The 54,568-nt window shown below is 72.0% G+C and carries 61 protein-coding genes and 1 pseudogene (2 of these 62 only partly in view); 20 read left to right on the top strand and 42 right to left on the bottom strand.

Annotated features, from left to right (window positions below):
* Positions 1–115, top strand: the final stretch of a protein-coding gene (locus NCI01_RS06240; protein ID WP_254180605.1) for an ion channel. Its footprint begins 545 nt before the window's first position; 115 of the gene's 660 nt are visible here — the last part of the coding sequence; its start codon lies off the left edge, out of view; the stop codon is at positions 113–115.
* Here the strand turns inward: NCI01_RS06240 and NCI01_RS06235 are convergent.
* Positions 90–479, bottom strand: a complete 390-nt coding sequence (locus NCI01_RS06235; protein ID WP_254180604.1) for an MmcQ/YjbR family DNA-binding protein — start codon at positions 477–479, stop codon at positions 90–92. The two genes, NCI01_RS06240 and NCI01_RS06235, sit on opposite strands and share 26 nt — an antisense overlap.
* A gap of 33 nt (positions 480–512) precedes the next feature.
* Positions 513–1,064, bottom strand: a complete 552-nt coding sequence (locus tag NCI01_RS06230; protein ID WP_254180603.1) for a hemerythrin domain-containing protein — start codon at positions 1,062–1,064, stop codon at positions 513–515.
* A 67-nt stretch (positions 1,065–1,131) separates the two neighbouring features.
* Here NCI01_RS06230 and NCI01_RS06225 point away from each other — a divergent pair, with 67 nt between their 5' ends.
* Positions 1,132–1,656, top strand: coding sequence for a DUF1707 SHOCT-like domain-containing protein (locus tag NCI01_RS06225; protein WP_254180602.1), 525 nt, complete (start codon positions 1,132–1,134; stop codon positions 1,654–1,656).
* A 93-nt stretch (positions 1,657–1,749) separates the two neighbouring features.
* Here the strand turns inward: NCI01_RS06225 and uvrB are convergent, their stop codons facing one another.
* On the bottom strand, positions 1,750–3,879 hold the full coding sequence (gene uvrB / locus NCI01_RS06220) for an excinuclease ABC subunit UvrB (protein WP_254180601.1): 2,130 nt from the start codon (positions 3,877–3,879) through the stop codon (positions 1,750–1,752).
* Between the two features lie 80 nt (positions 3,880–3,959).
* Between uvrB and NCI01_RS06215 the strand changes: the two genes are divergently transcribed.
* Entirely contained in the window at positions 3,960–4,472 is a 513-nt protein-coding gene (locus NCI01_RS06215; RefSeq protein WP_254180600.1) for a hypothetical protein, read from the top strand.
* Between the two features lie 112 nt (positions 4,473–4,584).
* The gene (locus NCI01_RS06210) at positions 4,585–5,391 is read left to right on the top strand and encodes an aminoglycoside phosphotransferase/kinase family protein (protein WP_254180599.1); all 807 of its coding nucleotides are present in this window, start codon (positions 4,585–4,587) and stop codon (positions 5,389–5,391) included.
* Between the two features lie 8 nt (positions 5,392–5,399).
* Here the strand turns inward: NCI01_RS06210 and NCI01_RS06205 are convergent, their stop codons facing one another.
* Positions 5,400–5,984 (bottom strand): dihydrofolate reductase family protein, encoded by a 585-nt coding sequence (locus NCI01_RS06205; protein ID WP_254180598.1) that lies wholly within the window; start codon positions 5,982–5,984, stop codon positions 5,400–5,402.
* Between the two features lie 61 nt (positions 5,985–6,045).
* Here NCI01_RS06205 and NCI01_RS06200 point away from each other — a divergent pair, with 61 nt between their 5' ends.
* The 3 genes from NCI01_RS06200 (at position 6,046) to NCI01_RS06190 (ending at position 8,879) form a co-directional block, all read left to right on the top strand.
* Complete coding sequence (locus tag NCI01_RS06200) at positions 6,046–7,290, top strand: phospholipase D-like domain-containing protein (RefSeq protein ID WP_254180597.1); 1,245 nt, start codon at positions 6,046–6,048, stop codon at positions 7,288–7,290.
* Positions 7,291–7,301: 11 nt separating this feature from the next.
* A complete protein-coding gene (locus tag NCI01_RS06195) occupies positions 7,302–8,561 on the top strand; it encodes an MFS transporter (protein WP_254180596.1) in 1,260 nt (419 codons plus the stop codon).
* A gap of 75 nt (positions 8,562–8,636) precedes the next feature.
* The gene (locus NCI01_RS06190; protein WP_254180595.1) at positions 8,637–8,879 is read left to right on the top strand and encodes a hypothetical protein; all 243 of its coding nucleotides are present in this window, start codon (positions 8,637–8,639) and stop codon (positions 8,877–8,879) included.
* On the opposite strand, the gene NCI01_RS06185 is transcribed toward NCI01_RS06190, so the two are convergent.
* From NCI01_RS06185 to NCI01_RS06175, 3 genes are all read right to left on the bottom strand, one after another.
* The gene (locus NCI01_RS06185; protein ID WP_254180594.1) at positions 8,865–9,722 is read right to left on the bottom strand and encodes a hypothetical protein; all 858 of its coding nucleotides are present in this window, start codon (positions 9,720–9,722) and stop codon (positions 8,865–8,867) included. The two genes, NCI01_RS06190 and NCI01_RS06185, sit on opposite strands and share 15 nt — an antisense overlap.
* Entirely contained in the window at positions 9,719–11,410 is a 1,692-nt protein-coding gene (locus NCI01_RS06180) for an NAD(P)/FAD-dependent oxidoreductase (protein ID WP_254180593.1), read from the bottom strand. Before NCI01_RS06180 ends, NCI01_RS06185 begins: the two co-directional genes overlap by 4 nt.
* A gap of 81 nt (positions 11,411–11,491) precedes the next feature.
* Positions 11,492–12,439 carry a DNA-3-methyladenine glycosylase family protein gene (locus tag NCI01_RS06175; protein ID WP_254180592.1) on the bottom strand — a complete coding sequence of 316 codons (948 nt, stop codon included), beginning with the start codon at positions 12,437–12,439 and terminating at the stop codon, positions 11,492–11,494.
* A 40-nt stretch (positions 12,440–12,479) separates the two neighbouring features.
* Between NCI01_RS06175 and kynA the strand changes: the two genes are divergently transcribed.
* Positions 12,480–13,346 carry a tryptophan 2,3-dioxygenase gene (gene kynA / locus NCI01_RS06170; RefSeq protein WP_254180591.1) on the top strand — a complete coding sequence of 289 codons (867 nt, stop codon included), beginning with the start codon at positions 12,480–12,482 and terminating at the stop codon, positions 13,344–13,346.
* Positions 13,347–13,445: 99 nt separating this feature from the next.
* On the opposite strand, the gene NCI01_RS06165 is transcribed toward kynA, so the two are convergent.
* The gene (locus NCI01_RS06165) at positions 13,446–14,255 is read right to left on the bottom strand and encodes a resuscitation-promoting factor (protein ID WP_254180590.1); all 810 of its coding nucleotides are present in this window, start codon (positions 14,253–14,255) and stop codon (positions 13,446–13,448) included.
* Between the two features lie 266 nt (positions 14,256–14,521).
* Between NCI01_RS06165 and NCI01_RS06160 the strand changes: the two genes are divergently transcribed.
* Positions 14,522–15,538 carry an App1 family protein phosphatidate phosphatase gene (locus tag NCI01_RS06160; RefSeq protein ID WP_254180589.1) on the top strand — a complete coding sequence of 339 codons (1,017 nt, stop codon included), beginning with the start codon at positions 14,522–14,524 and terminating at the stop codon, positions 15,536–15,538.
* Between the two features lie 34 nt (positions 15,539–15,572).
* Here the strand turns inward: NCI01_RS06160 and NCI01_RS06155 are convergent, their stop codons facing one another.
* Both NCI01_RS06155 and NCI01_RS06150 read right to left on the bottom strand, forming a co-directional pair.
* Positions 15,573–17,192, bottom strand: a complete 1,620-nt coding sequence (locus tag NCI01_RS06155) for a DEAD/DEAH box helicase (protein WP_254180588.1) — start codon at positions 17,190–17,192, stop codon at positions 15,573–15,575.
* Positions 17,193–17,466: 274 nt separating this feature from the next.
* Positions 17,467–19,179, bottom strand: coding sequence for a bifunctional metallophosphatase/5'-nucleotidase (locus NCI01_RS06150; protein ID WP_254180587.1), 1,713 nt, complete (start codon positions 19,177–19,179; stop codon positions 17,467–17,469).
* A 345-nt stretch (positions 19,180–19,524) separates the two neighbouring features.
* On the opposite strand from NCI01_RS06150, the gene NCI01_RS06145 reads away from it, so the two are divergent.
* On the top strand, positions 19,525–20,475 hold the full coding sequence (locus NCI01_RS06145; RefSeq protein WP_254180586.1) for a class II glutamine amidotransferase: 951 nt from the start codon (positions 19,525–19,527) through the stop codon (positions 20,473–20,475).
* Positions 20,476–20,503: 28 nt separating this feature from the next.
* Entirely contained in the window at positions 20,504–21,244 is a 741-nt protein-coding gene (locus tag NCI01_RS06140; protein ID WP_254180585.1) for a DsbA family protein, read from the top strand.
* Between the two features lie 47 nt (positions 21,245–21,291).
* Here NCI01_RS06140 and NCI01_RS06135 read toward each other — a convergent pair whose 3' ends face one another.
* From NCI01_RS06135 to NCI01_RS06110, 6 genes are all read right to left on the bottom strand, one after another.
* The gene (locus NCI01_RS06135; protein ID WP_254180584.1) at positions 21,292–21,747 is read right to left on the bottom strand and encodes a hypothetical protein; all 456 of its coding nucleotides are present in this window, start codon (positions 21,745–21,747) and stop codon (positions 21,292–21,294) included.
* 134 nt (positions 21,748–21,881) lie between these two features.
* A complete protein-coding gene (locus tag NCI01_RS06130; RefSeq protein ID WP_254180583.1) occupies positions 21,882–24,395 on the bottom strand; it encodes a M14 family zinc carboxypeptidase in 2,514 nt (837 codons plus the stop codon).
* Between the two features lie 109 nt (positions 24,396–24,504).
* Positions 24,505–24,786: a hypothetical protein gene (locus NCI01_RS06125; protein WP_254180582.1), complete on the bottom strand. Its 282-nt coding sequence runs from the start codon at positions 24,784–24,786 to the stop codon at positions 24,505–24,507.
* A gap of 34 nt (positions 24,787–24,820) precedes the next feature.
* Positions 24,821–25,285, bottom strand: a complete 465-nt coding sequence (locus NCI01_RS06120; RefSeq protein WP_254180581.1) for a hemerythrin domain-containing protein — start codon at positions 25,283–25,285, stop codon at positions 24,821–24,823.
* 68 nt (positions 25,286–25,353) lie between these two features.
* Complete coding sequence (locus NCI01_RS06115) at positions 25,354–25,965, bottom strand: hypothetical protein (protein ID WP_254180580.1); 612 nt, start codon at positions 25,963–25,965, stop codon at positions 25,354–25,356.
* On the bottom strand, positions 25,962–26,576 hold the full coding sequence (locus NCI01_RS06110) for an FMN-binding negative transcriptional regulator (RefSeq protein ID WP_254180579.1): 615 nt from the start codon (positions 26,574–26,576) through the stop codon (positions 25,962–25,964). The genes NCI01_RS06115 and NCI01_RS06110 overlap by 4 nt, the downstream gene beginning before the upstream one ends.
* Positions 26,577–26,635: 59 nt before the next feature.
* Here NCI01_RS06110 and NCI01_RS06105 point away from each other — a divergent pair, with 59 nt between their 5' ends.
* From NCI01_RS06105 to NCI01_RS06090, 4 genes and pseudogenes are all read left to right on the top strand, one after another.
* Complete coding sequence (locus NCI01_RS06105) at positions 26,636–28,192, top strand: ATP-dependent DNA ligase (RefSeq protein WP_254180578.1); 1,557 nt, start codon at positions 26,636–26,638, stop codon at positions 28,190–28,192.
* Between the two features lie 129 nt (positions 28,193–28,321).
* Complete coding sequence (locus NCI01_RS06100; RefSeq protein WP_254180577.1) at positions 28,322–29,605, top strand: AAA family ATPase; 1,284 nt, start codon at positions 28,322–28,324, stop codon at positions 29,603–29,605.
* Complete coding sequence (locus NCI01_RS06095; RefSeq protein WP_254180576.1) at positions 29,605–30,267, top strand: DUF4276 family protein; 663 nt, start codon at positions 29,605–29,607, stop codon at positions 30,265–30,267. Before NCI01_RS06100 ends, NCI01_RS06095 begins: the two co-directional genes overlap by 1 nt.
* 38 nt (positions 30,268–30,305) lie before the next feature.
* Positions 30,306–30,575: pseudogene (locus NCI01_RS06090) on the top strand (ATP dependent DNA ligase); the annotation flags it as partial.
* On the opposite strand, the gene NCI01_RS06085 reads toward NCI01_RS06090, so the two are convergent.
* A complete protein-coding gene (locus NCI01_RS06085; RefSeq protein WP_254180575.1) occupies positions 30,572–31,438 on the bottom strand; it encodes a S1 family peptidase in 867 nt (288 codons plus the stop codon). The pseudogene NCI01_RS06090 and the gene NCI01_RS06085 sit on opposite strands and share 4 nt — an antisense overlap.
* A 56-nt stretch (positions 31,439–31,494) precedes the next feature.
* Between NCI01_RS06085 and NCI01_RS06080 the strand changes: the two genes are divergently transcribed.
* On the top strand, positions 31,495–32,220 hold the full coding sequence (locus NCI01_RS06080) for a TetR/AcrR family transcriptional regulator (protein WP_254180574.1): 726 nt from the start codon (positions 31,495–31,497) through the stop codon (positions 32,218–32,220).
* An 11-nt stretch (positions 32,221–32,231) separates the two neighbouring features.
* Here the strand turns inward: NCI01_RS06080 and NCI01_RS06075 are convergent, their stop codons facing one another.
* From NCI01_RS06075 to NCI01_RS06060, 4 genes are all read right to left on the bottom strand, one after another.
* Positions 32,232–33,041 (bottom strand): DUF1206 domain-containing protein, encoded by an 810-nt coding sequence (locus tag NCI01_RS06075; protein ID WP_254180573.1) that lies wholly within the window; start codon positions 33,039–33,041, stop codon positions 32,232–32,234.
* A gap of 88 nt (positions 33,042–33,129) precedes the next feature.
* Positions 33,130–33,540, bottom strand: coding sequence for a transcription antitermination factor NusB (gene nusB / locus NCI01_RS06070; protein ID WP_254180572.1), 411 nt, complete (start codon positions 33,538–33,540; stop codon positions 33,130–33,132).
* A 6-nt stretch (positions 33,541–33,546) separates the two neighbouring features.
* Positions 33,547–34,110, bottom strand: a complete 564-nt coding sequence (gene efp / locus NCI01_RS06065; RefSeq protein WP_172259690.1) for an elongation factor P — start codon at positions 34,108–34,110, stop codon at positions 33,547–33,549.
* Between the two features lie 74 nt (positions 34,111–34,184).
* A complete protein-coding gene (locus tag NCI01_RS06060) occupies positions 34,185–35,000 on the bottom strand; it encodes an aminoglycoside phosphotransferase family protein (protein WP_254180571.1) in 816 nt (271 codons plus the stop codon).
* Between the two features lie 34 nt (positions 35,001–35,034).
* Between NCI01_RS06060 and NCI01_RS06055 the strand changes: the two genes are divergently transcribed.
* A complete protein-coding gene (locus NCI01_RS06055) occupies positions 35,035–35,685 on the top strand; it encodes an SDR family oxidoreductase (RefSeq protein ID WP_254180570.1) in 651 nt (216 codons plus the stop codon).
* 127 nt (positions 35,686–35,812) lie between these two features.
* On the opposite strand, the gene NCI01_RS06050 is transcribed toward NCI01_RS06055, so the two are convergent.
* From NCI01_RS06050 to NCI01_RS06030, 5 genes are all read right to left on the bottom strand, one after another.
* Positions 35,813–36,436, bottom strand: coding sequence for a hypothetical protein (locus tag NCI01_RS06050; RefSeq protein WP_254180569.1), 624 nt, complete (start codon positions 36,434–36,436; stop codon positions 35,813–35,815).
* 10 nt (positions 36,437–36,446) lie between these two features.
* Entirely contained in the window at positions 36,447–36,779 is a 333-nt protein-coding gene (locus tag NCI01_RS06045) for a hypothetical protein (protein ID WP_254180568.1), read from the bottom strand.
* Entirely contained in the window at positions 36,776–36,964 is a 189-nt protein-coding gene (locus NCI01_RS06040) for a hypothetical protein (protein WP_254180567.1), read from the bottom strand. The genes NCI01_RS06045 and NCI01_RS06040 overlap by 4 nt, the downstream gene beginning before the upstream one ends.
* Positions 36,965–37,059: 95 nt before the next feature.
* Positions 37,060–37,932, bottom strand: a complete 873-nt coding sequence (locus NCI01_RS06035) for an NAD(P)H-hydrate dehydratase (RefSeq protein WP_254180566.1) — start codon at positions 37,930–37,932, stop codon at positions 37,060–37,062.
* The gene (locus NCI01_RS06030; RefSeq protein WP_254180565.1) at positions 37,925–38,686 is read right to left on the bottom strand and encodes a histidine phosphatase family protein; all 762 of its coding nucleotides are present in this window, start codon (positions 38,684–38,686) and stop codon (positions 37,925–37,927) included. Before NCI01_RS06030 ends, NCI01_RS06035 begins: the two co-directional genes overlap by 8 nt.
* 121 nt (positions 38,687–38,807) lie before the next feature.
* On the opposite strand from NCI01_RS06030, the gene NCI01_RS06025 reads away from it, so the two are divergent.
* Positions 38,808–39,368 carry a GNAT family N-acetyltransferase gene (locus NCI01_RS06025; protein WP_254180564.1) on the top strand — a complete coding sequence of 187 codons (561 nt, stop codon included), beginning with the start codon at positions 38,808–38,810 and terminating at the stop codon, positions 39,366–39,368.
* Here the strand turns inward: NCI01_RS06025 and NCI01_RS06020 are convergent.
* Together NCI01_RS06020 and NCI01_RS06015 are read right to left on the bottom strand one after the other, a co-directional pair.
* A complete protein-coding gene (locus NCI01_RS06020; protein ID WP_254180563.1) occupies positions 39,365–40,204 on the bottom strand; it encodes a PhzF family phenazine biosynthesis protein in 840 nt (279 codons plus the stop codon). The two genes, NCI01_RS06025 and NCI01_RS06020, sit on opposite strands and share 4 nt — an antisense overlap.
* A 36-nt stretch (positions 40,205–40,240) precedes the next feature.
* On the bottom strand, positions 40,241–40,519 hold the full coding sequence (locus tag NCI01_RS06015) for a hypothetical protein (protein ID WP_254180562.1): 279 nt from the start codon (positions 40,517–40,519) through the stop codon (positions 40,241–40,243).
* 89 nt (positions 40,520–40,608) lie between these two features.
* On the opposite strand from NCI01_RS06015, the gene NCI01_RS06010 reads away from it, so the two are divergent.
* Together NCI01_RS06010 and NCI01_RS06005 are read left to right on the top strand one after the other, a co-directional pair.
* Positions 40,609–41,034 (top strand): hypothetical protein, encoded by a 426-nt coding sequence (locus tag NCI01_RS06010; RefSeq protein WP_254180561.1) that lies wholly within the window; start codon positions 40,609–40,611, stop codon positions 41,032–41,034.
* Between the two features lie 13 nt (positions 41,035–41,047).
* On the top strand, positions 41,048–41,815 hold the full coding sequence (locus tag NCI01_RS06005) for a helix-turn-helix domain-containing protein (RefSeq protein ID WP_254180560.1): 768 nt from the start codon (positions 41,048–41,050) through the stop codon (positions 41,813–41,815).
* Here NCI01_RS06005 and NCI01_RS06000 read toward each other — a convergent pair.
* The 14 genes in view from NCI01_RS06000 to NCI01_RS05935 are tightly spaced (at most 37 nt apart) and all read right to left on the bottom strand, a layout consistent with a single transcriptional unit that may run on beyond the window.
* Complete coding sequence (locus tag NCI01_RS06000) at positions 41,770–42,255, bottom strand: DUF3995 domain-containing protein (RefSeq protein ID WP_254180559.1); 486 nt, start codon at positions 42,253–42,255, stop codon at positions 41,770–41,772. The two genes, NCI01_RS06005 and NCI01_RS06000, sit on opposite strands and share 46 nt — an antisense overlap.
* Entirely contained in the window at positions 42,252–42,686 is a 435-nt protein-coding gene (locus NCI01_RS05995; RefSeq protein ID WP_254180558.1) for a type II 3-dehydroquinate dehydratase, read from the bottom strand. The genes NCI01_RS06000 and NCI01_RS05995 overlap by 4 nt, the downstream gene beginning before the upstream one ends.
* A complete protein-coding gene (gene aroB / locus NCI01_RS05990) occupies positions 42,683–43,885 on the bottom strand; it encodes a 3-dehydroquinate synthase (protein ID WP_254180557.1) in 1,203 nt (400 codons plus the stop codon). Before aroB ends, NCI01_RS05995 begins: the two co-directional genes overlap by 4 nt.
* Positions 43,882–44,382, bottom strand: coding sequence for a shikimate kinase (locus tag NCI01_RS05985; protein ID WP_254180556.1), 501 nt, complete (start codon positions 44,380–44,382; stop codon positions 43,882–43,884). Before NCI01_RS05985 ends, aroB begins: the two co-directional genes overlap by 4 nt.
* A complete protein-coding gene (gene aroC / locus NCI01_RS05980; RefSeq protein WP_254180555.1) occupies positions 44,382–45,560 on the bottom strand; it encodes a chorismate synthase in 1,179 nt (392 codons plus the stop codon). The genes NCI01_RS05985 and aroC overlap by 1 nt, the downstream gene beginning before the upstream one ends.
* 12 nt (positions 45,561–45,572) lie before the next feature.
* On the bottom strand, positions 45,573–46,307 hold the full coding sequence (locus NCI01_RS05975; protein ID WP_254180554.1) for a prepilin peptidase: 735 nt from the start codon (positions 46,305–46,307) through the stop codon (positions 45,573–45,575).
* An 8-nt stretch (positions 46,308–46,315) separates the two neighbouring features.
* A complete protein-coding gene (locus NCI01_RS05970) occupies positions 46,316–47,143 on the bottom strand; it encodes a shikimate dehydrogenase (RefSeq protein ID WP_254180553.1) in 828 nt (275 codons plus the stop codon).
* Complete coding sequence (gene mltG, locus NCI01_RS05965) at positions 47,137–48,318, bottom strand: endolytic transglycosylase MltG (RefSeq protein WP_254180552.1); 1,182 nt, start codon at positions 48,316–48,318, stop codon at positions 47,137–47,139. Before mltG ends, NCI01_RS05970 begins: the two co-directional genes overlap by 7 nt.
* Positions 48,311–48,778 carry a Holliday junction resolvase RuvX gene (gene ruvX / locus NCI01_RS05960; RefSeq protein WP_254180551.1) on the bottom strand — a complete coding sequence of 156 codons (468 nt, stop codon included), beginning with the start codon at positions 48,776–48,778 and terminating at the stop codon, positions 48,311–48,313. The genes mltG and ruvX overlap by 8 nt, the downstream gene beginning before the upstream one ends.
* Before the next feature lie 2 nt (positions 48,779–48,780).
* Entirely contained in the window at positions 48,781–51,480 is a 2,700-nt protein-coding gene (alaS, locus tag NCI01_RS05955; RefSeq protein ID WP_254180550.1) for an alanine--tRNA ligase, read from the bottom strand.
* A complete protein-coding gene (locus NCI01_RS05950; protein ID WP_254180549.1) occupies positions 51,480–51,746 on the bottom strand; it encodes a DUF6167 family protein in 267 nt (88 codons plus the stop codon). The genes alaS and NCI01_RS05950 overlap by 1 nt, the downstream gene beginning before the upstream one ends.
* Positions 51,746–52,237, bottom strand: a complete 492-nt coding sequence (locus NCI01_RS05945) for a hypothetical protein (protein ID WP_254180548.1) — start codon at positions 52,235–52,237, stop codon at positions 51,746–51,748. Before NCI01_RS05945 ends, NCI01_RS05950 begins: the two co-directional genes overlap by 1 nt.
* 19 nt (positions 52,238–52,256) lie before the next feature.
* The gene (locus NCI01_RS05940; RefSeq protein WP_254180547.1) at positions 52,257–53,921 is read right to left on the bottom strand and encodes an alpha-amylase family protein; all 1,665 of its coding nucleotides are present in this window, start codon (positions 53,919–53,921) and stop codon (positions 52,257–52,259) included.
* Positions 53,922–53,958: 37 nt separating this feature from the next.
* Positions 53,959–54,568: the 3' portion of a TIGR03885 family FMN-dependent LLM class oxidoreductase gene (locus NCI01_RS05935; RefSeq protein WP_254180546.1), read on the bottom strand. The gene runs 347 nt beyond the window's last position; the window shows 610 of its 957 coding nt (coding positions 348–957); its start codon lies off the right edge, out of view; the stop codon is at positions 53,959–53,961.

The following is a 54,568-nucleotide window of genomic DNA, read 5'->3' as shown; positions in this document are numbered from 1 at the left end:
CGTCGGCGAGCAGGCCCGCTCGGTCGTCATGGTCGAGATGATGGTCGGGGTGTTCTACGTCGCGATGGTGGTGTCGAGGATGGTCGGCCTCACGATGATGCGCCACCGCCGCTGACGCCCTCCCAGCCCTCCGGCCGGTCGCGTCTCGGCAGCTTCGAGACCACCAGCCGGTAGGACTCCTCGACGGCCTCGACCAGCTCGTCGTCCGGGATGGCGCCGGCCAGTGCCAGGTCGTTCCACCCGGACCGGCCGATGTAGGCCATCACGCCGGCGTCGTCGGGGTAGCGGTGCAGCCACTCGTCGGCCACCTCGCGCGTCGCGCCGGCCTTGACCCCGACGGTCGTCGCCCCGAGGAAGGCGAAGATCTTGCCTCGGTCACCCGGGCCGACCTTGTAGACCGGGTGCTCGTGGCCCCAGGGGTTGTCGGGCCAGGCGCCCGGGAGTCCGGCGCACACCGCTTCCATGTGCGTCACGTCCACCCGGCCGCCTCCTGTCCGACCCCTCGGACTCGGTCAGTCCTCGTCCTCGTCGAGGAGGCCCTCCTTCTCGGCCTCCCGCACGATCCGGCGGACGTTGTCGATGCTGCCGCAGTCGGCGTCGAGCTGCTTGTTGCGCTCGGTGGCGAACGCCTCGCCCAGCTCGGCGCGGATCTTCTCGCTGACCTCCTCGCGGGCCGGGTTGAGGATCGTGAGCTCCTCCTCGGTGAGGTGGTGGTTGAGCGCGGTCGCGAGCTCCTCCACTGCGTCGTCGAAGGCCTGGGTGTCGGTGCCCGCGAGCTCCAGCACCTTCAGCATCGCCTCGTGGCCCTCGGCGTGCTCCTCCTCACCGTGCTCGGCCTCGTGCTCGGTGATCGCGTCCTTGCTGCGCAGCTTGGGGTAGACGTGCTTCTCCTCCGCCTCCGCGTGGGCGACGTGGAGGGCGGAGAGCGCCTTGCGCACGGCGTCGCGGTCGGAGGTGCTGTCGCGGAGCTGGCGCATGAGGGCCTCGAAGCGCCGGTGGTCCTCGAGGATCAGGTCGATGACGTCACCGGAGACGGGGCGGCCGAGGTCGATGGGAGTGCTCATGGCGCGAACCTAGCGAGCGACGCACGACCGGGCCAGCACCCACCCCCTGACGGGTGGCCTGCCTACCATGGACGACGTGGGAGGCATGGACGTGTGGAGGCAGTTCGACCACGACCCGCGCAAGGCCGTCAACGCGGCGATGCGCGCGTCGGACCGCGACCGCGCCGTCATCGAGTCCGTGCTCGTGGACGCCTTCGCCGAGGGACGTCTCACGCGTGCCGAGTACGACGAGCGGACCGAGGCAGCCCTCACCAGCCGGACGCTCGGCGACCTCGTGCCGCTCGTGGAGGACCTCCCCGTCGCCCGGCCATCGCAACCCAGCGCCGACGACTTCCACGCGCAGGCGGTCCGGAAGTGGGAGGCCGACCGGCGTGAGGCGCTGCTCGGCTTCGTCGGCCTCTCCGTGCTGCTGTGGACGATCTGGGCGGTCACGATGTGGGGCGAGTTCCCCTGGCCGCTGTTCCCGGTGGGCTTCGCCCTGATGAACCTGGTGCGCGTCGTCGTCAACAAGCGCGACATCGTCGACGAGCACGCCCGACGGCTGGAGAAGAAGCACCGCAAGGAGCTCGGCCGGCGCGAGGGCGAGGGCTGAGGCCCTTACCTGGTGGCCGGCGCTCGCTTCGCTCGCACAACTCCTCGCTCGTCGGGGACGCCCTGAGCTCGTTCCTCGCTCAGCGCCCCCTCCTCACTTCGTCGCCTCCATCATCTGGCGGAGCTCCTTCTTGAGGTCGTTGACCTCGTCGCGCAGGCGGGCCGCCACCTCGAACTGGAGCTCCGCGGCGGCGTGCTTCATCTGCTCGGTCAGCTCCTGGATGAGCTCGGCGAGGTCGCTGCTCGGGATGCCGGCGGTGTCGGGCGCCTCGTTGTGGATCTTCGACAACGCGGGCGTCGGCGACTTGCCGGCCTTCACGCCACCGGCGCGACCCTTCTGCCCGACGTCGGCCCAGGTCTTCAGCAGCTCCTGGGTCGTCTCGTCCTCGCGGGCGAGCATCTCGGTGATGTCGGCGATCTTCTTGCGCAGCGGCTGCGGGTCGATCCCCCGCTCCTTGTTGTAGGCGACCTGGATGGCGCGACGACGGTTGGTCTCGCCGATCGCGGCCTCCATCGACGGCGTGATCTTGTCGGCGTACATGTGGACCTGGCCCGACACGTTGCGCGCCGCGCGACCGATCGTCTGGATGAGCGACTTGTCGGAGCGCAGGAAGCCCTCCTTGTCGGCGTCGAGGATCGCCACCAGCGACACCTCGGGCAGGTCGAGGCCCTCACGGAGCAGGTTGATGCCGACGAGCACGTCGTACTCCCCCATCCGCAGCTCGCGCAGCAGCTCGATGCGCCGCAGCGTGTCGACCTCGGAGTGGAGGTAGCGGGTGCGGATGCCGGCGTCGAGGAGGTAGTCGGTGAGGTCCTCGGACATCTTCTTGGTCAGCGTCGTGACCAGCACCCGCTCGTTCTTGTCGGCGCGCGTGCGGATCTCGTGGATCAGGTCATCGATCTGGCCCTTGGTCGGCTTGACCACGACCTCGGGGTCGACGAGGCCGGTCGGCCGGATGATCTGCTGGACGGTGTTGTCGACCCCGCCGACACGGTCGAGCTCGTAGTTGCCGGGGGTCGCGGACAGGTAGACGGTCTGGCCGATCCGGTCGACGAACTCCTCCCACCGCAGCGGGCGGTTGTCCATCGCGCTCGGCAGCCGGAAGCCGTGGTCCACGAGGTTGCGCTTGCGCGACATGTCGCCCTCGTACATGCCGCCGATCTGGGGCACGGCGACGTGGGACTCGTCGACGACGAGGACGAAGTCCTCCGGGAAGTAGTCGAGGAGCGTGTTGGGCGCGCTGCCGGGCTTGCGGCCGTCCATGTGCATCGAGTAGTTCTCGATGCCGGAGCAGGAGCCGACCTGCCGCATCATCTCGACGTCGTAGGTCGTGCGCATCCGCAGCCGCTGCGCCTCGAGCAGCTTGCCCTGCTTCTCGAAGGCCGCGAGCTGGTCGTCGAGCTCGAGCTCGATGCCCTTGATCGCCCGCTCCATCCGCTCGGGACCGGCGACGTAGTGGGTGGCGGGGAAGACGTGCAGCTCGGTGTCCTCGGAGATGACCTCGCCCGTGATCGGGTGGAGCGTCATCAGCCGCTCGATCTCGTCGCCGAAGAACTCGATGCGGATCGCGAGCTCCTCGTAGACCGGGAAGATCTCGAGGGTGTCGCCGCGCACCCGGAACGTGCCGCGGGTGAAGGACATGTCGTTGCGGGTGTACTGGATCTCCACGAGCCGGCGGAGCACCGAGTCGCGGTCGTGCTCCTCGCCGACCTTGAGCCGCAGCATCCGGTCGACGTACTCCTGGGGGGTGCCGAGGCCGTAGATGCACGACACCGTCGAGACCACGATCGTGTCGCGGCGGGTGAGCAGGCTGTTGGTGGCGCTGTGCCGCAGCCGCTCGACCTCCTCGTTGATCGAGGAGTCCTTCTCGATGTAGGTGTCGGTCTGGGGGACGTAGGCCTCGGGCTGGTAGTAGTCGTAGTAGGAGACGAAGTACTCGACCGCGTTGTCGGGGAAGAGCTGGCGCAGCTCGTTGGCGAACTGGGCGGCCAGGGTCTTGTTGGGCTGGAGCACCAGGACGGGACGCTGGAGCTGCTCGGCCACCCAGGCGACCGTGGCGGTCTTGCCGGTGCCGGTCGCGCCGAGAAGGACCACGTCCTTCTCGCCGCCCTGGATGCGGCCGACGATGTCCTTGATCGCGGCCGGCTGGTCGCCTGAGGGCTCGTAGTCGGACACCACCTTGAAGGGGGCCACCCGGCGCTGGAGATCGGTGACTGGACGCATGCGTCGAGCCTACGCGTGGCCACCGACAACGGCCTTCCGGTTCAGCCTCGCGCGGGCCCGCGGCCGTGTTGAATGGACCCATGGACGATGCGGTGACCCACCGGTGGGTGGCCTCCCCGACCTCGGCCGCCGAGGCCGCCCGCAGCTTCGCCCGTGGCAACCTCCGGCGGCGCCGCGGCGTGTTCGTCGCGCTGTGGCTCCTCGCCGGGGTCCTCATGTGGGCCTCGCTGGAGGACGGTCTCGGTCCCCTGGCGCGGGTGCTGTGGGCCCTGGCGTACGCGGGGGTGCTCGTCGGCTGTGCGCTCACGATCGGCGTCCTGGTCGGTCGGTGGCTGACGCGGCGCCGCTTCGGCGCCCGTCTCTCCCCGGGCACCGAGCTGACCTCCCGCTTCAGCCCGTCGACCGTCGAGCTGCGCGGACCGCTGGCGCGCCACGAGCTGTCGTACGACGGGCTGGTGCACGTCGAGCGGGTCGGCGGGTGGGTCCACATCCGCCAGGTCGGCTCCCCGGTCTCGCTCGTCTGGCCGGGCGAGCTCTTCCCCGACGAGGAGATCGAGCGGATGCAGGCCGTCATCGCCGCCCGCTCCTCGTGAGCCTGCGGCGCGTCGGACGACCAGAAGTCGGCCGACGGCGCCCTCGCCACGCCCAGCCCGTCGGGCGGCACCAGGTTCTGGTCGTCCGACACGCCGGTCCTACGCTCGTGCGGTGCCCCAGTCGTCCCAGCCGCCCGACCGCGTGCTCGACCTCTTCGTGGCCGAAGGGGTGCTCGAGCCCCTCCCGGGTGGCCGCGGCACGACCTGGCGTGCCGGCGACCTCGCCCTGTCGCCCGGCCACGACGCGTCGGAGGGCTGGCTCGCCCCGGTCCAGGCCCGTCTCGCCGTCCGCCTCGACGAGCTGACCCCGCGATCGCTCCGCCTCGCGCTGCCCGTGCCGGCGAGGGACGGGAGCCTCGTCGTCGAGGGGTGGTCGGCCACCCGCTTCGAGCCCGGTACGACGCCCTGCCGGGACCTCGCGACCCTGCGCGCCACCGCCCACCTCCTGCACGCCCACCTCGCGAGCGCCGTCCCGGAGCGGCCGGCGGGCCTCGACGCCCGCACCGACCAGTGGGCACGGGCCGACCGGCAGGCACACGACGCCGACCGCGCGATCGCGGCGGCCGCGGACCGGCCCGAGCCGGGCCTCGCCGGGCTCGTCGCGACGCTGGTCGCCGGGCTCGACGGCACCGACCTGGGCCGCGAGCACCTGGTCCACGCCGACCTCGCGGGCAACGTCCTGCTCGACGCTGTCGGCGTCCCCTTCGTCATCGACCTCTCCCCGGCCTGGCGCTCGCCGCTGTGGGCCGAGGCCGTGTGCGTCCTCGACGCCGTGCTGTGGCACGGAGCCCCGACCGAGGCGCTCGACGACTGGCGCGCGGGCCCGGAGCGGCAGGCCATGCTGCGGGCTGCGCTGTTCCGGGTGCTGTCCGACGTCCCGTGCGACGTCGGCCGCTACGCCGCGCTCGGGCTGGCCTGAGCCCTCGCTCAGCGCACGCGATCGAGCGTGACGACGCGGACCCCACCCGGGAGGTCCACCTGGTCGACGGGCTCGAAGCGCGCGTGGGCGAAGGGGCCCGCGAAGAGCCGCCTCCCGTCGCCGATGACCGAGGGGTTGACCTTGAGGACGAGCCGGTCGATCTCGGGCAGCAGCGCGTGGGCGAGGGTGCCGCCTCCGACGAGCCACACGTCGAGCCCGTCCTCGGCCTTCAGCTCGCGGACCCGGTCGAGCGGGTCGCCGGCGACGACCTCGACAGGCAGGTCGGTCCGCCCGGCGAGCGACCGGGAGACGACGAGGTGGCGCAGGTGCGGGTAGGCGTCGGTGATCCCTGCCGCCAGCCCGACGTCGTACGACGCCCTGCCCTCCACCACGGTGTCGAAGTGGGCGCCCGGACCGGTGATCCCCATCGCCTCGCGGGCGGGCCCCGGGAGCGTCTCGGGCCAGGTCGTCACGAGGTGCTCGACGAGGTCGGGCGTGACGGGCAGGAACTCCGAGCCGCTCGGGTCACCGCCCTCGGGTGCGGCGATGAACCCGTCGAGCGTGACGGCGACCATGTAGACGAGGCGGCGCATCCCCGCATGCTGCCAGCCTGCCGCGGTCACCCCGACTGGGGGCCGTCGCTAGATTGACCCCGTGACCGTCGCCCGCACGCTGACCGCCGTCCGGCGCACCCTGCTCGGGCTCGTCGGTCTCCAGCTCACGGTGGCCGTGGCGCTCTCGCTCGTCGACTCCTACCGCCGGCGCGGCAAGCGACCCAAACCCTTCCCCGTGACCGGTCCGGGCACGGTGCCGGTCGGGGACGGCGAGATCACGACCTACACCTTCGGCCGCGACCTCTACGACGACATGCTCGCCGCGATCGACGGGGCGAAGAAGCAGATCCTCTTCGAGACCTACATCTGGAAGGGCGACGACATCGGGTGGAAGTTCAAGACCGCCCTCGCCGCCGCCGCCGACCGCGGGGTCGACGTGCACTGCATCTACGACGGCTTCGCCAACATGGTGGTCTCGCCCGCGTTCAAGCGCTTCCCGCCGTCGCTGAAGGTGCTGCGCTACCCGGTCTGGACGGCCGGTTTCCGCGTCTGGGACCTGCGCCGCTACGGCCGCAACCACCGCAAGATGCTGGTCGTCGACGAGGAGGTCGCCTTCCTCGGCGGCTACAACATCGGCTCGGCCTACGCGACCGAGTGGCGTGACACGCACGTCCGGATCACCGGGCCCGGCGTGTGGGACCTCAAGCGGGCGTTCGCCGACTTCTGGAACCTCAACCGCCACCACCGGCTGCGTCGCAACGACCGCCCGTTGCTCGTCGAGACGGCGTCCGAGTGGGACCCGCAGATCCGGGTGCACAAGAACATCCCGCGACAGTGGAACTTCCCCATCCGCAGCATGTACCTCGAGGCCATCGCCCGCGCGACCCGCAACATCTGGCTCACGACCGCCTACTTCCTGCCCGACCAGGACTTCGTCGACGCGCTGGCGGAGGCCGCGCGCCGCGGCGTCGACGTACGGATCCTGCTGCCGCTGAAGTCGAACCACATCGTGGCCGACTGGATCTCCCGCGGCTACTACGGCCAGCTGCTCACGTCCGGTGCCCGGATCCTGCGGTTCAAGGACGCCATGGTGCACGCCAAGACCGCCACCATCGACGGCAGCTGGTCGACCGTCGGCACGGCCAACATCGACCGCCTGAGCCTGCAGGGCAACTACGAGATCAACCTCGAGGTCATCGACCCCGCCTTCGCGGCGGTGATGGAGGAGGTCTTCACCACCGACGAGTCCAACTGCCTCGAGCTCACGCTCGCGGAGTGGGAGGCGCGCGACCTCAACCGCAAGTTCACCGAGAGCTTCCTGGCCCCCCTGCGCCCACTCCTCTGACGGGTTGACACGTGGGGACGACGGGGGGAACGCGGCTGTCGCCGCTCGCCACCCCCAACTTCCGCTACTTCTTCGTCGGGCAGGTGGTCAACCGCCTCGGCTCGTCGATGGCCGGCTTGGCGCTGGCGTTCGCCGTCCTCGACATCGACGACTCGGCGTCCGCCCTCGGCTGGGTGGTGGCGGCCTCGAGCATCCCGATGGTCGTGTTCATGCTGCTGGGCGGCGCGATCGCCGACCGGCTCCCCCGAGCCGTCGTGCTGCGCGGGTGCAACCTCGTGCAGGGGGTCGCCCAGAGCCTCACGGCGTTCCTCGTCATCAGCGGGCACGCCGAGATCTGGCACCTCGTCGTGCTGCAGGCCGTCGCGGGGACCGTGTTCGCGGTGAGCTATCCGGCGTTCCTCGGCATGGTGCCGATCCTGCTGCCCGTCGAGGAGCGCAAGGCGGCGTTCCTGCTCATCGGCCAGGCGACGAGCCTGGTCGGGATCCTCGGCCCGGCCCTGTCCGGCCTGCTCGTGGCGACGATCGGCCCCGGATGGGCGCTGGCCGTCGACGCGACGACCTACCTCGTCGCGGCGTCGATGCTGGTGCTCGTGCGGCTGCCTCCCGGGGACCGCAGCCAGGCCAGGGCGAGCGTCATCGGCGACTTCGCCGCCGGCTGGGCCTTCGCGCGCCAGCTGGGCTGGGTCATCCCCGGAGCGTCGTGCGCCCTGGTCTTCAACGCGCTGGTGAGCGGTGGGATCAACGTGCTCGGCCCGGTGATCGCCGACGACACGATCGGCAGCGAGGGCTGGGGACTGGCCGGTTCGGCGCAGGCCGTCGGCGTCTTCGTGGCCGCCTTCTTCCTCGCCAAGGTGACCCTGACCAGGCCGATGAAGGCGATCATGGCCTCCTTCGTCGTGTGGTGCGTGCCGATGCTCGTGCTCGGCACCCACGTCAGCGTCTGGCTCCTGGCGGCGTCGTTCGCCGTCGCCGGAGCCGCCCTGAGCCTGCTCGACCTGTCCTGGAACCTGCTGGTGCAGGAGAAGGTGCCCGAGGCGATGCTGTCGCGGATCATGGCGATCGACGGGTTCTTCTCGTTCGTCGCCATGCCGATCGGGCAGGTGGCCGTCGGTCCCCTTGCCGGCGCCTTCGGTGCGAGCCGCGTCGAGATCGGCTTCTTCGTCGTCGCTGTGCTGGTCGCCGGCTTCGCCATGACCCGTCGCGTGCTCACCGACCTCACGCTGACGGGTGCGCCGCCGCCCGAGCTGGCGAGCCGGACGCCCTCCCGCTGACCGCGAGGATCCGGGCGGACCTGACCCGGACGATGGGCGACGTCGCCGCGAGGGTGTGGCTGCCAAGATGTCGCCATGCTGATCGGAGACCCGGCGCCGCCGGAGCGGGCGCGGGACTTCTGCCCCGAGGACATCGACGAACGTCTCGGCCAGGCGGCGTACGCCGATCTCGAGGATGCCCTCGCCGGTGTCGACGGTGTGGACGAGGCGGTCATCGAGGACCGTGACCGCGCGAGCCTCCGCACCCGGGACGGGCTCGACCGCGCTGACCTCGAGCACCACGTGACGCGGGCGGTCGAGCGGCTAGCGCGCAGGTAGCCGGGACCGCTCCAGGGCGAGGATCCAGGCGGACACGACCGCGATCCACGCGAGCCCGGCGACGTACGCCACCGCCTGCCAGCCCGACCAGTCGAGCGCGTCGCCGTAGCGCAGCAGCGCCACCGCCTCCAGCACCACGAACGCCGCCCCGGTGAGACCGACCGGCCGCACGGACGCCGCGTCGTCGACGAGGCGGGCGTGCGCCGCGGCCCAGCCGAGCCCGACCAGCCACGCCCCGATGGCGCGCGCCGTCAGCGGCGTCAGCGGCCAGGCCCACGCCTCGGCGGCCCACTCGGGCGCCAGCAGCAGCGCGACGCCGGAGCCGAGCAGCACCGCGGCGAGACCGACCAGCAGCCACTGCAGACCGGCAGGGAGGCGTCGTACGTCGTCCACGTCCGTCACGGCGCCCGCGACCCGCGCCTGCAGCACCAGGCCCACGACCATGGCCACCGGCACGCCGGCGTAGATGGCCAGCCAGCCCCACGTGATCGCGCGGGCCGAGGCCGGGTTGTCGGCGCCGAGGTGGAACTTGTCGAGGTGCACCAGCGTGACCACCAGCGTGAGGACGGTGAACACGAGGACCGTCCACACGGTCAGGCGTGCGCGGCTCCAGGTCCGCGAGCGCGCGCCCGCCACCTCGAGGACGGCGCTGGACCAGTAGGCCGCACCCAGGAACACCGCCGTCATCGGCACGTCGATCGTCCAGGAGAACCACTCCGCCGTGCGCGTGGGGAAGACCGTGAGCTGGAGGCCCGCGAGGAAGACGAGGACCGCGGCGACGACCAGCAGCACCCGCATCCCGCGCGTCACCGGCACGCTGGCCGCGGCAAGGTGCCGGCTCATGCGGTCGAGGTCGCCCGCGGGTGCGCCGACAGGTAGCCGTGCAGGGTGGCGATGACGGTGGCGCCGTCACCGACCGCCGTCGCGACCCGCTTGATGGACCCGGCGCGCACGTCGCCGACGGCGAAGACGCCCGGCATGCTCGTCTCGAGCGGCAGCCGCCCGTCCTGCCCCGTGACGATGAACCCCGCCTGGTCGCGGACGATCTCCTCGGGCAGCCACTGCGTGCGGGGCACGGAGCCGATGAGCACGAAGAGGCCGCCGGCAGGCACCTCCTCGCCGCCGCCGGGACCGGTGTGCTGCTCGCCGAGCGTGAGCGCGGCGAGGCAGCCGTCCTCCTCGCGCCCGTCGAGCACCGACGTGCCGTAGCGGATGCCGACGTTGCGCGTCGCGTCGAGCTGGGCGATCAGGTACTCCGACATGCTCGCCGCGAGCGACGCGCCACGCACCAGCAGGGTGACGTGCCGGGCGTAGCGGGCCAGGTGCAGGGCGGCCTGTCCGGCCGAGTTGCCGCCGCCGATCACGTAGACCTCCGTGCCGGTCATCGACGGCGCCTCGGCGACCGCCGCGCCGTAGAAGACACCCCGTCCGACGAGCGCCTCCAGCGCGGGCACCCCGAGCCGGCGGTAGTCGACGCCGGTGGCGACGACCACGCTGCGGGTGCGGAAGACACTGCCGTCGGACATCGAGACCGTGTGCAGGTCACCCTCGGTGCCGAGCGCCTGGACCTCGCGGAGGAAGGAGAACTCGGTGCCGAAGGACCAGGCCTGCTGGAACGAGCGGTAGGCCAGGTGCGCGCCGCTGACGCCGCGCGAGAAGCCGGGGTAGTTGCGGATGAGCGACGAGGTGCCGGCCTGGCCGCCGACCGCGGACTGCTCGACCACCATCGTCGACAGCCCCTCGGAGGAGGCGTAGACCGCGGCGGCCAGCCCGCTGGGGCCGGCGCCGACGACCACGACGTCGTAGACGTGGTCGGGCGCGACGGGAGCCATCAGCCCGAAGGCGTCGGCGATCTCGAGGTCGGTGGGCGCGACGAGCGTCGTCGGCGGGTCGGTGAAGGCCAGCTGGAGCACCGGGAGCTCGGGGTCGGTGAGTCCCAGGCCCGCGAGCAACCGGTTGGCCGACTCGGTGCCGACCTGGTGGAAGCCGACGGGGATGTGGTTGCGGCCGAACTGGTCGCGCAGCGTGTGGGTGCGCTCGTCGCGCTGCTCGCCGATCATCCGGACGGCCTCGAAGCCGATGCCCTGGGCCAGGTGCCAGTCGTCGAGCGCGTCCGTGATCGCGCCGTGGAACTCCTCGTCGCGGCGGCGCTCGGGCCGGAGGAGGAGCAGCTCGGCATGGCCGTGCCCGATGGCCGAGAACACCTCCCGGCCGCTGCCGAAGTCGCCCCAGACCACCGCGACGGCTCGTTTGGCCGACGGGTGCAGCGAGTAGGCCCGACGCAGGAAGTCGATCCCACCGCGGTCGCCACGGCCGTAGCAGGCGATCACGAGCGCCACCTGACGTCCCCAGCGCCGCAGCCCCTCGAGCACCGCTCGCGCGTGCTCGTAGGTCGCGCAGACGACCACCTCGTAGTCGCCTCCGTACCTGCTCCGCAGCTCGGACCCGAGGACGTCACGCGACGCCTCGTCGGTCGTGGCCAGCAGCAGGACAGGATCGACATCGCCCATGTCGGCCTCCCTCAACCTCACGTCCGTCACGACGCTACTCCCGGCCCGCGCCGGGCGGCGACACCATTTCTGGGGGTCTGGACCGGGCTCGCCGACCGCCCGTCAGCGGGTCGGGAGGTGGGTCGGGACGCTCATCCGAGGGCCACGCCGCGGCCGGGTCCGGCCGCCGGCCATCGCCATCGCGGCGGCGCGGCCGCGCTGGGGTCGGTAGGGCTCGAGGAGCTCGCCCATCTCGTCGTCGGTGATGTCGTGGCCGACCAGTGCCCAGCCGACCCAGTTGGCGAGGTGGTAGTCGCCGAAGCTGACCGCGTCGGGGTCGCCCAGCGCGCGCTGGCGCACCTCGGCGCTGGTCCACACGCCGATCCCGCGGACCGACCGCAGCCGGCGGTCTGCCTCGTCGGCCGACACCTCTGTCACCCGCTCGAGCGACGACGCCAGCCGGCAGGCGGTGACCAGCGTGCGCGACTGCTGGGGCTGGACGCCGAGTCGCAGCCACTCCCACGACGGGATCGCGGCGATCGTCTCGGGCGTCGGCTGCAGCATCAGCCGCAGCGGCGCGACCGGGCCGGGCGCGGGCTCGCCGTGGCGTCGTACGAGCTCACGGAACGAGCCGAACGCCTGCTTGCCGGTCACCTTCTGCTCGAGGATCGAGGGCACCAGCGACTCCATCACCAGACCGGTGCGGCCGATGCGCCAGTGGCGGTGGGTGCGCCAGCCCGCGGCGACCTCGGGGTGGTGGTGCGGCTCGAAGCCGGCCGGGTCGTCGTCGGCGCCGAGGAGCGCAGGCATCCGGTCGAGCGCCCACTCGGCCCCCGGCCCCCACGCCCGCCCGTGCACCTCGCCCGCCGCCGGTCGCGGTTGCACGCACAACGACGCCGGCCCCACGGGCGTCCGCATCGCGCGCCAGATGCGCCCGGAGTCCTCGTGGCGCTGGGTCGGGTCACCCGCCCCCCGCCGCTGCGGGCGCAGCACCTGACCGGGCGCGCACGGCCAGTCGGGCACCCACGTGCGGGTGCGCCCCCCGGCGTCGGGGCTGGTCGGGGTGGCCATGGGGACGACGGTAGACGAGGGCACGGACTACGTTGCACCCATGTCAGATGCACCGGGCCGGACGCCCAACCAGCGCGACCTCGAAGAGGGGATCCAGCGGGACTTCTCACGGTTGATGTCCTACGGCGACTACCTGCGCCTCGACGTGCTCCTGTCGGCCCAGCAGCCGCTGTCGGACCCGCCGCAGCACGACGAGCTGCTCTTCATCGTCCAGCACCAGACGAGCGAGCTGTGGCTCAAGCTGATGATCCACGAGCTGCGCTCGGCCCGCGCGCTGCTGCGCACCGACGACCTCTCCCCCGCCCTCAAGCGGCTCGCACGGGTCAAGCACATCCAGCACACGCTCACCGACCAGTGGTCGGTGCTCGCCACGCTGACGCCCTCGGAGTACGCCGAGATCCGGCCCTTCCTGGCGACCAGCTCGGGCTTCCAGTCCGCGCAGTACCGCGAGGTCGAGTTCCTGCTCGGCAATAAGAACGCCGACATGGTCAAGGTGTTCTCCCACGACGAGGACGCCCGCGCCGCGCTCGACGAGCTGCTCCACGAGCCGTCGCTCTACGACGAGTTCCTCGCCTACCTCGCGCGCCAGGGGTACGCCGTCCCGCAGCGGCTGCTCGACCGCGACTGGACCCGGCCGCACACCACCGACGTCGAGCTCGTCGACCTCCTCGCCACGGTCTACGCGGCGCCGGCCGAGCACTGGGGCGTCTACGAGACCTGCGAGGAGCTCGTCGACGTCGAGGACGCCTTCCAGCAGTGGCGCTTCCGCCACCTCCAGGTCGTGCAGCGCGTGATCGGCCACAAGACGGGCACCGGTGGGTCCTCGGGCGTCGACTTCCTGCGCCGGGCGCTCGACCTGACGTTCTTCCCCGAGCTCTACGAGGTGCGCACGCGCATCGGGCAGTAGCCGACGACGGGGAAACGATCGGGCTGCCGATCAGTGCGATCGACAGCCCGATGGTCCCCCCGACCCGACCGACGTCAGCTCAGCCGACGTCGGTCAAGCTCACAGCAGACGGCCGCAGTTGGGCCACGGCGAGCGGCCGCGCTGCTTGTAGAGCAGCTTGGCGCGGTAGGTCTGCTCGCCGGCGGAGGCGGCGGTCGGGAGGCCTGAGCCGCCGACGCTGCGCCAGGTGCCGATGTCGAACTGGTAGAGCCCGTAGTAGCCCGCCGGGTTGACCGCCTTCGGGTTGCCGCCGGACTCGCAGTTGGCGAGCGCGCCCCAGTTGAGGCCGTCGGCGCCGGTGACGGCGTAGGCCGCGCGGCCCACGAGGACGCGGCGCGGGCGCGGGTCCTTGACGAGCTTCTTCCGCACGACGCGGTACTTCACGGGCTCGCCGTTGTGGAGGGTCTTCACGGCGAAGACCTTGCGGACGCCGGGGCGGCCCTCCCGCACGACCTTGCGACGGCCGGGCTCCAGCTTGGTCGTGGGCACCTCGACGGTGCCGGGGCGGACGCGCTCGCGCTTGGTCTTGCGCTCCTTGACGACGTCGGTCAGGCGTACGACGTCGCCCTGGCGCAGGCGCTTGCGCGGGCCCGAGACCTCGCGGCCGTCGCGGACGACGTCGACCAGGTCGTTGCCGTCGACGGGGACGCCCTGGGTCTCGAGGAGCTCACCGGGCCAGACGCGGGGGACGGCCGCGACCTCGACGGGCGGCTGGTCCGCCACCTTGAGGCGTACGGCGACGGCGTCGCGGCTGGTCTCCTGGGCGGAGGCGCTGCCGGGCACGAGGGTCAGGGCGAGCGCGGCTGCGGCGGTGCCGGCAGCGGCGCCTCGCAGGCGGGTGGACAGGGCAGGTGTGGTGGTGGCACGCACGTGCTTCGGACCTCACGGGGGGTTTGGGCGCTCCAGGGCGCTCGGACGCGACGCCGTCGATCCAGGCGCCGAGGCCGCGGCGTGCATCACCTCGCGATGGGAGGTGCCCCGTCCGGGACGGGGGCACTGCCTGCGGCCCGTCCACCAGAACACGATCGTGGGGGCATGTCGAATCGCGAGCACGCCCCGGGCCGCGGCTTCGCGCGCCGGTGTGAGCGACTTCACCCGGTCGTCGCGGTCAGCGAGGTCCCGCCTACGGTGCTCGCATGGACGTACGTCGGCTGGTCGTCGCCCTCGAGCGCGCGTGGGACGGTGCCCGCCTGCGCCGTCGTCGATCGGGCACGCCCGAGCACTTCCGCATCGAGCCCTACATCGGTCACGGCGGGCCCTCCGGGGTCGTCGTACGAGGTCGCGTCCTGGACAACCCGGTCGCGACCGAGGCCGTGGACGGCGAGGGGGTCCGGGACGCCGTGCGTCGCACGCTGCGGCACTTCCTGACCGACGAGCTCCCCGGCGTGCCCCTCACGGTCACGCTGGGCGGCACACGCGTCGAGACCGTCACCGACACCGAGGGCTACTTCCTGGTCCGCGTCCCCGCGTCGCCCGCGGACCTCGAGAGCCCGTGGACCCACGGGACGGTCGCCCTGCGCGGCAGCTACCGGGGCACCACCGGGCACGCGGCACCGGTCGAGGTCCGGGTCCCCTCCCCCGACGCCCGCTTCGGGATCGTCTCCGACGTCGACGACACGATCCTGCAGACCGGGGTCCAGCGGGTGGGGCGGATGATCCTGCAGACCCTCGCCGGCTCCGCCCTGACCCGGACGCCGTTCCCCGGTGCTGCAGAGCTCTACCGCGACCTCGCCGCCGAGGTGAACCCGGTCTTCTACGTCTCGTCGAGCCCGTGGAACCTGCACTCGTTCCTGGTGGCCTTCCTCCGCCACCGCGGCTTCCCCCTCGGCCCGGTGCTGCTACGCGACCTGCTCGGCACCTGGAAGGGGCGCGAGCAGAAGCACGACCGCATCCGCGAGGTCCTCGACCTCCACCCGGACCTGTCCTTCGTCCTCCTCGGCGACTCCGGCGAGCACGACCCCGAGATCTACGCCGACATCGTGCGCGAGCACCCCGGGCGCATCCTCGCGGTCTACATCCGCGAGGTGCGGCTCGACCCGGGCGACGGGCGCGTGGAGAAGGTCTCCGACGCGTGGGGCCCGGACGTGCCGTTCGTCCTCGCCGCCGACACCGACGCCGTACGCCGTCACGCCGCAGGCCTCGGGCTGCTCTGACCCGGCGGTCGAGCCGCTCGCCGGTCAGGCGCCGTCAGGCGCCGTCCTCGGTCAGGGTCGTGACCGGCAGCCAGTCGGCGCCGAGGAGCTGGGCGAGGTCGGCGAGCCCGGTGGTGTCGCTGCCCACGGTGTCGGAGGCCGCGGCGATCCGCTCGACCATCACCTTGCCGACCTGCTCCTCGACGGTGCCCTCGGCATAGGCGATGTGCCACGGCGAGACCTGGTGGTCGCGGTGGGTGCGGCCGGTCACCTGCCGTCCGGCGATGCCCGAGAACCGGGCCTGGTGGAAGACGCCGACCCGCGGCTCCGTGCTCGCGCGGCGGCCGTCGGCGAGGGTCTCGCCGGCGTGCAGGCTGATCGAGGCGACCGTGGTGAAGACGCACACCTTCGCCTGTCCGGTCTGGAACCGCAGCCGCTCGGCCTCCGGGTCGAACCGGTCGCGGCCGTAGATCGTGGCGACCTCGATGCCGGAGTCGCGCAACCGGTCCGCGATCGGGTCGGCAGCGGTGGCGACGAACTCGACCGAGCACGCCACCTGTCGCTCCGCTTGCACCTGCTGGGCGATCCAGTCGACGGTCGAGTCGACGCGGATCAGCCCGGCCTTCTGCCGGAAGCGCAGCAGCGCGGCGCGGCCCTTCGCGACGTTGCGCCCCCGGCGGGCGATGTCCATCTCGCGGCAGAACTCCCCCCACTCGGCCTCGTACGCCGTCCGCTCCGCCGGCGTGAGCGTGACGGGCATGCCGGAGATCGGCACCGGCCCCCACGGTGCCGCGCGGTGCAGCATCGCCGGGGGCCGCTCCTCGTCGAGCCAGCTGCGCACCAGCTTGAGGTCCGCGGCGCGCCGAGCGGGGTCGGTGGTCCAGGTGGCGCCGTAGCGGCCCCGTTCCACCCCGACGCCGTGGCGCTCGAGCGCGGTGGCGAACGTGTCCCCGGGGCGGGTCGCCGAGGTCCACTCCCGCATCGGCTCGCCCAGCACCTGCGCGTAGGCCGGTGCGAGGTAGGGCAGCTCGAGCGGCGTGTGCCCGGGTGTCGCAGTGGTCGCGATGACGAACGGCGCCGTGTCGTGGGGCTTCCCGTGCCCGGAGATCCGCGCCCAGAGCTTCCAGCGCTTCGTCGTCGTACGCCGCAGGGCGTGGGCCTCGTCCGCGATGATCACCTCCCACGCGTGGTCCGCGACCTTCTCGAGCCGGTCCCACGTGATGACGACCCACTCCAGGCCGCCGTCGCCCAGCGCCGTGATCGTGCGGCACCAGTGGCCGATCGTGATCGCGGCCGGCCGGTCGGCGACGACGAGCACCCGTCGCGCCCCGCGGAGGTCGCCCACCGCGGTCGCCCCGAGGACCGCCGAGATCGTCTTGCCGACGCCCGGCTCGTCCGCGAGCAGGAACTGCCGCCCGCCGGCCGCGGCACGTGCGGCGATCGCGTCGGCCGCCTCGAACTGGATCCGCCGTGGCTCCAGCTCGACGGTCGGCTCGGGGACGGGCATCGGGTCGTCGGGATTGAGCTCGTTCTCGATGAACCGACCAAGCGTGTGGGGTCCGGGCGAGTAGGGCGCGAGGTGCTCGGGCAGCACGGACCCGACGTGGAGGTGGGTCCTCACGGCGGGGTGCCAGGTCGCGTCGTCGACCTGGGTGCCGTAGGGCACGTCGAGCACCCACAGCCGCTCCCCCGGCCCGGCCGTCGGCAACGGCCGCGGTTGCTGTCGCGTGCCGCTCCCGCGCGACGACGCGCTGCGGCGACGCGCACGGGATCGTCGAGGACTGGCCACCCCGGGACGTTAGCGGCCCGACCTCCGTGGACAGCGGCGGCTCGCCCGCGGACGAGGACCCTGCCGACCGGCCCGGGTGGTGATCAGGGGCGCTGCGGTTGGTGATGGCTCGTCGTGCGGGGGCGACATGATCGGCGCCCCCGCACGACGTGGTGCCTGCTCACGGCAGACGGGTGATCCGGTTCTGGGGGCCGGGCGCCACGACACCCTGCGCGACGAAGTACTTCTCGAGCGCGTCGAGGTCGACGTCGCCGCCGAGCCGGTTGGTGCCCTCGCGCAGGACCGCGTAGCCGTCGCCACCGTCAGCCATGAAGTTGTTGACGGTGATCCGGTAGCTCGCCGCCGGGTCGATCGTGACGCCGTTGAGCATGATGGACGCCGGGTCCACCTTGTTGCCCGTGGGGGCCGACGCGCTCCAGCTGTACCGGAAGCCCGCCGAGACCTGCAGGATCCGGTTCTGACCGACGGTCGGGTTGTCGAACTGCTGCTCGAGCAGCGTGTCGATCTGTGCGCCGGTCACCGTCATGGTGACCAGGCTGTTGCCGAACGGCTGGACCGTGAAGGCCTCGCCGTACGTCACGTTGCCGTCACCCTCGCCGGCGGGGCTGCTGGGGTACGTCAGGTCGGCGCGGATGCCGCCCGAGTTCATGAAGCCGATCACGGCTCCCCCGAGCTCCGGCGCGGTCGTCGCTTGCAGCTGCGCGTCGGCGATGACGTCGCCCAGGGCCGACTCACCCGCGGAGTTGGCAGACCGGGTGATCGGCGCGGTGATCGAGCCGATGACGCGGTTGGCCAGCGGTGCGGAGAGTCCGACGTACTTGCCGACCAGCTCGGACAGTGCCGGGGCCTTGGGGACGGTGCGGGTGACGATCGTGTTGTTGACGGTGTGGGCGACGACGTCCTTGGTCGCCCGGCTCAGCGTCAGGTCGATGTCGGTGACGAGGCGGCCGGCGGACGCTGCGCCCGTGACGATCTTGCCGTCGATGAGGCAGTTGACCGCCCAGTTGGTGTGACCGGTGACGACCACGTCGATGTCGTCGTCCATCCGGTCGACGATCGGCGGCAGCGCACCCACCGGGTTGTTGCAGCTGTTGATCGTCGTCTCGTTGAGCCCGCCGGAGACGCTGCCGCCCTCGTGCAGCAGGACCACGAACGTCTCGACGCCCTGTCGCTTGAGGACGGGGACCAGCGCGTTGACCGAGTCGGCCTCGTCGAAGAAGTCGACGTTCGAGATGCCGGCCGGTGTCACGATGTCGGGCGTGCCCTCGAGGGTCATGCCGATGATGGCCACCTTGACGCCTTCGAACTTGTGGATCTTGTACGGCGGGAAGATGGTCTCGCCGCTGTCCTTGTACGCGACGTTGGCGGCGAGGAAGTCGAACTGTGCGCCGGCGAACCCGTCGCCGTCCTGACAGCCGTCGACCGGGTGGCAGCCACCGTTCTGCATGCGCAGCAGCTCGTCGACGCCCTCATCGAACTCGTGGTTGCCCACGCCGTTGTAGTCCAGGCCCATCAGGTTGAAGGCCTCGATGGTCGGTTCGTCGTGGAACAGCGCGGAGGTGAGCGGCGTGGCGCCGATCAGGTCACCGGCGGACACGAAGAGCGTGTTGGGGTTGGTCGCGCGCAGCTGATCGACGTGCGTCGCGAGGTACTCGACACCGCCCGCGTCCGTCGTACCGATCCGGCCGCCGGAGCCACTCGGCGGTTCCAGCGCGCCGTGGAAGTCGTTGAGGCCGAGGATCTGGATCTCGGTGGTCTGGGCCTTCTCCGCCCGACCGGGCTGGGGATCGCCCGCCGCAGGTCCTGTCGTTGCGGTGACCGCCAGTCCGAGCGCGACCAACACAGTGGCCGGCAGAGCGAGCTTCTTCCTCATCGTGACTTCCTTCACTGCGCGCGCCAGGCACGCAAGCGTGGCATCCGGCCGCACGCAGTGCGTTGGCACGAGTTGGGTGGGGGGTTGTCGACGCCGAAGGGACGATGTCGACGCAGCGACGATAACCGCCGGGCGGCGCGCCCGGAAAGGGCTCTGCGACCACACCCAAGATTGGGTAACGCTTCCGACCCCCGCGCGGGCATGGGAATACCGGATCCTTCGAGCCCGAGGTGCACCGATCCGGGGAGCCCGGTCCGTCGTTCTCCGCGGCCCCCAGCCCACCCGTAGGGTGGCGAGGCTCGTGGACGACCGCGGCATCCCTCCTCCCGCATGCGAAGGAACCCCATGTGCCGAGTGCTCGCCTACATCGGGCCCGAGATCCCTCTCGAGAGCCTGCTGCTCACGCCGTCGAACAGCCTGGTCAACCAGGCCCTGGAGCCCGAGCGCTACCCGGACCTCCACCTCGCGGGCTGGGGCTTCGGCGCCTGGAGCGAGCACCTGCTGAAGCCGGAGGACCCCTTCATCTACCGCCGGCCCATGGCTGCGTTCTACGACGACAACGCCACGCGCATGATCCCGAGCCTGCAGGCGAGCACGGTGCTCGGCCACGTGCGGGCAGCGGCGTACGACCCGAAGGTCGTGATGGTCGACGAGAACTGCCACCCCTTCTCCTTCGACGAGACCCCGTGGATCATGGCGCAGAACGGCGACCTGCCGAGCTGGATGCTGCTGCAGAGGGAGCTGCTGCAGCACTGCGAGGACAGGTACCTCGAGCAGATGCGGGGCACGACCGACACGGAGTTCCTCTACGTGCTCCTGCTCTCCCTGCTCGAGGGCGACAGCGACGAGGACGTGCAGCGCGCGGTCGAGAAGATGGTCAGGCTCATCGCCCGCGCGATGGCTGATCTCGACCTCCCGGCCCTGGCCAAGCTGAAGATGGCCCTGGTGACGACGAACCGGATCATCGGGGTCAACACCGGTCTCGGGCACCAGGGCGAGACCGACCCGGCCGGGGACTGGAAGGAGCTGCGCGAGACCGACCCGGGCACCGACGACTACGCCCTCTCCATGCTGCTGGAGCCGATGTACATGACGATGGGTCGCAACTTCGAGCACGACCCGGACTCCTACGCGTTCGAGACGTGCGACGAGGAGGACGCGACGGGCGCCATCTTCGCGTCGGAGGAGCTGACGGAGGACGGCGACGGCTGGTCCTCCCTCGAGTTCGGCGAGATCGTCTTCCTCGAGAAGGTGGACGAGCGCATCACCCGCACCGTCAACCGCCTGGAGGTCTAGGGCTGGGTGCGGGTCCTAGTCTCGGTCCATGGCCTCTGACGTCCGCTTCTACTTCGACCCGGTGTGCCCCTTCTGCTGGCTGACCAGCAAGTGGGTCCGGATGGTGCAGTCCGAGCGCGACCTGTCGGTGGACTGGCGGTTCATCTCGCTGCGCCTGATCAACGAGCACATCGACTACGACGCCCACTTCCCGCCCGAGTACGAAGCGGGGCACACCGCCGGGCTGCGCCTGCTGCGTGCCGTCGCCCGTGCGCGGGACGAGCACGGCGCCCAGGCGGTGGACGCACTGCAGGCCGCCCTGGGGGCGCACATCTTCGACACGCCGCCTGCCGGGGACGTGGACGAGATCGCGGCCGCCGAGCGCCGCGGCACACGGGAGTTCCTGGAGCCGATCCTGCACGAGGTGGGCCTGCCGGCCGAGCTCGCCGACGCCCTCGACGACGCCTCGTGGGACGACGCGGTCCGCGCGGACGGCGAGGAGGCCCTCGCGTTGACCGGCAGGGACGTCGGCACGCCGATCATCCACTTCGAGCCGCCGGACGGGATCGCGTTCTTCGGCCCCGTGATCAGCCGGCTCCCCGAGCCCGACCAGGCCGGGGAGCTGTGGGACCACGTGGTGGGCCTGGCCCGCTTCCCCGGTTTCGCCGAGCTCAAACGCAGCCTGCGCGAGCGACCGCAGCTGGTCGGGTTCGGCGTTGAGCCCGGCACCGTCGGCACGCAGGAGGACTGGCACGGCGGTAGCCGCCGACAGAGGAGCGAGCGCGGCTGACGCTCACGCCTCGGAGTCGCCGGGTGACCCGACGCCCGGCGTCCGCCTCAGTGCTGGGCGGGGCCGGGGTCGAGCCGGTCGAGCATCTCGGTCAGGTGCCGACGCAGGTGCTCCGAGTTCTCCTCCGCCAGCTGCTGGAGACGAGCGACCTCGGACTGCCCCTGCGCGCGCTGCTCCTCGGTCTCGGTGAGCAGCTGGTCGGCCGTCGCCTGCGCCTCGTCCACTGCCCGCCTGGCGGCGAGCCGGGCGGCCTCGACCATTCCCTCGGCCTCCCGCTGCGCCGAACGCACGAGCTCGCCTGCCTCCTCCCGGGCGGCAGCGACGATCTCCGCCGCCTCGGCCCGGGCGTCGGAGCGCCACTGGTCGGTGTCGCGGGCGGTCATCTCCAGCAGTCGCGCCGCCGAGGGCGAACGGGGCGCCGGCACCTCGCGTTGCCCCATCGGGCGGTCCTGCTGCTCGCCCGCCTCATCGCGGACGTCGTCGTCCAGTCCTCTGCTCAGCACGTGCGTCTCCTCTCTCGTCCCCCCGAGTGGTGTCGGCAGCAGCGTAGGGGTTTGCACGCTGGAAGGTGGTGGCGCGGGCCCGCACGCCGACCCGCGCTGAGGGATCGACCACACTCTGCCGGCGTGGTCGCCGGCTACAGGGTCGCCCAGACCAGCGCCCGTCCGACGAGGGCGTACTGCCCCTTGGGGTGAGCCCGGTAGAGCGGTTCGCTGCCGAACATCACCACGCCGGCACCGGTCTCGTCCTCGCCCCGGATCACCACGGCCTGGCCGCGGGCGGCATCGGGTCCGCCGGAGCCGTCGGGCCGTGCCCGCCAGTGCCCCGACACCAGGGGGCCGTCCGTGCCGTAGGCCTGCTCGACGCTCACCTCGCTGCCCAACCCGGTGAACCAGGACGGTCCGCTGACGAAGGTGTGCGGGGTCGCGCGGGCGGTGAGCGGGCCCCCGGAGCTGTCGACGCGTACGACGCCGTTGGCATCGGTCCTGCCGGCGACCCGGGAGGCCGTGAGGAGGCCCGCGGCCTGGTTGAAGGTCGCCCCGGTGGCGCCCCGGGTGACCACTCCCCCGCCGGACGCGAGGAACCCGGCGAGGCCGGCCCGCGCCTGCGGGGTGAGGCCGGTGTAGGACAGCCCGCTGGAGACGAACAGGGTGTCCACACCGGCCCAGTCGAATCCGCTGTTGAGCGTCGCCGTGGACACCTGCTGCACGGCGAAGCCCATCTCCGCCAGCGCGAAGAGCTCGTCCGCGGGAGCGGCAGCCGCGACGACCGTCTCCTCCATCGGCGTTCCTTCGACGCTTGCCGCGGCCCTGAGGACCACGCCGAAGCGGTCGGCGACGGCCGCCGCGACAGCGGGGTCCGGGGCGGGCAGCACGACGGAGCCCTGGTCCGTCCACTGGACCTCGGTGCCGGTCTCGAGCAGGGCGTTGAGCGCCTCGAAGTCCTTCGGGTCGTCGAGGCGGAGCTCGAGCGCGCCGCCGCCCTCGACGCTGCCGGTGCCGCCGGCGACCACGACAGGCTTGCCCACGACGGAGAGGTCACCGTCCTCGACGGTGTCCACGGTGGCGCCCCACAGCAGGCCCAGGCTCCAGCCGGAGATGTCGTACATCTGGTCGACGCGGTCACTGATGTCGGTGCCCTCGTCGAGGATGACGTTGGCCAGGCCCCGCTTCGGCTGGTGCATGTCGACGACATGGCTGCCGGCGGGATACGCCCGCCCGCCGGCCGAGAACGCCTTCGTGGCGACCTCGACGTCGACGTCGTTGGCGACCAGGTGGTCGACGAGCCGGGCTGCGGCGACGGCCGACCGCTGGTCCGCGCCGGCCGGGATCACGTAGGCGCGGGGGAAGTCGGTGGTGTAGACGTCCTCGGGACCGATCTCGGGGAACAGGTCGGGGCCGACCACCCGCTGGGCCTCCCCTGCGGCGCCGCGGCGGAAGATCTCGATCTGGTCCGCGATCAGCTCAGCGCGGTTCTCGTCGACGTACGCGATGGACGCGCGGACGGCCGCCTCGGCGATGTCGGTGTTGATGGCGCTCCGCCGGCGCAGCTCGGCCACCGGGAGGTTGTAGGACGCGTTGTTGACCCGCAGCGGGATCTCGATGGTGTGGGAGACGGTGCCGTGAAAGGCGGCGTACTGCGGGGTGAAGATCGGCGGCCAGTCGTCCCAGCCCTCGTCCCAGTCGCGGAACGGGATCACGACGGGCTGGACGCCGTCGGCCGGGGTGTAGCCGAGGCCGTTGACGGCCTCCTCCATCGCCAGGCCGTTGGGGTAGGCGTGCTTGATGAACAGGTCGTACTCGTAGTTCTCACCGTGCGGTGGCGTGGTGGGCTCGATGAGGGTGCCGTTGACGTAGCCGTGCAGGTCGAGCATCACTAGGGGCTGGGTGTCGATCAGCGCCTGCCGCACGCCCCGCACCTCCGGCTGGCTGGCGGTGATGAAGTCGCGGTTCATGTCGAACCCGTTGCCGTTGGCACGCGTGTTGGCCACCCGGCCGTCGGGGTTCATCGACACGACGAAGTAGAGACGCGTCCGGTCCAACAGCGACTTGACCGCAGGGTCGCTGCTCGTCGCCAGGTCCTCGATGACGCGCAGGTTGGCGTCGGCGCCCTCGAACTCGTTGCCGTGGATGTTGCCGTTGAAGAACAGGGGCGCCTTGTAGCGCTTGGGGATGCTCGCGTCGCGGGCGGCTTGCGCGGCCTGGTCCAGGATGCGTCGCCGCATCTGGTCCTGACGCCGCGCCTCGCCCGGCGACTCGGGGGAGGTGACCGTCACCAGGTAGACGTCACGCCCGCGAGCAGTCTGGGCGATGACCTCGGCACTGACCCGGTCGCTGGCCTGCTGCAGCTCGTTGAGCGTCGGCGCGATCTCGTGGTAGGGCACGAGGCCGAGCTTGATCGCCGCGTCGGACGGGTCGGCCGGCGGTTCCGCGAGGACGGTCTGCCGCGGGAACGCGCGGTCGACGCCCCGCCCGGTGGCGACCGCCTTGCCGGCCCCCGGATCCGGGAGGCGGTCCACGCGCAGCTCGCGAGGCGCCTCTTCGCGGACCGGGTGGTCATCGCGTGGATCGGCAGCGGCGGGCGTGACGGCGGCCAGCAGGCCGACGGCGAGCGCCGAGATGAGGACGGTCGTACGGCTGCGGTGCTTCATGGCTTCTCCCCGCGGTAGGAGCGAGGAAGCAGTAGACCACCGCGAACGGGCCCACGAGGATGCCACATTTTGGTGGTCTTGGTGCGCGACCTCGCCGGGCCACGCGGCTTCAGGTGAGGGCGAACCGATCGAGCGCCCCTCGCCACGACCGGGCGATCAGGTGGTTCATGGTGTGGTGGATCAGGAAGATGGCCACCTTGTCCAGCGGCTTCACCGGGTGGGTGCTCCACTCGACGTGGAGGCGGCTGTCGAGGGTCGTGCTCCAGGTCCGGAGCCGGCGGTCGGTGAAGTCGGTCATCGCCTCCAGCACCTGCTCGGGCGACGCCCGGGTGACCAGGTCGAACCGCATCTCACCCACACCCCGCAGCTCGGGCGGAGATGACCGTGCCACGAGCGTGCTGCTCCGGCGCCTTGCCTCCCACGGGTCAGGTCTCCCCGCCGATGTCGAGCTCGTACGCCTCGAAGACGAGGTCGGAGCCTCGCTGGCGGTGCCGGACGAGCCTGCCCAGCAGCGCCGTTCCGAGGGCGCGGACCCTGTCGACGCCGCCCTCGACGTCCGGTGCTGCGACTCGCTCCAGGAGGCTGTCCACCTGGCCACGGATCAGCACGTGCTCGCGCTTGAGGGTGGTGACGGACTCGGTCAGCCGTGGGGCGGTCTCGAGGACCTCGCGATAGAGCCCGTCGGGACCCTCGGTGATCTCGACGTGCTCACGGAGGTCGCCGGCGAGCTCCACCGTGGCCGCGTGGACACGCTGGGCCCATCGTCCCCTGTCGCCGTTGGCCGGCGCTGCCAGTGCGGCCTCCAGCGTGCTCATCGACTCGCGCAGCTCCGCGCGCTGTCGCCGCAGCTCCTCCAGGAGCATGTCGTCCGGCGTGGGCGTCGCTTCCATGGGCCCTCCGTCCCCGGGTCGCGTCTCCCACCAGTGTCGCTCGCTCGACCTCGCCCTGGCGACCCTGGCTAGCCCGATCTCTCGATCGTGGTCACCACGCTCGTCACGGACGGCCGATGCGGCGTGCTCGAGAACCCGAACCGGCAGGGCGGGTCCACGGGCGTGAGGGTGCCCAGGTCGGTCCCCCGCCAGCCACCGGAGATCGCCGACACCGCGACGACGGAGGTCGCGCCGTACCACTCCCGCCGGTCGTTGCCGGCCGTCCCGCGGGTGCGCACACCGCGCAGCACGACGCGGGCCACCGGGTCGACGAGGGAGCACCAGCCGGGCGAGGTGGCCAGGCGGTCCGGCACCAGGCCCAGGAGCGCGCCCAGCGGCGTACGACCGCCGACGACGAGCCGCAGCGACAGCGAGGGCGTCGACACCTGCCAGCCGTCGTCGGTGTCCTCGACGGCCACGGGCTCGATGACGTGCTCGTCGAACGAGTAGGTGGCCGCGACGAAGTCACGCACCCGCTCGGACGGCGCGAGGAGCACCCGGTGATCGGCGGCGTCCTCCACCATCACGTCGGCGAACGCGCCCCACGGTGAGTCGTCCCAGCGACCGACGACGACCCGCACGCCGCTGGTGCTGCCGACGCCCGCGATGCGACCGGTGAAGCGTTCGCGGACGCGGGTCACGGAGCGACGAGCCCGTCGGGCTCGCGCCCGTCCGCGGCCAGTCCCCCGGCCACGCCGGCGCGGTCCTCGTCGGAGCGGTTCTGGCTGAGCTTGGCCTTGGCCTCGACCGACTCGACGACGACCTCGACGCCGACGATGGGGCGCAGGTTCTTGTCGACGTAGTCGGCCGGTGCGTCTGTCACCGCCCACGGATCGGCGCGCGGCCGCTCGTGGCGGTCCGTCAGTCGCGTGACGAGACCCCGCACCCAGTCGGCGTCGTCGTGCACGGCGACGCGCCCGCGGAGGTGGACGACCGAGTAGTTCCACGTCGGGACGACCTTGCCGTGCTCGGCCTTCGTGGCATACCAGGACGGCGAGACGTAGGTGTCGGCGCCGGTCACGATCGCCAGCGCCGGCGAGCCGTCGACGATCCTGCGCCAGTGCGCGTTGGCGCGGGCGAGGTGGCCGACCAGCCGGTCGCCCTCCCACAGCACCGGCAGGAACGTCGCGTCGGGTACGCCGTCGTCGCCCACTGTCACGAGCTGGGCGGTCGCGACCGCCTCGACGAAAGGACGGACGTCGTCGGGGTCCATCACGTTGAAGCGCGGCACGTAGAGGGAGGCATCGGGCACGGGACCATCCTGCCCGTTGGGAGGCGGCGACTGTCAGTGGCGGGCGGCAGGATGGACGCATGCTGCTCGCCGAGCTCGTCGCCACCTCCGCCGCCGTGGCCGCCACCCGCTCCCGCAAGGCCAAGGTCGCCGCGCTCGCGGAGCTGCTCGGCCGCGTCGAGCCCGAGGAGCTCGAGGTGGTCGTGTCCTACCTCGGCGGTGCGCTCCGCCAACGGCGCACGGGTCTGGGCTGGCGCGGCGTCAGCGAGCTGCCGGGGTCCGCCGACGAGCCGTCGCTGACCGTGCTGGAGGTCCACGACGCGTTCGAGGCGATGTCGCGCCTGTCCGGTGCGGGCTCCCAGCTCGCGCGGAAGGAGGCGGTCGCCGACCTCTTCGGCCGTGCGACCGCGGCCGAGCAGGCGTGGCTGCGCGCCATCGTCACCGGCAACGTCCGCCAGGGCGCGCTCGACGCCGTCACCCAGGAGGCGGTGGCCCTGGTGGCCGACGTGCCGCTCGCGTCGGTGCGCCGTGCCGCGATGCTCGCCGGGTCCACCGTCGCGGCGGCCGCGGCAGCGTTCGAGGGCGAGGAGGCGCTGGCCGCGATCGGGCTCGAGGTCGGTCGCCCGATCCTGCCGATGCTCGCCTCCAGCGCGCCCGACGTCGCCGCCGCCATGGCGGGCCTGTCCCCCGGCGGCGCCACCGAGGTGGCGATCGACGCCAAGCTCGACGGCATCCGGATCCAGGTGCACCGCGACGGCGACGAGGTGCTCGTGGTGACCCGCAGCCTCGACGACATCACCGGCCGGCTGCCCGAGGTCGTCGAGGTGGCCCGCTCCCTGCCCGCCGAGCGTTTCGTCCTCGACGGCGAGGCGCTCGCCCTCACCGACGACGGCCGACCGATGGCCTTCCAGGACACCGCGAGCCGCACCGCCCAGGACACCGGCGTCGCGGTGACGCCCCACTTCTTCGACCTGCTCCACGTCGACGGACGCGACCTGCTCGACTCCCCCGGCCACGAGCGCCTCGCCGCGCTCGACGCGCTGGTCCCCGAGCCCCACCGCGTACGACGCCTCGTCACCGCCGACGCCGAGGCCGCCGACGCCTTCGCCGCCGAGACCGTCGCCGCCGGCCACGAGGGTGTCGTGCTCAAGGACCTGTCCGCCCCCTACGCCGCCGGTCGCCGTGGCTCGGCCTGGGTGAAGGTCAAGCCGCGCCACACCCTCGACCTGGTCGTCCTCGCCGTCGAGTGGGGGTCGGGCCGGCGCGAGGGGTGGCTGTCAACCATCCACCTCGGTGCGCGCGACGAGTCGTCGGAGACCGGGTTCGTGATGCTCGGCAAGACGTTGAAGGATCATTACGAACCCGGTTGGACCATGGTCGGCAAGACTTTCAAAGGGATGTCAGACGAGATGTTGAAGTGGCAGACCGAGCGGTTCCTTGAACTCGAGATCCAGAGGAAGGACCACGTTGTGTACGTGCAGCCGAGCCAGGTGGTTGAGATCGCGTTCGACGGCGTGCAACGGTCGAGCCGCTACGAGGGCGGCGCAGCACTCCGTTTCGCCCGAGTCATCCGTTATCGCGATGACAAGTCCGCAGATCAGGCGGACACCATCACAACGGTCCTCTCCTACCTCTAGGCTGCACGTGGACATCTGGCCGCGAGGCCCATACACCCAGACACTCTGAGCTGGACCACATCGAACCGGAGACGTCGCACCGTGCGAATCACAAACCTTCACGTCAGACGATTCAAGTCACTGTATGACGTGGAAATTGTTCCCACCAACTTCTCCGTTGTGACTGGCCCGAACGGTAGCGGCAAGAGCAATCTTGTTGAGGCGCTCGCGTTTCTCGGCGAGGTTTACCAGTTCGGTTTCGAGTTCGCGGTCGGGCGCTACGGAGGCATCGACGCAATCGCCTATCGCGACAAGAGGCGAACCACAATCGGAGTTGAATTCAAGGTGAGCGCATCACTGAGTGCAAGCGAGGTGTATGAGCGCTCCTACTTCCCGCGCAGCCGCCGCGAAACGTTGGAACAGTATGCCAATCGACGGTTCACCATAGATCATGCATTCACGCTTAAGCCGGCCGGCGCGGCGGCCAGCGCGGAGTATGGATTGCACAACGAGAACTTGACCCTCTCCGTAGAACGCGCCGACGGTACGTTTGCGCAACTTCTGACGGTCGTAGGGAACAACGACGCATCGCCAGACGACGGTGGTGCTGCTCGGGTCGTAGTTCACGATTACGCGGAAGACTTAGACATCGGCCCTCTGAGCGAATTGGCTCTTGGCAGTTTCGTGCGCCGAATCGGAAACACTTGGGATGAATCCCGTGACTTGGGAAGTGTTATCGAACTCGCTCGACTGGCTCCCGTAGTGCGCCACTTCGCGCAAAGCATGGGGTTGATCCGCGCCTACCGCCTAAACCCAAGCGCCTGTCGAAAGCCCGCAGTGCTGACGCCCAACGCTGCGCTAGAAAGTGATGGGTCGAACTTGCCTGCCGCTGCATCGCGAATGATGAAGCGGCAACCGGAGGCATGGAATCAAGTGCTCTCGAGCATGCGACAAATTCTGCCGGATTTGACTGAGATCGACACGTCACCGAGTCCCGAGTACGGCATCAGCCTGCGCTTCCAGGAACAGGAGCGAGGTCGGCCGTGGTCGGCCCACGAGGTTTCTGACGGCACGATACAGGCGCTTGCTCTCTTCATCGCCGCGTTTGATCCTCGCGCGCCAATCGTACTTGTCGAGGAACCCGAGAATGCCGTGCACCCATGGGTGCTCCGGCGGTTCTTGGAGGTCTGCAAGAGCCTCACGGAGAAGCAGACCATTCTTACGACTCACTCACCTGTCCTGCTATCGCTAGTCAGGCCAGAGGACGTCTTCCTTATGTGGCGGTCCGCTGGACGATCGGCATTGAAGCCTCTCACCCGCGTAGCTCCAGATGCACACCGGCTCTACTATGAGGAAGGGTTCGACGTCTTCTCTCTCTACGACAGCGGGATGATCGGCGAAGCTATCCCCGGCGCAGGGTCGGAGCGCGGCTGATGGCTACCCGGCGGAGAACACTGAAGAAGATTGGGATCGTCACGGAGGGCGATTCTGAGGTACTGGCGCTCCCAGGGCTGTACGAGGCGCTCTCAGAGAGGACAAGTACGCAGTACCTGAAGCCGCTGAGGGCGGCCGTGGACCCGCTTGCGCCACCACCGGTAGTGAGCCGAGGATGCGCGGACCGAGTTCGTCTGTCATTCGCCAAGGGCGCAGATCTGGTCGTGGTCCTGCTTGATCGCGAAGGTGCCTCTCAGTCGGCGGCAGATCGGGCAGCCGACATCGAGAAGATGCTTGCGAAGGATTTCGGGGACAACGTTCGCGTTGTAGTCAAGGACCGCACGTTTGAACATTGGCTCATTGCCGCCTGCGGAGCCTTTGCTGCTCACCCAGCGAAATACCCCAACGCGGAGAAGATCAAGAAGGGTTATACCAAGGGGCGAGCCGACAGTTGCGCGGACGCCGAATCGCTGATCAATCGTGGGTTGGGGAAGGGAAAGTACGAAAAGACGAAGGACGCTCCTGAGATTCTCAAGTCTGCTTCAATCGTCGAGATGGCAACCCACAGTCGAAGTTTTCGCCGTTTTCTGGCGGTCTGCGGTGATGCTACCTACTCGAACGGCTCATGCACGTCACTAGAGCCGCCTCTCGGTCCTGCGTAATGCTCCGTCGGTAACTCGTTTCTGCCAAGACGTTCAAGGGCATGACCGACGAGATGCTGGCCTGGCAGACCGAGCGCTTCACCGACCTGGCCGTCTCCCCTGCGTCGGTCCGCGACAGCTATGTCGTCCCCGTCCGGCCCGAGCAGGTCGTGGAGATCGCCTTCGACGGGCTCCAGCGCTCCACGCGCTACCCCGGCGGCGTGGCGCTCCGCTTCGCGCGGGTCCTGCGCTACCGCGACGACAAGGGCCCGCACGAGGCCGACACGATCGAGACAGTGCGCTCGCACGTCACGGTTGAGTCCTCCTAGCCGCGCCGCTCCGGCAGCCGGCATCCCGGCAGGTCGAGGTCGAGGACGCGGCCGGCGTCCAGGCAGCCGAGCAGCCACGACGTCTGCTGGCCGTAGTTCATGTCCCTGCGCATGACGACGCGCCCGCGCCGGTTCTCCTCGCAGGCGGAGTCGATGCACCGCCGACCGCCGACGTAGCCGGTGTTGGCGACCCCGACGACGAGCCCGGTCTCGCGGGAGACGATCGGCGAGCCTGAGTAGCCCCCGCGGATCGCGCAGCCGTCGCGGGCCGGGAGCCGGATCGAGTCCCACCAGTCCCACTTCCGCTCATGCACCCGGTGCGCCGTGCCGGTGGTGGCGCAGCCCCGTTGCTCGGCCCAGTAGCCGGACGGGATGCGGACCCGGTCACCGCGCGACGGTCCCTCAGCGGCCAGGGACAGCGGCGCCACGCCCGCGCCGGCCAGGTCGGCGTACGTCTGCCGCAGCCGCAGGACTGCGGCGTCGGTGCGGAACATGGTGGCGTACTCCAGCCGCACCGCCCGCGCGGCCAGGGCGACGTCGCCGAGGCCGTCGAGCAGCTCGACCCGCGTCCACCGCTTCTCGTCCACCAGCACCTCCCGGGCGCCGAGGAACGGCCGGCGGACGCAGTGGCCGTTGGTGAGGACGACGGCGCGGTCGGAGTCGAGGGACGCCGGCCACCGCACGACCGCCCCGGAGCAGCCGGGCAGCCGGGCGGTCCCGGCGAAGCGCCCGCCGTCCACGGCTACTGTCGCGGCTCCTGACCCGGTGGCTGACGCGCCGAGCGGCACGAGGAGCGCGCCGAGGACGGCGACCGCAGCGGCGAGGAGCGCGCCGACGGCAGCACGACGGGAGGTGGCGACCATCACCCCGGCATCGAACCACACCCGGGCCGGACGACGACGTACCTAGACTGGCCGCCATGAGCACCGAGCCGACCCCCGCGACCGGTCCCGCACGGGGCGGCACCGCGGCCGCCCGGCGCCGGCTGCGCGAGGCGGAGATCATCTCGGCCACGCGCCGCCTCTTCGACGAGCGCGGCGTCCGCGACGCCCAGATCGAGGACATCGCCCGGGCGGTCGGGATCAACCGCGCCATCATCTACCGCCACTTCACCGGCAAGGAGGAGCTCTTCAGCCTCACCCTGGTGCAGTACCTCGACGAGCTGAGGGTGGCGCTGGAGCAGGCGGCCGCGACCACCGACGAGCCGCGCGACCAGCTCGTACGACTCGTGGAGGCGTTCGTCGACTACGGCCTGGCCCACCCGGCGTTCGTCGACTGCGCCCAGGCCATCATGCGACGTCCCGGCGGCGACCTGCTGGAGGAGGTCAGTGAGAGCGCGATGTATCGCCTCGGCCAGGCCATCAGCGGCTGCCTGTCCGTGCTGACCCGCGTCATCACCGCCGGCGCGAGCAGCGGTGACTTCCACGTCGACGATCCCGGGCTGCTCGCCAACATGCTCTACGCCAGCGGCCTGGGCACCCTGCAGCTCGGACGGGTCGCGATGCTGGTGTCGGAGGAGCAGCCGGGCGTCCCGCGGATCAGCCGGGTCACCGTCGAGCAGGTGCGCGACCACATGGTCGCTACCGCCCTCGCGCTCGCGGCCGGGGCGCCGACGAGCGCGGGCAGCGCGGCCCGGGGTCGGTAGCGCCTGCGCTCCTAGCGCGAGAGGTGCTTGGCCCGGGCGAAGCAGAAGACGCCGTAGGCGGCGATGCCGATCGCGATCGCCGTCAGCAGCACCGGGCCGAACGGCTGCTCGAGCACCGTCTGCAGCGCCTGGTCGAGCCCGCCCGACTTCTTCGCGTCGTGCGTGATCGCCGCGTAGCAGAAGAGTCCGCCGACGATCGCGATGGCGACGCCCTTCGCGATGTAGCCGACCTTGCCCATCAGGACGTAGGCCGAGCCGTCCTGGCCGGCCTGGCCCTGCGCGTCGAGGTGCTCGCGGAACTTCTCGGTCCAGCCACGGACGACGAGCGAGACGCCGTAGCCGATGATCGCGAGCCCGATGGCACCGACCATCAGCTGGCCCCCGGGGAGGTTCATGATCTTGGCGGTGGTGGAGTCGGTGCCGCCACCGCCACCGGAACCGGTCGCGACCTGCACCGCGCTCCAGCCGATCGCGCCGTAGATGACGGCCTTGCCCAACGACGTCGCACGCTTGCGCCAGCGCTTCTTGTCGTCGGACTCGTCGCGGTAGCCGAAGCCGAACTCCAGCAGCCGCCACACGACGAGGAAGAGCATGCCGACGGCGATCATCCACACCAGGAAGCCGCCGAGGGGCTGCTGGGCGAGGTAGTGCAGGGCGCCGGAGTTGGAGGCGCTGTCCTCCTTCTCGCCGAACGCCAGCTGGAGCGCCAGCCACCCGACCAGCAGGTGGACGACGCCGTAGGCGACCAGCCCCGCGCGGATCGCATGGTCCAGCCAGTCGCTGTTGTGTGCCTGCCGGGCGGTGGTGCGGGGGGCGTTCATGTCGCCAACCTAGGACCTCGCGACGGTCGCCGCGACCCGGTGGACCCCTCCGGGTGAGCCCGGTCCGGACCAGGCCTCGGACCAGGCCTCAGACCAGGCTGGCGCGGTCGCGCTGGATCGAGCCGAGCAGCCCGTTGACGAAGGCCGGTGAGTCGTCGGTGGAGAGGTCCTGCACGAGGTGCAGCGCCTCGCTCACCGCCACCGTGTCGGGCACGTCGTCGTCGCCCCACAGCAGCTCGTAGACGCCGATGCGGAGCACGTTGCGGTCGACCGCCGGCATCCGGCCGAGCGTCCAGCCCTTGCTGTAGGTCGTCAGCACCTCGTCGATGCGCTCGCGGTGCTCGACCACGCCCCGCACCAGCGTGCTGGTGTAGTCGTTGGTCGGGCCCTCGCCGGCCTCGATGGCGCGCTCGAGCGCCACCACGGGGTCCTCCGAGCGGAGCTCGGAGGCGAACAGGATGTCGAGCGCGCGCTTGCGCGCCTTGGAGCGGGCAGCCACCTGGTGTCAGGCCTTGACGCGGCCGAGGTAGGACGAGTCGCGGGTGTCGACCTTGACCTTCTCGCCGGTGGTGATGAAGAGCGGCACCGCGATGGTGTGGCCGGTCTCGAGCGTGGCGGGCTTGGTGCCGCCGGTCGAGCGGTCGCCCTGCAGGCCCGGCTCGGTCTCGGCGATCAGCAGCTCGACGGAGGCCGGCAGCTCGATGAACAGCACGCGGCCCTCGTTGGTGGCCACGATGGCCTCCTGGTTCTCCAGCATGAAGTTCTTCGCGTCGCCCACGACCTCGGGGGTGACCTCGAGCTGCTCGTAGGTGCTGGTGTCCATGAAGACGTAGGACGAGCCGTCGTTGTAGAGGTACTGCATGGTGCGCTTGTCGACGTTGGCCGTCTCGACCTTGGTGCCGGCGTTGAAGGTCTTGTCGACGTTCTTGCCCGACTCGACGTTGCGGAGCTTGGTGCGCACGAAGGCCGGGCCCTTGCCGGGCTTCACGTGCTGGAACTCGACGACGGACCAGAGCTGACCCTCGATCTTGAGGACCATGCCGTTCTTGAGGTCGTTGGTGGTTGCCATGAGGTGTGTGTCCGCCTTCGTCGAGTTGTCAACGTCTACCGGGCGCCGGGCGAGGCCCGCGCCGACGCACAAGTCTAGTCGCGGCCCGCGAGAGCCATGAAATGCACGGCCTGCGCCTCGGTGGTGCCCCGTGGGTTGCGCCGCCAGGCGCCGTTGCCCGGCAGGAGCATCCCCAGCCAGAACGCTGCCCACAACGGGCGGTAGGCGGCCATCCGGGCGCGGTCCTCGGCGTCCAGCCCCGCGGCCGCCGGCAGCGCGTCGACGTCGTACACGCCCGGGAGGCGGCTGCCGAGGTGCTCGACGTGGTCGGCGAGCTCGTACGCCGGGTCGCTGAGGCCACCGTCCTCGAAGTCGACCAGCCGTACCGTCCCCTCGTGCAGGAGCACGTTGGCCGGGTTGAGGTCGGCGATACCGAGCGCGGAGGTCCGGGGCTCCGGGAGAGGCGGCGCGGACACGAAGGCACGGGCGTGGGCGAGGGCGTCCCCGACCAGGGCCGGGTCGTGGCACTCCCCCAGGTCGTGGTCGTCGGCGAGCCACTCGACGAGCACCCCGGCCAGCGCCTCGCCGTCATACCTCCGTGGGCCGATCCCGGTGTCGCGCACCGCCTCCACTGGTACGTCGTACAGCCGGCGCAGGGCGGCCCCCAGCGCACCGGTCTCGGCGGGCGTCAGCGGTCGGGGCGGCAGTGGCCGCCCGGGCACCCGCGACATCACGATCACCGGCCGGTCGCCGTCCTCGCGCCGCAGCGGCCTGGGCGCGAGACCGGGCGCGTGCTCGGCCAGGAGCGTGAGGCACGCCCACTCGCGCTCTGCCTGCGCCTCGTGGTCTGCGACGAACGCCTTCCTGACCTCCGTGGCGCTGATGGCCACGTCATGGGTGGAGGACTGCACCCGGGCCAACCTAGCCCTGTGTAGCGTCGAGGCCATGCGAGTGACCATCATCGGCGGACACGGCAAGATCGCGCTCATCCTGGCTCCCCTGCTGGTGAAGGCGGGGCACGAGGTCACCTCGGTGATCCGCAACCCCGACCACGTGGCGGACGTGGAGGCGACGGGCGCGACCGCCCTCGTCTCGTCGGTGGAGGACGCCGACACCCACGCGCTGGCCGACCTGCTGTCCGGGCAGGACGCGGTGGTCTGGTCCGCGGGCGCCGGCGGCGGCTCCCCCGAGCGGACCTACGCCGTCGACCGCGACGCCGCCATCCGGTCGATGGATGCGGCACAGGCCGCGGGGGTGGGTCGCTACGTGATGGTGTCGTTCTCCGGCGCCGACCGCGACTCCCTGGTGCCGGAGGACAACCCGTTCCGGCACTATCAGGACGCCAAGATCGCGGCCGACGAGCACCTGCGCGCGTCGGGCCTCGACTGGACGATCCTCGGTCCGGGCAGCCTGACGCTCGAGCCCGGCCGCGGCTCGGTGAACCCCGACGCCCGCTCGGGCGAGGGAGACACGACCTCGCGCGAGCTCGTGGCCCAGGTCGCGCTCGCCGTCCTGGCCGACCCGCGTACCCACCGCAGGACGCTGGTCTTCGGCGACGGCGACGTCCCGATCGAGGACTGGCTCGCCTCGCTCTGACGGCGCGGCTCGTCACCCCGCGCGGCACCGTCAGCACCCCCGGACCTGGGCGTCCACCGTGGGCCGATGCTCCGGCGCACTCGGCGCGGCCGCCCGACCGTGTCGCGTTGCGCCTGCTCGAGTCGGCTCAGCGTTCGTAGACGTCCGGGATGCCGTCTGCGTCGACGTCCGCTGTCTCTTCGGCTTCGATGCGGCGGTAGGCGCGGTTGCGAGAGCGGAGCACCACCGCCGCCAGGGCGGATGCGGTGACGGAGCCGGCGAGCACTTGGTCCTCGAACCACGCGAGTGACCCGAGGGCAGCACGGAGGCGCCGCATGAGCTCCCACGGCCCGTCGTCGACCGGCTCGGCCTGGACCATGACCCCACCGACGGACAGCGTCACCCCGGTGAGGCGCAGCCTGACGGGCGGCGACTCACGACCCACGTCCTCGAGCGACGAGATCCAACCGTCCGTGACCGGCTCGTGCGCGCTGGCGGCGGCCCGGTAGGGCTCAAGCGCCCGCACGGTGAAGTGGCTCGCGTCCTGCCGTCCGGTCTCGAAGTGGCCGGGGCCCGCACAGGTCACCGCCTCGTCCATCACGCCCGCCAGCACGTCGCGCGTCGTCTCGTCCGGGACGCACACCACGCTCACGGGCCAGCGTCCGCCGTCCACCGGTGGCTCGTCCCGGCGGTGGGCGCCCGCGAGCAGGGCGGGGATCGCGTCCTCGAGCAGCCGGTCGAAGGCGGGGTTGCTGCGGACGTGCGCGGACACGGGCCGGAGCCTATCTCTGGGCGACCTCGTCGGCGGCCAGGCGCAGGTCGCGCCAGTCGGTGACCGCGAGCCGTGACGCAGAGGCGAGCCGACCGAGGTCACCCGCAGCGAGGAGCCAGACGTCCTCGAGGACCTCGGCAGGTGGTACGACGTCGCCGTGGCTGTCGTGCCACGCCAGCTCGAGCAGCTCCATCAGGTCGAGGGCCGGCTCGGCGCCGTCACCGAACTCGCGGGTCGCGCGGTCGCGGGCGGCGTCGCGCCGCTCCTGCCTGCTGAGCGCCACGACCGAGCGCGGCACGCGTGTGCCGCTGCCGGCGCCGGCCGCGCCGTCTCGGACCATCACCAGGCGGGCCGTCGCGGTCGGACCGTGCTCATCATGTGCAGCAGCGCGTCACGGCGGGCCGCTCGCACCTCGCCCAGCTTGAGCTGGCACTCCCAGCACCGGTCCGTCGGGACGCAGCACATCGCGTCGCGGACCTCGGCCTCCAGCTGGTCTGCGTGGGCGCTCCTGCTCAGGACGCTTCCCATGGTCTTCCTCCCCTGTCGTTGCACGTCGAGTGTGACCGGGGCGGCGATGCGACCGCATCAGCATTACTACGCATGTCTGGACCGGTGGCCCAGCGTCAGCCGCTCAGCTCGGCGAGCAGCCCGGGCAGCTCGCCGGGCAGCTCGCGGGCCAGGTAGCCCACCGGCCCGACCCGTTCGGCCAGGCGGTCGCCGGCCGTCGCATGCAGGTACGCACCCCAGACGGCGGCCTGCTCGGGCTCCGCGCCGCGCGCGAGCAGACCGGCCACGAGGCCGGCCTGCACGTCGCCCGAACCAGCGGTGCCGAGCCCCGGGTTGCCGGCCTCGACGCGCCACACCTCGTCGCGGCGGGCCACCACCTTCACGGCGCCACCGCACAGCACGACCGCGCGGGTGAGCGTCGCGAGCCGGGCCGTGTGGCCCTCGAGGTCGCTGGAGGCCTCGTCCTCGGAGACCCCGAGGCAGTGCGCCAGCTCGCACGGGTTCACCGTGAGCACCACGGTCGCGTCGAGCGCGGCGACCTCCTCGTGGTTGTCGGTGACGTACGCCGTGGCCAACGCGTCGAGGACGACCGTGCCCTGCAGCCTCGGGAGCATCCGCCGCACGAGGGCGTCCGACACGTCGGGGTCGATGAAACCGGGTCCGAGCAGCGTCGGGCAGCCGTCCGCCTGCTCGACGAGCCCGTCCGCCTCGTCAGGGTGGAGCGCCCCGCCGTCGTCCTCCGCCAGCCCGGTGACCATCAGCTCAGGTGCCGTCACGGCGAGGACGGCGGCGCTCGAGCCCGCGGTCGCGAGCTGGACCTTGCCGGCGCCCACCCGGAAGGCGCCCTCGGCCGCCAGCAGCCCGGCGCCCGGGGTCTCGCGACTCCCGGCCACCACCACCAGCCGCCCGCGCTCCTCCTTGTCCGACCCGAGGTCGGGCAGCGGCCAGTCGCGGAGCAACGCCGCGGTGACGAGCGTGCCCTCAGGCATCGGGCGCCTCGCCCGCCTGGTCGTCCTCGTCGGTCTTCTCGGCGGGGCTCGGCTCGAGGTGCTCGTCACTGGCGAACGTGTCGAGCACGAGGCCGTCCGAGCGCCGGCAGTAGCGGGTGAGCGAGGCGTTGGGGATCGGCGTGGTGCGGTCGATCTCGAGCAGGCCGGCCTCGTCGAGCCCCTCCAGCGCGTAGCGGAACGACATGATCACGGCCTGGTGCGTGAAGAGCCACACGCGCTTGCCGTCGAAGCCCTCGCGCAGGTCGATGAGCAGGCTGCGCGCCCGCAGCACCACGTCGGCCCAGCTCTCCCCCGACGGCGGCTGGTAGTAGAACTTGCCGACGTGGGAGCGGCGCTCGGCCTCCTCGGGATGCCGCGCGCGGATGCCCTTGCCGGTCAGCCCGTCGAGCAGACCGAGGTCCCGCTCGCGCAGCCGCTCGTCCAGCAGCAGCTCGACGTCGAGGTCGGCCAGCGCGGTGCGGGCGGTGTCGGCGGCGCGTCGGTAGGGCGAGCTGACGACGAGGTCGGGCCGCTCCCCCGCCGCGAGCCCCGCGACCCACCGCCCGAGGGTGCGTGCCTGCTCCTGGCCGTTGTCGGAGAGCTCGACGTCCGCATCGCGCGCGGAGAGCTCGAGCCGCTCGGCATCGGCGTCGCGGGCCTCGCTGTCGGCGATGTTGCCGGCGCTCTCCGCGTGCCGCACCAGCACCAGCTCGTGGGGTCCACGCCTTGCCTGCAGCGCCCTCGTCAGGCCCACCGTGCCTCCTCGTCGTACGTCCCGGGGTGCGGTCGGTCCGCCCCTTCCGGTCCGTTACCCCGACGTCACCGCGTGGATGCGTCCGCCGCCGTCCCCGTCACGCCGGGGATACCCTGCCCGCGTGCCAGTGACCGTACGCCGTGCGCGCGAGGCGGACGCCGAGGGCCTCTCCCGGCTCGCGGCGCTCACCTTCCCCCTCGCCTGCACCCCGCAGACACCGGCCGATGTGCTCGCGGCCCACATCGCCGCCAGTCTCGACCCGGCGAGCTTCCGGCACCACGTCGCCGACCCGGCGTGCACCGTGCTCGTCGCCGAGGCCGGCGAGGGCGGGGACCCGGTCGGCTACACGATGCTGCGCGTCGGCGAGCCGGACGACCCGGACGTCGCACGGGCGATCCGCCAGCGCCCCACCGTGGAGCTCGTGCGCTTCTACGTCCACCCGGGGCACCACGGCACGGGGACCGCCGGCCTCCTGATGGAGCACACGCTCGTCGCTGCCCACGCCACCGAGGCGCGAGGAGCCTGGCTGGGCGTGAGCGAGGAGAACGCCCGGGCCAACGCCTTCTACGCCCGCCACGGCTTCGAGCCGGTCGGGCGCAAGCGGTTCCTGATCGGCGACCGGTGGGAGGACGACGTCGTCCGCGAGCGCGTGCTCTCGTCGGCGCCGGGGGCCCGGCCCTAGAGGTCGACCTCGCCCACGATCCGGGTGACCGCGTCCCCGGAGACCCACACCCGGTCGCCGACGGCCTCGAGGTGGACTCGTCCGTCGCGGCCGATGACGCTGCCCTGGCGCGAGGTGTAGGTCGACGGCAGCGCGCCGGTGCCGATCAGCCACTGCGCGAGGCCGGCGTTGGCGCTGCCGGTGACGGGGTCCTCCCCGAACTCCCGCCCGTCCGCGTAGAAGGCGCGCACCTCGACGTCGGCGCCGAGCTCCGCGGCGGTGCCGGCGTCCCACCGCCCGAGGACGGTCACCTTCAGGTCGGTGAACGCAGGCACGTCGGGCACGACGTCGACGACCGCCTGCGCCGAGCCGAGGTCGACCCCGACCCAGCCGGGGCCGTTGTCGATCCACGCCATGTCCTCGACGGCGTCGTCGGTGACACCCAGCGCGCGGACGATGCGGGCCCGCAGGTCGGGGTCGACGGCGCCCGATCGGCGCAGCGGTGGGGCCGCGAAGCCGAGCCGCGGCGAGCGGCGTACGTCGACGAGCCCGGCGCCGCACTCCTGCACCACCACGTCGCCGCTCGGCACTCCCCCGGCCTCGAGCCAGGCGTGGGCGCTGCCGATGGTCGGATGGCCCGCGAAGGGCAGCTCGCCGGTGGTCGTCCAGATCCGCACCCGGTAGTCGGCGGCCGAGTCGGTCGGTGCACACAGGAACGTCGTCTCGGACAGGTTGGTCCACCGTGCGAAGCGGGCCATCTCCTCGTCGGTGACCCCGTCGGCGTCATGCACGACGGCGAGCGGGTTGCCGAGCCAGGGCTCGGAGCTGAAGACATCGACCTGGCGGAAGGGCAGCACCCGGCGATCCAAGCACAGGCCGGGACGCGTGCGGGGTCAGCCGTGCGACGCCCACCTGCGTGCCGCCTCGTCGGCCGCCGCCGAGACCAGCGCGGCGAGCTCGGGCCGATCGGGCACCGGGAACGAGACGTAGGCGCCGCGTCCGCCGACGACCGGCCGACCGTAGGCCTTGGCCGCGAGCGTGCCGTCGGGGAGCAGCCTGATCGTCAGCGACTGGAGCTCGAACTCCTCCTCCCGGCGCGTGTCGCGCCACCGCACCTCGGGAGGGACCACGACGTTGATCGCCAGCGCGCTGACCTCGACCGGGGCGTCCATGGAGCCACCCTCGCACGTGCGGCCGACGCGGACCGGCCATGACCTCGCACGTCATGGCCGTTCGGCGTGACCCCGACCAGCCTGATCCCATGACCACCACACACCCGACCCGGACCCCGACCACCACGACACCGGGCCGACGGGGGATCCCCGCCCCCGTCGCCCGTCCCTTTCTCCTCGCCGACGCCGTCACCACCGGGGCCAACGGGCTCGCGTACGCCGTCGCCGGCGGGCTGCTCGCCGACTGGTTCGGCGCGCCCGACCCGCTCGTCCGCTCCCTGGGCGGGTTCCTGCTGCTGGTCGCCGTCGCAGTCGGCGTCCTCGCCACCCGACGACCGGTCCCGCGACGCGGGGTCGCCGCGCTGGCCGCGCTCAACGTCGTCTGGGTCGTCGCCAGTGTCGACTACGCGCTCCTCGGCGGGCTCACCACGCTCGGCGTCGTGTGGACCGTCGTCCAGGCCGTCGTCGTGGGCGTCTTCGCCGCGGGACAGGTGTGGCTGGTGCGAAAGGGCTGACACAGTGACCACCATGACCCTCGACGTCACGGCGCCGACCGACGTGGGCTCGCTCGTGCGGCACTGGCGACAGCGCCGGCGCCTGTCCCAGCAGGCACTGTCCGACCAGTGCGGCGTCTCCACCCGCCACCTGTCCTACATCGAGACCGGCAAGGCCCGGCCGAGCCCCACGATGGTCGGGCAGCTCAGCGAGGCGCTGGCCGTCCCCTTGCGTGAGCGCCGCCGGCTCTTCACGGCGGCGGGGTTCGTCCCCGACACGTCCGAGCTGCCGCTCGGGGCGCCCGCGCTGGCGGAGGTCAACGAGGCGCTGGAGCTCATCCTCGCCGGGCACGAGCCCTATCCGGCGCTCGTCATCGACGGCGGGTGGGACCTCGTGACGGCCAACGACGCCGCCTACCGGCTGCTCGCGGACGTGCCGGCCGACCTGCTGGAGCCGCCCGTGAACGTCGTACGGCTGAGCCTCGACCCGCGCGGCCTCGCCCCCCGCATCGCGAACCTCGACGAGTGGCGCGCGGCGATCATGGCGCGGGTCCGCCACGAGCACGACACCACCGACGACCCGCGCCTCGCCGCACTGCTCGCGGAGTTCCCGGTCCGGGGTCCGCACCCCGCGCCGGGGATCGTGCTCACGCTGCGGCTGCGCGCAGGCGCGGACGTGCTGTCGTTCCTCACGACCACGACCGTCTTCGGCACGCCCGGCGACGTGACGGTGGCCGAGCTGGCGATCGAGGCCCTCTACCCCGCCGACCCGGCCACCCGCGCACTGCTGTCCCGCGACTGAGCGAGCCCGAGCGCGAGGGCGATGCCCCAGACCAGGAAGAGCGGGTCCCAGAGGAAGGCGTGGCCCACCATGCCGGGGCGGTCGTAGCCGCCGTCCGGGACGATCACGCCGGCCAGGACCAGGTTGCCGACGGCCGTGTTGAGCCCGCCCCACAGGAGCAGGACGGCAGCGCCGAGCCAGCACGCGCCCCGGGACAGGGGTCGCAGGGGCCAGCCCGCGCGGGCGGCGACCAGCGGCACCCACGCGGCGACGAGCTTGGCCAGACCGATGGGGACGAGCAGCCACTCCCAGCCCGCGAAGGACTCGATCAGTCGACGCCCGAGCGTCTCGACCAGCCACTCGCCGCCGAAGCCCCAGTAGAGGCTGAAGGCGGCGTGCACGCTGCCGAGGACGCCCGCGAGCAGGAGAGCGGCGCGACCCTGACCGGCGTACGACGTCACGGCGTGGCGCCGGCCAGCACCTCGAGCGCCTGGCGATAGCCGTCGATGCCCTGCCCGGCGATCGTGGCGACCGCGTGCGGCTCGACGACCGAGGTGTGGCGGAACTGCTCCGCGCGCTGCCTGGGGTCGGAGATGTGCACCTCCACCATGGGCGCGGTGAGCTGGGCACAGGCGTCCCAGAGGGCGAGGGAGTAGTGCGTCCAGGCACCGGCGTTGAGCACCACGCGGGTGCCGTCGTCGGCGGCGGCGTTGAGCCAGTCGAGCAGGTCGCCCTCGTGGTTGGTCTGGCGGACCTCGACCTCGAGCCCCAGCGCGCTCCCCCACTCCACGCACAGGTGCGCGAGCTCGGCGTGGGTGGTGGAGCCGTAGATCTCCGGCTGCCGACGACCGAGCCGGCCCAGGTTGGGACCGTTGAGGACGAGGACCTTCACGACGTGCCTCCGATCGCGGCGTAGGCCGCTCGCAGGTCGTCCTCGTCGGGCGCGGCGAGGATCCGCGGCGCGGCGAGGTCGTCGAGCACGACGAAGCGCAGCTGCGAGCCGCGTGCCTTCTTGTCGACCTTCATCGCGGCGTGGAGCTCGTCGAAGGGCGCAGCGTCGTAGGTCGTCGGCAGCCCGACGCGCGCGAACGCCGCACGGTGGCGCTCGACCAGCTCGGGGTCGAGCGAGCCGGCGAGTGCGGCCAGCTCGGCGACGTAGACGCAGCCGATCGCGACGGCCTCGCCGTGCCGGACGGCGTAGTCACTGGTGCGCTCGATCGCGTGGGCGAGGGTGTGGCCGTAGTTGAGGACCTCGCGGCCCGGGTGCCCGTCGGCGCCGCCGGTCTCCTTGAGGTCGTCGACGACGACCTCGACCTTGACCCGGATCGCCCGCTCGACGAGCTCGCGCAGCTCGGCGGAGTCCCAGGTGAGCGCGGCCGGGTCGGTGCGCTCGACGACGTCGAGGATGGCGGGATCGGCGATGAAGCCGCACTTGACGACCTCGCCCAGCCCGGCGACCAGCTCCTCGTGCGGGAGCGTCTCCAGCAGGGCCAGGTCGCACAGCACGCCGGCGGGCTCGTGGAAGGAGCCGACGAGGTTCTTTCCGGCGCCGGTGTTGATGCCGGTCTTGCCGCCGACCGCGGCGTCGACCATCGCCAGCAGCGTCGTGGGCAGGTGGACGACCCGTACGCCGCGCAGCCAGGTGGCGGCCACGAAGCCGCCCAGGTCGGTGGTCGCTCCCCCGCCGATGGTCACGACCGCGTCGGAGCGGGTGAAGCCGGCCTCGCCCAGCGCCTCCCAGCAGTCGGCCGCGACGGGCGCGGCCTTGGCCCGCTCGCCGTCGGGCAGCCCGAGCGCGAGGACGTCGTAGTGCTCGACCAGTGCGTCGACCACCGGGTCGGCGAGCGCCCCGAGCGTGCCGGCGTAGAGCACCGCGACCCGCTCGACCGACGGTCCGAGCACGCCGGGCAGGCGCCCGGCCAGGCGGTGGCCCACGACGACGTCGTAGGGCGAGGCACCGCCCACGTGGAGGACGGTGTCGCCGGTGGCCTCCACGGTGGTGACGACGGCGGGCTGCTCGGCGGGATGCTGCTCCGAGCGCTGCCGCTGCTGGGTGCGCTGGTGCTGCTCGCGGGTCTGGCGCTTGGTCATCCGAGCACCTCCCGGACCTCGGCTGCCACCTCGTCGGCGGTGCGGCCGTCGGTGTCGACGGTGTGGGCGGCCACGGACTCGTAGATCGGGGTGCGCTCGTCGAGCAGCGCCTTGATGCGCGCGCGCACGTTGCCGAGCAGGAGCGGGCGCCCCACCCCGAGACCGACCCGCTTCACCGCGTCGGACAGGCCGACCCGGAGGAACACCACCGGCAGACCGGCCAGCAGGTCACGGGTCTCGGGCCGCAGGACGGCACCGCCACCCAGCGCCAGGACCCCGTCGTGCTCCGCGAGGGCCGCGGCGACCGCGGCGGCCTCGAGGTCGCGGAAGTGGTCCTCGCCCGACTCCACGAAGATGTCGGAGATCTCACGCCCTGTGGTCGCCTCGATGTCGGCGTCGGTGTCGCGGACGGGCAGGCCCCAGGCGTCGCCGAGCAGGCCGGCGACCGTCGTCTTGCCGGCCCCCATGGGGCCGACGAGGACGACACGAGGGGACATCAGCGATACCTCAGGGTGTCGAGGTAGGACTCGGCGTTGCGGCGCGTCTCCTGCACGGAGTCCCCACCGAACTTCTCGACCACGGCGTCCGCCAGCACGAGCGCGACCATCGCCTCGGCGACGATGCCGGCCGCGGGCACGGCGCACACGTCGGAGCGCTGGTGGTGGGCGACGGCGGCCTCACCGGTCGCCACGTCGACGGTGCGCAGCGCCTTCGGCACGGTGGCGATGGGCTTCATCGCAGCGCGCACGCGCAGGACCTCGCCGGTCGACATGCCGCCCTCGGTGCCGCCGGAGCGGCCGGACGTGCGTCGCAGCCCCTCGTCGGTCGTCACGATCTCGTCGTGCGCCTGCGAGCCCGGCGTGTCGGCGAGCTCGAAGCCGTCGCCGACCTCGACGCCCTTGATCGCCTGGATGCCCATGAGCGCACCGGCGAGCCGGGCGTCGAGCCGGCGGTCCCAGTGCACGTGCGAGCCGAGGCCCGGCGGGAGGCCGTGGACGACCACCTCGACGACGCCGCCGAGGGTGTCGCCGTCCTTGTGCGCCTGGTCGATGCGGGCGACCATCGCGGCACTCGCCTCGGGGTCGAGGCAGCGCACCTCGTCGGCGTCGAGCCGCTCGACGTCGTCGGGGCCGGGCACCGAGCCGGCGGGCGCCTTCACCCCGCCGAGCGACACGACGTGCGACACGATGCGGGCGCCGACGGCCTGCTCGAGGAAGTTGGACGCCACCCGGCCCAGCGCCACGCGCGCTGCGGTCTCGCGGGCGGACGCGCGCTCGAGGATGGGGCGGGCCTCGTCGAAGGCGTACTTCTGCATGCCGACGAGGTCGGCGTGACCGGGACGCGGCCGCGTGAGCGGGGCGTTGCGCGCCAGCGCCTCGAGCTCCACGGGGTCGACGGGATCGGCCGACATGACCTTCTCCCACTTCGGCCACTCGGTGTTGCCGACCTCGATGGCGACCGGGCCGCCCTGGGTCTCACCGTGGCGCACGCCGCCGAGCACGCGGACCTGGTCCTGCTCGAACTTCATCCGTGCGCCCCGGCCGTAGCCGAGCCGGCGTCGCGCCAGCGAGTCGGCGAGGTCGTCGGTGGTGACGCGGACGTGGGCGGGCAGCCCCTCGAGGATCGCCACCAGCGAGGGACCGTGGGACTCGCCTGCTGTGAGCCATCGGAGCATGGGTGAAGTGTCTCAGCCCCACAGCCGCCCAGCGAGCGCGGTCCCCCAGACGAGACCCGCCAGCGCCCCGGCGACCATGAAGGGGCCGAAGGGGAACGACCTCTTCAGCAGGCTGCGGTCGCGGCGTGCCACCAGCACCACGAGCGCCGGCAGGACGAAGAGCATGAAGCTCGACCACAGCCCGATCGCCAGCGCACCCCAGCCGGTCCAGCCGAGCACCAGGCCCACCGGCGCCGCCAGGCGCACGTCGCCGAACCCCATGCCGGCCGACCGCACGAACCAGAGCACCCAGAAGAACGAGCGCGCGACCACCATCGCGACGAGGGCGCGCACGAGCGCGTCCCGCTCGCCGGTCGCCAGCCCCACCACCGCGACCACGACGATCGCCGCGAGCGTGGCCGGTACGACGATGACGCGGGGCAGCAGCCGGGTGTGCCAGTCGATCACCGACAGGGCGACCGCGACCGGGGTCAGGGGCACGAGCCACAGCAGCGGCCAGTCGAGCCCGGTGGCGGCACCGAGCAGGGCGCCGGCGCCGGCCGACAGCAGCGCGCTGCGCCACGCGAGCCCCGGTCGGGCCGCGATGTCGGCGTAGAGCATCTTGGGCGGCTCGTCGGCGTCGGCGTCCCCCTCCCCCGTCTGCCTGGGCGCGGGCTCGGGCACGCGGGCGACCAGTCGCGGCACCAGCAGCCCGCCGATCCCGGCGAGGAGCGCCGCGACGAGCGCGGCGAGCACGGTGTCGGTCACGGGGACATTCAACCGGCACGACGCGCCGCGAGGGCGCGTTCGCCTGCATCTCGCATCGTGGCGAGCGGAGCCGGCCGGCCGGTGAAGAGCCCGACCTGCAGGGCGGCCTGGTGGACGAGGAGGTCGAGCCCGCCCACGAGCGCGCGTCCGCTGTCGCGGGCAGCCGCCGCGAGCGGGGTCGGCCACGGGTCGTAGAGGGCCTCGAAGACCACCGGCACCCCGGCGAGGCGCTCGACCAGCTCGGGGGTCTGGGCGGCGGCCGGGACGGTGGAGACCACGACGTCGACGGTGGAGCCGGCGGTCGCCAGCGACCGGGTGCTGACCTCCGGCGCGGCCGGGTGCGCCCGGAGGGCGGCGAGGGTCTCGGCCGCCCGGGCCTCGTCGCGCACGAGCAGCTCGATCGACGTGACCCCGAGGTCCGCGAGCGCCAGCCCGATCGAGGTGGCCGTCGCACCGCCGCCGAGGATCGCCGCCGACGCCAGCGGGGTCGTCGTACGCTCCCGGATCGCCGCGACCGCGCCGGGCAGGTCGGTGTTGTCACCGGAGCGGGTGCCGTCGTCCTCGAGGACCACGGTGTTGACCGCGCCGGCGAGGCGCGCGCGGTCGCTGAGCCGGTCGACCAGCGGCAGCGCCTCGCGCTTGAGGGGCATCGTCAGCGACAGCCCGCGCCACTCCTCGCCGAGCCCGTCGAGGAAGGACCCGAGCCCACCGGAGGCGACCCGGTGGGCGTCGTAGGTCCAGTCGAGCCCGAGCTCGGCGTAGGCCGCCCGGTGCAGCACCGGCGACAGCGAGTGGGCGATCGGGTCGCCCAGCACGCCGCAGCGCCGGGTCAGCACCGTTCGGAGGTCTCGCAGTAGGCCTTGTACTCGTCGCGGCCCACCAGGAAGTCCTCGTAGTCCTCGTAGAACTTGGTCTCGCCCGTCTCGAGGTCGACCGTGACGTAGTAGTACCAGGGGCCGTCGGCCGGGTTGGCCGCCGCCTCGATGGCCTCGTCACCCGGCGCCTCGATGGGCGTCGGCGGAAGACCGGCGTTGAGGCGCGTGTTGTAGGGGGTGTCCTCCGCCAGCTGCTCGGGCGTCAGCTCGGTCGAGCCGGGCGAGAGCCCGAGCCCGTAGGCGATGGAGGCGTCGATGCCGAGCGTGCCGTTGGTGCCGCCCTTGTCGCCGGGACCGTCGAGGCGGTTGTAGATCACACGGGAGATCTTCGGCATGTCGTCGCCACGACCCTCGGCCTCGATGAGTGAGGCGATGATCATCAGCTCGCCGGGCGTCTTGCCCAGCTCGGCGGCCCGCTCCTCCAGCCCTGCGGCGTCGGCGGCCTCGCGCCAGCGGTCGACCATCATCTTGAGGATCCGCGGCGGCTTCATGCCCGGCTTGATCTCGTAGGTCGCCGGGAACAGGTAGCCCTCGGCGTTGCCCTCGGCGTAGTCGGGCAGCCCGAGGCGATCCGGCTGCTGCAGCGCGCGGTTCCACGCCTGCTCGGGGAAGTCGGTGTTCTGCGCGAGCGTCGAGACGATCTCGGTGACCCGCAGGCCCTCGGGGATCGTGACCGTCGGGAAGCCGATGAGGTTGTCGGGGTCGATGAGCACCTCGAGGGCGTCGGCGGCCTTCATCTCCTTCTGGAGCTCGTAGGCGCCGACCTGGATGCCGGCCGCGTCGGGCTCACCGGCTGCGGCGTCGATGAACGCCTGGACCGACTTGGTGACGCCCTCGGCCTTGAGGTTGCGACCGATCTGCGCGGTCGTGTCGCCCTCGTTGACGGTGAACTCGACCGAGCCCGTGCCCGGGCCGGGGTAGTCGTCGGGCCCCTGGAACTGGTCGGCGACCCACGAGACGCCCTGGGTCAGCGCGACGTAGAAGCCGCCGAGGAGGACGACGAGCGCGACGAGGACGGCGACGCAGCCCTTGAGGCCGCGGCCCTTGCGCCGCCTGCCGCCCGGCACGTAGGCGTAGTCGTCCTGGGGGTCGTCGTCGTACGCCACCTGGTCGGGCTCGGTCCCGCGCTCAGTCATCTGTCTCCGTCACCTCGACGATCTCTCCCGGTGCCCGTCCGCTCGACCGCTCCGTGTCGAGGGCAGTCTGCAGGATCAGCACCGCGGCTGCCTGGTCCACCACGGCGCGTCGCTTGGCCCCGTGGCGACCCTGCTCGCGCAGGATCGACTCGGCCGACACCGTGGTCAGTCGTTCATCACACAGCCTGACAGGCACGGGGGCAACTCGGCGGGCCAGCCGCCCGGCCAGCTCGCGCGCCTTCTCCGCCGCGGGACCCTCGGTCCCGTTGAGCGAGCGCGGCAGGCCGACCACCACCTCGACCGCCTCGAGCTCGGTCACGAGCTGGGCGAGACGGCGTACGTCGCCCCTGCCGCTGCGCACCGTCTCGACCGGGGTGGCGAGGAAGCCGGAGGGGTCGCTGCTCGCGACGCCGATCCGGGCATCCCCCGGGTCGACGCCGAGCCGCACTCCGAACCGCATGCTCAGCCCTGGGCCCTCGCAGCGACCTCGCGGGCCACGAGCTCGAGGGCCTCGTCGATGCGCGAGGCGTCGGTGCCGCCGCCCTGGGCGACGTCGTCCTTGCCGCCGCCCTTGCCGCCGAGCAGGGGCCCGACGGCGCGGACCAGGTCGCCGGCCGACAGCCCGCGGGCGCGCGCCTCGTCGTTGGTGGCGGCCACGACCGACACCTTGCCGTCGGCCTGCCCGATGATGACCACCACGCCGGGCTCGCCCTGCGGCAGCCGGCCGCGCACGTCCATCGCGAGGTTGCGTACGTCGCCCCCGCCGGCGCCGTCGGCACGGTGGGCGACGAGCCTGACGGGGCCGACCTGCGTCGCTCCGGCCGCCAGGTCGGCGCTGGCGCCGAGCAGCTGCGCGAGCCGCGCCTTCTCCAGCTCCTTCTCGGCAGCCTTGAGCCGCTCCGTCAGGCCCTGGACCCGGCTGACCAGGTCGTCGGGCTGGGTCTTGAGCAGGCCGGTGAGCTGGGCGACCACGTCGCGCTCGCGGGCCAGGTAGCCGAAGCCCTCGACGCCGGTGAGCGCCTCGATGCGCCGGTTGCCCGAGCCCACGCTGGTCTCGCCGGTCACCACGACGGTGCCGATCTGCGAGGAGTGGTCGACGTGCGTGCCGCCGCAGAGCTCGCGCGACCAGGGGCCGCCGATCTCGACGACGCGGACCTTGGTGTTGTCGTAGGTCTCGCCGAAGAGCGCGATCGCGCCCCACTCCTTGGCCTGCTCGAGCGTCATGTAGTCCCACGAGACCGGGAGGTCGGCGCGCAGCGCCTGCTGGGAGACCAGCTCGATGTCACGCACCTGCTCCGGGCTGAGCGCCGCGGTCCAGCCGAAGTCGAGGCGGAGGTAGCCGGGACGGTTGTACGAGCCCGACTGCAGGGCGGTCGGGCCGAGCACCTCGCGCAGCGCGGCGTGCACGACGTGGGTGCCGGAGTGGGCCTGACGGGCGCCGGTGCGCCACTCGGGGTCGACCCGGGCGTGGACCTCGCGCCCCGCGTCGAGCTCGCCCTCGAGCACCCGCACCTGGTGGACGACCAGACCCTTGATCGGGCGCTGGACGTCGACGACCTCGAGCCGACCGCCGTCGAAGACGATCGTGCCGGCGTCGGCGACCTGGCCGCCGGACTCGGCGTAGAACGGGGTGCGGTCGAGCACCAGCTCGCCGACCTCGCCCTCGGCCAGGCGGGTGACCGGCGCGCCGCCACTGAGGAGAGCCAGCGGCTTCGACTCGGTCTCGAGGGTCTCGTAGGCCAGCCACTCGGTCGGACCGAACTCGTCGAAGACGCCGCGGTAGACCGCCGTGTCGCCGTGGGCGCCCTTCTTGGCGCGCGCGTCGGCCTTGGCCCGCTCGCGCTGCTCGGCCATCAGGCCGCGGAAGCCCTGCTCGTCGACGGTCAGGCCCTGCTCGGCCGCCATCTCGAGGGTGAGGTCGATGGGGAAGCCGTAGGTGTCGTGCAGCGCGAAGGCCCGCTCCCCCGACAGCGTCGTGCCGCCGGAGGTCTTCACCGCGGTCGCGGCGGTGTCGAAGATCTGGGTGCCGGCCTGCAGCGTCTTGCGGAAGGCGTCCTCCTCGGCGAAGGCGACCTGGGAGATGCGTGCCCAGTCGGTGAGGAGGTTGTCGTAGGTCTCCCCCATCTTGTCGCGCGAGACCGGCATCAGCTCGGGCAGCACCCGGTCCTCGCACCCGAGCAGGCGCATGGAGCGCACGGCACGGCGCAGCAGGCGGCGCAGGACGTAGCCGCGCCCGTCGTTGCCGGGGGTGACGCCGTCACCGATGAGCATCATCGAGGAGCGGACGTGGTCGGCCACGACGCGGAACCGGACGTCGTCGTCGTGGTCGTCGCCGTACTTCTTGCCCGTGAGCTCCTGGGCCTTGTCGATGACGGGGTAGACCACGTCGATCTCGTACATGTTCTGCTTGCCCTGCAGCAGGAACGCGACGCGGTCGAGGCCCATCCCGGTGTCGATGTTCTTCTTGGGCAGCGAGCCGGAGATGTCGAAGTCGGACTTCGACCGGACCGCGCTGAGCTCGTCCTGCATGAAGACGAGGTTCCAGAACTCCAGCAGCCGGTCCTCGAGGTCGAGGGGCATGTCCGGACCGAGCGTGGCGGGGTCGAAGTCCGGGCCCCACTCGGGTCCGCGGTCGTAGAGGATCTCCGAGCACGGGCCGCCCGGGCCCGGCACGCCCATCGACCAGTAGTTCTCCTTCGGGCCGAGCTGGACGATGCGGGTGCGGGGCAGGCCGGTGACCTTCATCCAGAGCTCGACGGCCTCGTCGTCGCCGGCGAGCACCGACGGGTAGAGACGGGACTCGTCGAGTCCGAAGCCCCCGTCGGCCTGGGACTTGGTGATCAGCTCCCAGGCGAGCTCGATCGCCCCCTCCTTGAAGTAGTCGCCGAAGGAGAAGTTGCCGCACATCTCGAAGAAGGTGCCGTGACGGGTGGTCTTGCCGACGTCCTCGATGTCGGGCGTCCGGACGCACTTCTGGATGCTGGTGGCGCGGTTGAAGGGCGGCGTCTCCTGGCCCAGGAAGTAGGGCTTGAACGGCACCATCCCCGCCGGGACGAACAGCAGGTTGGGGTCGTCGGCGAGCAGCGAGGCGGAGGGCACCACGGCGTGTCCGGCGGCCTCGAAGTGCGCGAGGAAGCGGCGGCGGATCTCGGCGGTGTCCATCAGTGGGGGTCCTTCTGCGTGTCGGTGATGCTCGTGGTCAGCTGGGGGAGGCCAGTGGGCCTGAGGCCGAGCTGCTCGCGCAACTCGGTTTCGCGCTCGGTCCGGCCCTGCTGGACCTCCTCGGCGAACAGCCGCGCGCCGACCTGCCAGCCGCGGACGCGGTCTCGCAGGCCGTCGGCGGTGAGGGACTCGGCGGCACGGCGGGCGCGGGCAGCGGCGTAGACCCCGACCCCCGCCCCGGCGACGAACCAGAGAGGGCGACCCATCAGGCGACGTCCTCCTGCACGGTGGCGCGCTCGCGGGCCCGGAACTCGCGCAGCGCCTGCTTCATCTCCGCGCGGCGCTCGCGTCCGGACCGCTTGGTCTCCTGGCGCACCGCGAAGCGGATCCGGTTGCGGGACTCGGGTGACAGGGCGCGGCGCAGGCCGTGGGTCCAGCCGGCCGCCTTCACCACGGTCTCGCGGGCGACGATGTCGGTGAACAGGCGACCGTCGATGGGCCGCGCCACGGGCACGGCTGCTGCGGCCTCGGGCTCGCCCACGTGGGTGATCACGAAGGCGGCGGTGTCGCTGTCGGCGACCGGGGGCGCCTGCGCGGCCGGGGCCGACGGCGGGTCGACACGCTCGGCGAGCGCCGCTCCGAGCGACGAGACGAGCGACTCCGCCCGGCGGGCGCGGCGGTGCGCGAGCAGGGCGACGGCGAGCGCCACCAGCGCCACCGCGCCGGCCACCGCCAGTCCCACCTGCTCCGTCGTCACGGCGCCGAGCCTACAAGCCTCACGGGATCGCGAGGTCACCCGTCGGGCGCACCCGCAGCCAACGGAACCCGTAGCCGTCCAGCGCCACCCGCGTCGTCGCCGCCCCGGTGACGACCTCCTCGGCCATCAGGTCCACCGCCTCGAGACCCTCGTCGCGCGGGTCGACCGGTACGTCGACCACGACGGGCTCGGCACCGAGGTTGTGCACCGTCACGACTGCGCTGCCGTCGAGCTGGCACCGCTGCACCAGCACCTGGGCGGACTCCTGCTCGACCACGCTCCACGTCCCCCACCCCAGCTCGGGACAGGTGCGCCGGATGCTCATGAGCTTGCGCATGAAGCTCCACAGCGACTGCGGGTCGTGCAGCTGCGAGACGACGTTGACGTGCTCGGGGCCGTACGCGCCCGGGACCACCCGCTGCACGAGGCGTGACGGCGCAGCGGTGGAGAACCCGCCGTTGCGTCCGCTGCTCCACTGCATCGGGGTGCGCACGGCCATCCGCCCGTCGGCCTCGAGGTCCTCCCCCATGCCGATCTCCTCGCCGTAGTAGATCGTCGGCGTGCCCGGCAGCGAGAACATCAGGCTGTACGCCATCCGGATCCGGCGTGGGTCGCCCCCGAGCATGGTGGGGAGCCGCCGCTTGAGGCCCCGGTCGTAGACCTGCATGTCGGGGTCGGGGCCGAAGGCCGCGAAGACCTCGCGACGTTCGGCGTCGGTGATCTTGTCGAGGGTGAGCTCGTCGTGGTTGCGCAGGAAGGTCGCCCACTGGCACGTGGCATCGATCTCCGGTCGCTGCTCGAGCGCCGTGACGAGGGGCCCGGCGTCCTCCCGGGCGAGGGCCAGGTAGGTGGCCTGCATCCCGATGAAGTCGAACTGCATCTGCAGCTCGTCGGCCGCCTCGCCGCCGAAGAACTCGAGCTGCTGCGGGTGCGCCAGGTTGACCTCGCCGAGCATCATGGCGTGGCCGTCGCGACGGTTGAGGAAGCTGCGGATGGTCCGCATGAGCTCGTGGGGGTCCACCACCAGCGCCGGGTCGCCGATGTTCTTCGCGTTCTGCTCCAGGAACGGGATGCCATCGACCCGGAAGCCGTCGAAGCCGAGCTCGAGCCAGAAGCCGACGACCCTCAGCACCTCGTCGACCACCTCGGGGTTGGCGAGGTTGAGGTCGGGCTGGTGCTTGTAGAAATTGTGGAGGTACCACTCCCCCGTGCGGTCGTCGAGCTCCCAGATGGAGTCCTCGCGGTCCGGGAAGACGACCAGCTCCGAGGTGTCCGGCGGCTCGGTGTCGCGCCAGACGTAGTGGTCGCGGTAGCGGTTGGAGGTGCTGCGCCGCGACGCCTGGAACCACGGGTGCCGGTCCGAGGTGTGGTTGACCACCAGGTCGGCGATGACGTTGATGCCACGGTCGTGCGCGGTGCGGATCACCTCCACGAGCTGGCCGTGGTTGCCCAGGCGCGGGTCGACGCCGTAGAAGTCGGTCAGGTCGTAGCCGTCGTCGCGGTCGGGACTGGGGTAGAACGGCATCAGCCAGAGGCAGGTGATGCCCAGCTCGGCGAGGTAGTCGATCCGCTGCGCGAGACCCTCCAGGTCACCGGTGCCGTCGCCGTCGGCGTCGTAGAACGTCTCGACGTCGAGGCAGTAGATCACCGCGCTCTTCCACCACAGGTCGCTCGTGTCGGTCACTCGCACGGACCCACACAACCAGAGTGCGGGCCCGGCGTCAGCCCCGCAGGGCGGGGAGGACGTGCTCGCCGAAGGCGTCGAGGAACCCGTCCTGCTCCTGCCCCACGAAGTGGAGGTAGACGTCGTCGAAGCCGACGGAGGCGAGCTCGGCGATCCGGTCGCGATGCCACCCGAGGTCCTCCGACACCTCGACGGAGCGGCGTACGCCGTCGATGCCGACGTGCTCGGCCATGACGTCGAAGGCCTCCGGGGTCTCGGTGTCCCAGTTCACCGGCTCGGTGAAGACGTTGGTGCGCCACTGGTCGAGCGCGATCGCCTCAGCCTCCTCGCGGGTCGGCGCCCACGACAGGTGCACCTGGAGGGCGAGCGGCCCGCGGCCGCCGGCGTCGCGGTAGGCCGAGACGAGGTCGCGCAGCACGTCGACCGGCTGGTTGATCGTGACGAGCCCGTCGGCCCAGGCCGCGACCCGGGCGGCGGAGGCGACCGACACCGCCGGGCCGATCAGGCGCGGTTGCACCTGCGGGAGGTCCCACAACCGGGCCCGGTCGACGGTCACGAGGCCGTCGTGGGTGACCTCCTCGCCGGCGAGGAGGCGGCGGATCACGTCGACGCACTCCTCGAGGCGGCGGGTGCGCTCCTCCTTCGGC

The organism is Nocardioides pinisoli, assembly GCF_024199985.1.
In the GTDB taxonomy this organism is placed as follows: domain Bacteria; phylum Actinomycetota; class Actinomycetes; order Propionibacteriales; family Nocardioidaceae; genus Nocardioides; species Nocardioides pinisoli.
This window is presented reverse-complemented; position numbering and strand designations above follow the sequence as displayed.

Bases quoted from the DNA above. Each gene is read 5' to 3' on its own strand.
- NCI01_RS06230 (WP_254180603.1), bottom strand. From the start codon at position 1,064: ATGAGCACTCCCATCGACCTCGGCCGCCCCGTCTCCGGTGACGTCATC.
- NCI01_RS06225 (WP_254180602.1), top strand. From the start codon at position 1,132: ATGGACGACGTGGGAGGCATGGACGTGTGGAGGCAGTTCGACCACGAC.
- uvrB (WP_254180601.1), bottom strand. From the start codon at position 3,879: ATGCGTCCAGTCACCGATCTCCAGCGCCGGGTGGCCCCCTTCAAGGTG.
- NCI01_RS06215 (WP_254180600.1), top strand. From the start codon at position 3,960: ATGGACGATGCGGTGACCCACCGGTGGGTGGCCTCCCCGACCTCGGCC.
- NCI01_RS06205 (WP_254180598.1), bottom strand. From the start codon at position 5,984: ATGCGCCGCCTCGTCTACATGGTCGCCGTCACGCTCGACGGGTTCATC.
- NCI01_RS06190 (WP_254180595.1), top strand. From the start codon at position 8,637: ATGCTGATCGGAGACCCGGCGCCGCCGGAGCGGGCGCGGGACTTCTGC.
- NCI01_RS06185 (WP_254180594.1), bottom strand. From the start codon at position 9,722: ATGAGCCGGCACCTTGCCGCGGCCAGCGTGCCGGTGACGCGCGGGATG.
- NCI01_RS06175 (WP_254180592.1), bottom strand. From the start codon at position 12,439: ATGGCCACCCCGACCAGCCCCGACGCCGGGGGGCGCACCCGCACGTGG.
- kynA (WP_254180591.1), top strand. From the start codon at position 12,480: ATGTCAGATGCACCGGGCCGGACGCCCAACCAGCGCGACCTCGAAGAG.
- NCI01_RS06160 (WP_254180589.1), top strand. From the start codon at position 14,522: ATGGACGTACGTCGGCTGGTCGTCGCCCTCGAGCGCGCGTGGGACGGT.
- NCI01_RS06150 (WP_254180587.1), bottom strand. From the start codon at position 19,179: ATGAGGAAGAAGCTCGCTCTGCCGGCCACTGTGTTGGTCGCGCTCGGA.
- NCI01_RS06145 (WP_254180586.1), top strand. From the start codon at position 19,525: ATGTGCCGAGTGCTCGCCTACATCGGGCCCGAGATCCCTCTCGAGAGC.
- NCI01_RS06140 (WP_254180585.1), top strand. From the start codon at position 20,504: ATGGCCTCTGACGTCCGCTTCTACTTCGACCCGGTGTGCCCCTTCTGC.
- NCI01_RS06130 (WP_254180583.1), bottom strand. From the start codon at position 24,395: ATGAAGCACCGCAGCCGTACGACCGTCCTCATCTCGGCGCTCGCCGTC.
- NCI01_RS06120 (WP_254180581.1), bottom strand. From the start codon at position 25,285: ATGGAAGCGACGCCCACGCCGGACGACATGCTCCTGGAGGAGCTGCGG.
- NCI01_RS06105 (WP_254180578.1), top strand. From the start codon at position 26,636: ATGCTGCTCGCCGAGCTCGTCGCCACCTCCGCCGCCGTGGCCGCCACC.
- NCI01_RS06095 (WP_254180576.1), top strand. From the start codon at position 29,605: ATGGCTACCCGGCGGAGAACACTGAAGAAGATTGGGATCGTCACGGAG.
- NCI01_RS06085 (WP_254180575.1), bottom strand. From the start codon at position 31,438: ATGGTCGCCACCTCCCGTCGTGCTGCCGTCGGCGCGCTCCTCGCCGCT.
- NCI01_RS06080 (WP_254180574.1), top strand. From the start codon at position 31,495: ATGAGCACCGAGCCGACCCCCGCGACCGGTCCCGCACGGGGCGGCACC.
- NCI01_RS06075 (WP_254180573.1), bottom strand. From the start codon at position 33,041: ATGAACGCCCCCCGCACCACCGCCCGGCAGGCACACAACAGCGACTGG.
- efp (WP_172259690.1), bottom strand. From the start codon at position 34,110: ATGGCAACCACCAACGACCTCAAGAACGGCATGGTCCTCAAGATCGAG.
- NCI01_RS06055 (WP_254180570.1), top strand. From the start codon at position 35,035: ATGCGAGTGACCATCATCGGCGGACACGGCAAGATCGCGCTCATCCTG.
- NCI01_RS06040 (WP_254180567.1), bottom strand. From the start codon at position 36,964: ATGGGAAGCGTCCTGAGCAGGAGCGCCCACGCAGACCAGCTGGAGGCC.
- NCI01_RS06035 (WP_254180566.1), bottom strand. From the start codon at position 37,932: ATGCCTGAGGGCACGCTCGTCACCGCGGCGTTGCTCCGCGACTGGCCG.
- NCI01_RS06015 (WP_254180562.1), bottom strand. From the start codon at position 40,519: ATGGACGCCCCGGTCGAGGTCAGCGCGCTGGCGATCAACGTCGTGGTC.
- NCI01_RS06010 (WP_254180561.1), top strand. From the start codon at position 40,609: ATGACCACCACACACCCGACCCGGACCCCGACCACCACGACACCGGGC.
- NCI01_RS06005 (WP_254180560.1), top strand. From the start codon at position 41,048: ATGACCCTCGACGTCACGGCGCCGACCGACGTGGGCTCGCTCGTGCGG.
- aroB (WP_254180557.1), bottom strand. From the start codon at position 43,885: ATGACCAAGCGCCAGACCCGCGAGCAGCACCAGCGCACCCAGCAGCGG.
- NCI01_RS05985 (WP_254180556.1), bottom strand. From the start codon at position 44,382: ATGTCCCCTCGTGTCGTCCTCGTCGGCCCCATGGGGGCCGGCAAGACG.
- aroC (WP_254180555.1), bottom strand. From the start codon at position 45,560: ATGCTCCGATGGCTCACAGCAGGCGAGTCCCACGGTCCCTCGCTGGTG.
- mltG (WP_254180552.1), bottom strand. From the start codon at position 48,318: ATGACTGAGCGCGGGACCGAGCCCGACCAGGTGGCGTACGACGACGAC.
- ruvX (WP_254180551.1), bottom strand. From the start codon at position 48,778: ATGCGGTTCGGAGTGCGGCTCGGCGTCGACCCGGGGGATGCCCGGATC.
- alaS (WP_254180550.1), bottom strand. From the start codon at position 51,480: ATGGACACCGCCGAGATCCGCCGCCGCTTCCTCGCGCACTTCGAGGCC.
- NCI01_RS05950 (WP_254180549.1), bottom strand. From the start codon at position 51,746: ATGGGTCGCCCTCTCTGGTTCGTCGCCGGGGCGGGGGTCGGGGTCTAC.